This window comes from Paenibacillus agricola (assembly GCF_011440305.1).
GTDB lineage: Bacteria > Bacillota > Bacilli > Paenibacillales > NBRC-103111 > Paenibacillus_S > Paenibacillus_S agricola.
Genome location: NZ_JAAOIW010000004.1, coordinates 576,272 through 633,942 on the forward strand (window position 1 = coordinate 576,272; position 57,671 = coordinate 633,942).

52 protein-coding genes (2 of these 52 running past the window's edge) are annotated in these 57,671 nt (G+C 48.1%); 9 read left to right on the forward strand and 43 right to left on the reverse strand.

Features of this window, described 5'->3' with window-relative positions; genetic code table 11:
• The 3 genes from G9U52_RS14130 to G9U52_RS14140 all read right to left on the reverse strand — a co-directional run.
• Positions 1-649: the 5' portion of a ComEC/Rec2 family competence protein gene (locus G9U52_RS14130; protein WP_311764863.1), read on the reverse strand. 2,174 nt of this gene lie to the left of the window's left edge; 649 of the gene's 2,823 nt are visible here — the first part of the coding sequence; the start codon lies at positions 647-649; the stop codon falls past the left edge of the window.
• A 114-nt stretch (positions 650-763) separates the two neighbouring features.
• Entirely contained in the window at positions 764-1,285 is a 522-nt protein-coding gene (locus G9U52_RS14135) for a deoxycytidylate deaminase (protein WP_166150481.1), read from the reverse strand.
• A 110-nt stretch (positions 1,286-1,395) separates the two neighbouring features.
• A complete protein-coding gene (locus G9U52_RS14140; RefSeq protein ID WP_207952951.1) occupies positions 1,396-2,070 on the reverse strand; it encodes a ComEA family DNA-binding protein in 675 nt (224 codons plus the stop codon).
• Between the two features lie 163 nt (positions 2,071-2,233).
• Here G9U52_RS14140 and comER point away from each other — a divergent pair, with 163 nt between their 5' ends.
• Positions 2,234-3,067: a late competence protein ComER gene (comER, locus tag G9U52_RS14145; RefSeq protein ID WP_166150485.1), complete on the forward strand. Its 834-nt coding sequence runs from the start codon at positions 2,234-2,236 to the stop codon at positions 3,065-3,067.
• 77 nt (positions 3,068-3,144) lie between these two features.
• Here the strand turns inward: comER and leuS are convergent, their stop codons facing one another.
• The 19 genes from leuS to spoVAC form a co-directional block, all read right to left on the reverse strand.
• Positions 3,145-5,595 (reverse strand): leucine--tRNA ligase, encoded by a 2,451-nt coding sequence (leuS, locus tag G9U52_RS14150; RefSeq protein WP_166150487.1) that lies wholly within the window; start codon positions 5,593-5,595, stop codon positions 3,145-3,147.
• Positions 5,596-5,688: 93 nt separating this feature from the next.
• Positions 5,689-5,811 carry a hypothetical protein gene (locus tag G9U52_RS40885; protein ID WP_279538624.1) on the reverse strand — a complete coding sequence of 41 codons (123 nt, stop codon included), beginning with the start codon at positions 5,809-5,811 and terminating at the stop codon, positions 5,689-5,691.
• 178 nt (positions 5,812-5,989) lie between these two features.
• Positions 5,990-6,682, reverse strand: a complete 693-nt coding sequence (locus G9U52_RS14155; protein ID WP_166150490.1) for a TraX family protein — start codon at positions 6,680-6,682, stop codon at positions 5,990-5,992.
• A gap of 356 nt (positions 6,683-7,038) precedes the next feature.
• On the reverse strand, positions 7,039-7,881 hold the full coding sequence (locus G9U52_RS14160; protein ID WP_166150492.1) for a class I SAM-dependent DNA methyltransferase: 843 nt from the start codon (positions 7,879-7,881) through the stop codon (positions 7,039-7,041).
• Positions 7,871-8,800 carry a CvfB family protein gene (locus tag G9U52_RS14165; protein WP_166150494.1) on the reverse strand — a complete coding sequence of 310 codons (930 nt, stop codon included), beginning with the start codon at positions 8,798-8,800 and terminating at the stop codon, positions 7,871-7,873. The genes G9U52_RS14160 and G9U52_RS14165 overlap by 11 nt, the downstream gene beginning before the upstream one ends.
• Positions 8,797-9,144, reverse strand: coding sequence for a ribosome silencing factor (gene rsfS, locus G9U52_RS14170; protein WP_166150498.1), 348 nt, complete (start codon positions 9,142-9,144; stop codon positions 8,797-8,799). The genes G9U52_RS14165 and rsfS overlap by 4 nt, the downstream gene beginning before the upstream one ends.
• Positions 9,144-9,731 carry a bis(5'-nucleosyl)-tetraphosphatase (symmetrical) YqeK gene (gene yqeK / locus G9U52_RS14175; protein ID WP_166150499.1) on the reverse strand — a complete coding sequence of 196 codons (588 nt, stop codon included), beginning with the start codon at positions 9,729-9,731 and terminating at the stop codon, positions 9,144-9,146. The genes rsfS and yqeK overlap by 1 nt, the downstream gene beginning before the upstream one ends.
• Positions 9,709-10,308, reverse strand: coding sequence for a nicotinate-nucleotide adenylyltransferase (locus G9U52_RS14180; RefSeq protein WP_166150500.1), 600 nt, complete (start codon positions 10,306-10,308; stop codon positions 9,709-9,711). Before G9U52_RS14180 ends, yqeK begins: the two co-directional genes overlap by 23 nt.
• Before the next feature lie 30 nt (positions 10,309-10,338).
• Positions 10,339-10,629 carry a ribosome assembly RNA-binding protein YhbY gene (yhbY, locus tag G9U52_RS14185; RefSeq protein WP_166150501.1) on the reverse strand — a complete coding sequence of 97 codons (291 nt, stop codon included), beginning with the start codon at positions 10,627-10,629 and terminating at the stop codon, positions 10,339-10,341.
• 79 nt (positions 10,630-10,708) lie between these two features.
• Positions 10,709-11,569, reverse strand: a complete 861-nt coding sequence (locus G9U52_RS14190) for a shikimate dehydrogenase (RefSeq protein ID WP_166150502.1) — start codon at positions 11,567-11,569, stop codon at positions 10,709-10,711.
• A 10-nt stretch (positions 11,570-11,579) separates the two neighbouring features.
• Positions 11,580-12,701 carry a ribosome biogenesis GTPase YqeH gene (gene yqeH / locus G9U52_RS14195; RefSeq protein ID WP_166150504.1) on the reverse strand — a complete coding sequence of 374 codons (1,122 nt, stop codon included), beginning with the start codon at positions 12,699-12,701 and terminating at the stop codon, positions 11,580-11,582.
• Positions 12,702-12,708: 7 nt separating this feature from the next.
• Positions 12,709-13,206: a YqeG family HAD IIIA-type phosphatase gene (locus G9U52_RS14200; protein ID WP_166150506.1), complete on the reverse strand. Its 498-nt coding sequence runs from the start codon at positions 13,204-13,206 to the stop codon at positions 12,709-12,711.
• 150 nt (positions 13,207-13,356) lie between these two features.
• A complete protein-coding gene (fur, locus tag G9U52_RS14205; protein WP_207952952.1) occupies positions 13,357-13,833 on the reverse strand; it encodes a ferric iron uptake transcriptional regulator in 477 nt (158 codons plus the stop codon).
• A gap of 162 nt (positions 13,834-13,995) precedes the next feature.
• Complete coding sequence (locus G9U52_RS14210) at positions 13,996-16,242, reverse strand: transglutaminase TgpA family protein (RefSeq protein ID WP_166150507.1); 2,247 nt, start codon at positions 16,240-16,242, stop codon at positions 13,996-13,998.
• Positions 16,239-17,483 carry a DUF58 domain-containing protein gene (locus G9U52_RS14215; protein ID WP_166150509.1) on the reverse strand — a complete coding sequence of 415 codons (1,245 nt, stop codon included), beginning with the start codon at positions 17,481-17,483 and terminating at the stop codon, positions 16,239-16,241. The genes G9U52_RS14210 and G9U52_RS14215 overlap by 4 nt, the downstream gene beginning before the upstream one ends.
• Positions 17,484-17,488: 5 nt before the next feature.
• Positions 17,489-18,448 carry an AAA family ATPase gene (locus G9U52_RS14220; protein WP_166150511.1) on the reverse strand — a complete coding sequence of 320 codons (960 nt, stop codon included), beginning with the start codon at positions 18,446-18,448 and terminating at the stop codon, positions 17,489-17,491.
• 229 nt (positions 18,449-18,677) lie between these two features.
• On the reverse strand, positions 18,678-19,028 hold the full coding sequence (gene spoVAE, locus G9U52_RS14225; protein ID WP_166150513.1) for a stage V sporulation protein AE: 351 nt from the start codon (positions 19,026-19,028) through the stop codon (positions 18,678-18,680).
• 12 nt (positions 19,029-19,040) lie between these two features.
• A complete protein-coding gene (spoVAD, locus tag G9U52_RS14230; RefSeq protein ID WP_166150515.1) occupies positions 19,041-20,054 on the reverse strand; it encodes a stage V sporulation protein AD in 1,014 nt (337 codons plus the stop codon).
• Positions 20,055-20,057: 3 nt separating this feature from the next.
• A complete protein-coding gene (gene spoVAC / locus G9U52_RS14235; protein ID WP_166150517.1) occupies positions 20,058-20,531 on the reverse strand; it encodes a stage V sporulation protein AC in 474 nt (157 codons plus the stop codon).
• Between the two features lie 147 nt (positions 20,532-20,678).
• Between spoVAC and G9U52_RS14240 the strand changes: the two genes are divergently transcribed.
• Complete coding sequence (locus tag G9U52_RS14240; protein WP_166150519.1) at positions 20,679-20,885, forward strand: DUF1657 domain-containing protein; 207 nt, start codon at positions 20,679-20,681, stop codon at positions 20,883-20,885.
• Positions 20,886-20,953: 68 nt separating this feature from the next.
• Here the strand turns inward: G9U52_RS14240 and G9U52_RS14245 are convergent, their stop codons facing one another.
• Genes G9U52_RS14245 through G9U52_RS14260 form a run of 4 tightly spaced genes read right to left on the reverse strand, consistent with a single transcriptional unit; the run spans position 20,954 to position 25,046 of the window.
• The gene (locus G9U52_RS14245; protein WP_166150521.1) at positions 20,954-22,057 is read right to left on the reverse strand and encodes a GerAB/ArcD/ProY family transporter; all 1,104 of its coding nucleotides are present in this window, start codon (positions 22,055-22,057) and stop codon (positions 20,954-20,956) included.
• A gap of 28 nt (positions 22,058-22,085) precedes the next feature.
• Complete coding sequence (locus G9U52_RS14250; protein ID WP_207952953.1) at positions 22,086-22,337, reverse strand: hypothetical protein; 252 nt, start codon at positions 22,335-22,337, stop codon at positions 22,086-22,088.
• Between the two features lie 50 nt (positions 22,338-22,387).
• The gene (locus G9U52_RS14255) at positions 22,388-23,539 is read right to left on the reverse strand and encodes a Ger(x)C family spore germination protein (RefSeq protein WP_166150525.1); all 1,152 of its coding nucleotides are present in this window, start codon (positions 23,537-23,539) and stop codon (positions 22,388-22,390) included.
• Between the two features lie 22 nt (positions 23,540-23,561).
• Entirely contained in the window at positions 23,562-25,046 is a 1,485-nt protein-coding gene (locus tag G9U52_RS14260) for a spore germination protein (RefSeq protein WP_243767324.1), read from the reverse strand.
• Between the two features lie 376 nt (positions 25,047-25,422).
• On the opposite strand from G9U52_RS14260, the gene G9U52_RS14265 reads away from it, so the two are divergent.
• Complete coding sequence (locus tag G9U52_RS14265; RefSeq protein WP_166150527.1) at positions 25,423-26,703, forward strand: glucuronate isomerase; 1,281 nt, start codon at positions 25,423-25,425, stop codon at positions 26,701-26,703.
• Positions 26,704-26,917: 214 nt separating this feature from the next.
• Here the strand turns inward: G9U52_RS14265 and G9U52_RS14270 are convergent, their stop codons facing one another.
• From G9U52_RS14270 to G9U52_RS14295, 6 genes are all read right to left on the reverse strand, one after another.
• Complete coding sequence (locus G9U52_RS14270) at positions 26,918-29,875, reverse strand: RCC1 domain-containing protein (protein ID WP_166150529.1); 2,958 nt, start codon at positions 29,873-29,875, stop codon at positions 26,918-26,920.
• Between the two features lie 60 nt (positions 29,876-29,935).
• Entirely contained in the window at positions 29,936-33,073 is a 3,138-nt protein-coding gene (locus G9U52_RS14275; protein ID WP_166150531.1) for an efflux RND transporter permease subunit, read from the reverse strand.
• On the reverse strand, positions 33,070-35,160 hold the full coding sequence (locus G9U52_RS14280; protein ID WP_166150533.1) for an efflux RND transporter periplasmic adaptor subunit: 2,091 nt from the start codon (positions 35,158-35,160) through the stop codon (positions 33,070-33,072). The genes G9U52_RS14275 and G9U52_RS14280 overlap by 4 nt, the downstream gene beginning before the upstream one ends.
• Positions 35,161-35,577: 417 nt before the next feature.
• The gene (locus G9U52_RS14285) at positions 35,578-36,075 is read right to left on the reverse strand and encodes a L,D-transpeptidase (RefSeq protein ID WP_166150535.1); all 498 of its coding nucleotides are present in this window, start codon (positions 36,073-36,075) and stop codon (positions 35,578-35,580) included.
• Positions 36,076-36,237: 162 nt separating this feature from the next.
• Positions 36,238-36,558, reverse strand: coding sequence for an MATE family efflux transporter (locus tag G9U52_RS39970; RefSeq protein ID WP_207952955.1), 321 nt, complete (start codon positions 36,556-36,558; stop codon positions 36,238-36,240).
• The gene (locus G9U52_RS14295) at positions 36,509-38,902 is read right to left on the reverse strand and encodes a TPM domain-containing protein (RefSeq protein WP_166150537.1); all 2,394 of its coding nucleotides are present in this window, start codon (positions 38,900-38,902) and stop codon (positions 36,509-36,511) included. The genes G9U52_RS39970 and G9U52_RS14295 overlap by 50 nt, the downstream gene beginning before the upstream one ends.
• A gap of 412 nt (positions 38,903-39,314) precedes the next feature.
• Here G9U52_RS14295 and G9U52_RS14300 point away from each other — a divergent pair, with 412 nt between their 5' ends.
• From G9U52_RS14300 to G9U52_RS14325, 6 genes are all read left to right on the forward strand, one after another.
• Positions 39,315-40,124 (forward strand): hypothetical protein, encoded by an 810-nt coding sequence (locus G9U52_RS14300; protein WP_166150539.1) that lies wholly within the window; start codon positions 39,315-39,317, stop codon positions 40,122-40,124.
• 110 nt (positions 40,125-40,234) lie between these two features.
• The gene (locus G9U52_RS14305; RefSeq protein WP_166150541.1) at positions 40,235-40,933 is read left to right on the forward strand and encodes a response regulator transcription factor; all 699 of its coding nucleotides are present in this window, start codon (positions 40,235-40,237) and stop codon (positions 40,931-40,933) included.
• Positions 40,930-42,834 (forward strand): HAMP domain-containing protein, encoded by a 1,905-nt coding sequence (locus G9U52_RS14310; protein ID WP_166150543.1) that lies wholly within the window; start codon positions 40,930-40,932, stop codon positions 42,832-42,834. The genes G9U52_RS14305 and G9U52_RS14310 overlap by 4 nt, the downstream gene beginning before the upstream one ends.
• 47 nt (positions 42,835-42,881) lie before the next feature.
• Positions 42,882-43,322 carry a MarR family winged helix-turn-helix transcriptional regulator gene (locus G9U52_RS14315; protein ID WP_243767325.1) on the forward strand — a complete coding sequence of 147 codons (441 nt, stop codon included), beginning with the start codon at positions 42,882-42,884 and terminating at the stop codon, positions 43,320-43,322.
• Between the two features lie 191 nt (positions 43,323-43,513).
• Complete coding sequence (locus tag G9U52_RS14320) at positions 43,514-44,554, forward strand: LLM class flavin-dependent oxidoreductase (RefSeq protein ID WP_166150545.1); 1,041 nt, start codon at positions 43,514-43,516, stop codon at positions 44,552-44,554.
• On the forward strand, positions 44,551-45,600 hold the full coding sequence (locus tag G9U52_RS14325) for an LLM class flavin-dependent oxidoreductase (RefSeq protein WP_207952956.1): 1,050 nt from the start codon (positions 44,551-44,553) through the stop codon (positions 45,598-45,600). The genes G9U52_RS14320 and G9U52_RS14325 overlap by 4 nt, the downstream gene beginning before the upstream one ends.
• 65 nt (positions 45,601-45,665) lie before the next feature.
• On the opposite strand, the gene G9U52_RS39250 is transcribed toward G9U52_RS14325, so the two are convergent.
• The 11 genes from G9U52_RS39250 to G9U52_RS14375 all read right to left on the reverse strand — a co-directional run.
• Positions 45,666-45,926, reverse strand: a complete 261-nt coding sequence (locus G9U52_RS39250) for a hypothetical protein (protein ID WP_207952957.1) — start codon at positions 45,924-45,926, stop codon at positions 45,666-45,668.
• 237 nt (positions 45,927-46,163) lie between these two features.
• On the reverse strand, positions 46,164-47,759 hold the full coding sequence (ggt, locus tag G9U52_RS14330; RefSeq protein WP_166150547.1) for a gamma-glutamyltransferase: 1,596 nt from the start codon (positions 47,757-47,759) through the stop codon (positions 46,164-46,166).
• Entirely contained in the window at positions 47,752-48,993 is a 1,242-nt protein-coding gene (locus G9U52_RS14335) for a (S)-ureidoglycine--glyoxylate transaminase (RefSeq protein ID WP_166150549.1), read from the reverse strand. The genes ggt and G9U52_RS14335 overlap by 8 nt, the downstream gene beginning before the upstream one ends.
• On the reverse strand, positions 48,990-50,360 hold the full coding sequence (locus G9U52_RS14340) for a M20 family metallo-hydrolase (protein ID WP_166150551.1): 1,371 nt from the start codon (positions 50,358-50,360) through the stop codon (positions 48,990-48,992). Before G9U52_RS14340 ends, G9U52_RS14335 begins: the two co-directional genes overlap by 4 nt.
• Before the next feature lie 18 nt (positions 50,361-50,378).
• On the reverse strand, positions 50,379-51,776 hold the full coding sequence (locus G9U52_RS14345; protein ID WP_166150553.1) for an allantoinase: 1,398 nt from the start codon (positions 51,774-51,776) through the stop codon (positions 50,379-50,381).
• Positions 51,777-51,912: 136 nt separating this feature from the next.
• Positions 51,913-52,272, reverse strand: coding sequence for a hydroxyisourate hydrolase (gene uraH / locus G9U52_RS14350; RefSeq protein ID WP_166150555.1), 360 nt, complete (start codon positions 52,270-52,272; stop codon positions 51,913-51,915).
• A gap of 14 nt (positions 52,273-52,286) precedes the next feature.
• Positions 52,287-53,780 (reverse strand): factor-independent urate hydroxylase, encoded by a 1,494-nt coding sequence (gene pucL, locus G9U52_RS14355; protein ID WP_166150556.1) that lies wholly within the window; start codon positions 53,778-53,780, stop codon positions 52,287-52,289.
• Positions 53,777-54,328 carry a (2Fe-2S)-binding protein gene (locus tag G9U52_RS14360; RefSeq protein ID WP_166150557.1) on the reverse strand — a complete coding sequence of 184 codons (552 nt, stop codon included), beginning with the start codon at positions 54,326-54,328 and terminating at the stop codon, positions 53,777-53,779. The genes pucL and G9U52_RS14360 overlap by 4 nt, the downstream gene beginning before the upstream one ends.
• A complete protein-coding gene (gene pucD, locus G9U52_RS14365) occupies positions 54,306-56,624 on the reverse strand; it encodes a xanthine dehydrogenase subunit D (RefSeq protein WP_166150558.1) in 2,319 nt (772 codons plus the stop codon). Before pucD ends, G9U52_RS14360 begins: the two co-directional genes overlap by 23 nt.
• A 16-nt stretch (positions 56,625-56,640) precedes the next feature.
• Positions 56,641-57,543: an FAD binding domain-containing protein gene (locus G9U52_RS14370; RefSeq protein ID WP_166150559.1), complete on the reverse strand. Its 903-nt coding sequence runs from the start codon at positions 57,541-57,543 to the stop codon at positions 56,641-56,643.
• Between the two features lie 16 nt (positions 57,544-57,559).
• A protein-coding gene (locus G9U52_RS14375) for an ABC transporter permease (RefSeq protein WP_311764864.1) crosses the window boundary here: on the reverse strand, positions 57,560-57,671 show its 3' end. Its footprint extends 809 nt past the window's final position; the window shows 112 of its 921 coding nt (coding positions 810-921); the start codon falls outside the window, past its right edge — the gene reads right to left on this strand; its stop codon occupies positions 57,560-57,562.

The window sequence follows — 57,671 nt, forward strand, 5'->3', positions numbered from 1 at the left end:
CAGCAACAATCCAATGGATATGCTGGAGCCGCAAATAAGCACGATAATCGAAGCCTTCGTAATTACGCGCTATCTGTGGAGCTTTGGCTGTGCCGTTTAGTACGACCCTATCCGCCCGTTGCCACCCATACACCGTTTGCTGCTCCTCACGTGTCAATAGCTTTACTGTGACGGCGACGGGCTCGTTAATGGACGGGCTCGGGGCAGCCTCCTTTATAGCAACCGTGTCACCTTCTGCACTTCCTGTTTCTATTGCGTTACTTGTGTTCCCCGCTTCTCCTGCAACTGCTTGCTCCACCAAACGTTCAACCGTCAAAGTAAAGGAGGCTTTATCCCCATCAACCTCAACCCTTGAAGTAATAATACCTTCAAGTTTAACAGCTGCTTCATCTGCACCTTTTGCAATGCTTGGAAGCAGCAGCTTGCTCGTATTGCCTCTATCATAGCTTTCATAATAACCCGCTGAAATTCCCACCAATAACAAGGCGCATACTCCAATTCGCCAAGGGGCTCGTGCACTCCACCAAATGATTGCGGTTATCCCCAAACCTACACTCACATAAAGAGACAACCAGTTTAACTCCAATACATGTGCTGCTGCATATCCACATAACCATAGCCATATACAACTCACAAGAGGTCGATTCACCAAGCAGCCTCCTTTTATTAACTTTTTTAACTTATTTAAAATAAAGAACAACGCAAAAAACGCAAAAAAACCTCCTGCGCCTTACGCGCATAAGAGGTTCTTCCTCATAGTCATTTAAACTAACGGATCCTTGATGGGCTCACTCGTTCCTGGAGGTGGTGTGTAAGTCTCAAGCCTGCGAAAAATAATCCCTTTTTGCTCCATTAGTGCTGTTACCTTAGTACTATCCTTATTATAAGGGCGGTGGTATACGATTTCGGTAACGCCGCTATTCGCCAGCATATTGGAGCAAGTCCAGCAGGGCTGGTCTGTTACATAAACAGCAGAATTTTCCCGATCCTTCGGGTCTGTGAACAACAGTAAATTTTGTTCGGCATGAATCGTACGGATGCAACGCTGCTTCTTGATAACTTGCTCGGCTCCCTCCAAATTCTGGAGTTCGTATTCCTCAACTAGCATACAGCCTGCTTCCGAACAGTCGGGAACACCCATCGGCGCTCCGTTATAAGCGGCACCTAGCAGCTTCTTGCCTTGTACCAACACGGCACCTACATGTCTGCGGGTGCAGCGTGAACGAGTTGAAGCCATATAAGCCATATCCAAAAAATAAGTATCCCAATCTTTGCGGGTTGTCATTGTGTTTGCTCTCCATCAATTAAAAAGAATAGTTGTGTGGCGTTGTTTTGGTTTTGTTTTGGTTTTGTTTTATTTTCTCATATTTTGCTGCAAAACAAAAGACCTTCACTTTATGGTTCTATTATTAAATAAGGTCTCATTTTTTCCAGCAGCTTTTCGCCTATTCCTTTTACATCTAAAAGCTGCTCCATATGTTGAAAACTTCCAATTTGCTTGCGATGAGCCAAGATGGCCTTCGCCTTGCTTTCACCAATTCCGGGTATAGTGACTAGTTGTACTTCGGTAGCTTTATTAAGCGGAATCAGGTTATTCGCCTTTTCGTTACTTGGAGCAATCGGCTGGGCTGGCTGGGTTGGCTTGGAGGGTGTGGTTGAAGCGCCAGACGTGGCCGGCATTGCCTCTGCCTGTTTGCCGGCACTTGAATGGTCTGCTCCTGCAGCCAGAACCTCTGCAGCAGGTTCGTTGCCAATGGCTGGCTCGTCCGTACCTCCCATCACAGTGCCCGCTACCTGGGGCTCATTTTTATCAGCAGCAGGCTTCTTATTTACCTCAGCACTCTTCTTAGCCGCCTCGGGGCCCTTTGTATGAACCTCAGCCGAACCTTGCTTCTGCCGCTTCTCCTCAGTCTGCTTTTGCAGCAATTGCTGCATTTCCTCGTTGGCTGTATACCATCCCGATGCCTCGGGTAGAGCCCGTTCCCAAGCCTTATAACCCACCCAGCCTCCGATAATCGCCAGCGTAACCCCTACAATAGCCAGCATCCATATTATTCGTTTTCCACCCATGAAGTACAAACGTAAACTCCCTCCATTCTAAATGGTCTGATTGGCTCGTAATATTTTATTGGTTTGTAATAATCCACTCATTCCCTCTAAAAAAGGCTCATATTTCCTAATTATCGCGCATAGGCATTAAAGATAGAGTTCTATGATTCAGGAGGGGATGGCTATGAAAGTTGGATTCATTGGTACGGGAAGCATGGGCCGGATCATGATCGAAGCATTTATTCAATCCGGCGCTTTGCATCCGGGGCAAATCACAATTACCAACCGTACCATTGCCAAAGCGGAGCAATTAGCAATGATTTATCCGGGCCTTCAACTATCGCATTCCAATGTGGATGTTACTTTACAAAGCGATATTTTGTTTATATGTGTCAAACCATTGGAATATAAAACAGTGCTGGTCCAGATCAAGGAACACATCAAGCAGCTCCAAATTCTTGTCTCTATTACAAGCCCTGTGCTGATCCGGCATCTGGAGGAGCTACTCCCTTGTAAAATTGCCAAAGTCATCCCAAGCATTACTAACTATGTGTCCAGTGGTGCTGCGCTTTGTATATACAGTGAGCGTATGACAAACGCAGATATTGAGGTTTTGGAACGGCTTCTCTCCCACATCAGCTCACCGATTCGTGTTGCTGAGACGCATACACGTATTTCCTCTGATTTATCAAGCTGCGGACCGGCCTTCCTATCTTTATTTCTGCAAAAATTTATTGATGCCGCAGTCGAGGAAACTGGCATGTCCAAGGTGGATGCCACTCTCCTGGCAAGTGAAATGCTCTTAGGAACGGGTAAGCTGCTAACAACAGGTGGCTTCACTCCCTTAACGCTACAGCAGCAGGTTGCTGTGCCTGGTGGTATTACCGCGGAGGGGCTCCGTATAATGGAAAAAGAGCTGCGCGGGATGTTTAACAACCTGATCCGCACAACTCATAATAAATATGATGAAGATGTGGCAAAGGTGGAAGCAGCGTTTTTCGGCACAAAGGTCGAATAACGTGATGCTTTCACGCTTTACCGATATGAACCGCTTTGTTTTACGAGCGGTTATTTGGTTTGGTTTGGATGGGTTCCTTAACCCACGACAATATTAACTAATTTCCCTTTAACCGCGATCACTTTGCGCACAGTTTTACCTGCCATTGCCTCTTGTACCTTCTCTGAAGCCATAGCCAGCTCCTGTAGGGCGGCTTCATCGGCATCCTTGGATACAAGGGCACGCTCAATGATTTTCCCATTGACCTGCACAACGATTTCAATCTCGTTGTCCACTGTCCATGCATCGTCATACTCCGGCCATTCGGAATAGGTAACCGATTCGGTATGCCCCAGCTTCTCCCACAGCTCCTCAGCAATATGAGGAGCAATCGGAGACAACATTTGCACGAAATGCTCCATCGCCGCTTTAGGCAAACGATCGGTCTTGTAAGCCTCATTCGTAAAAATCATCAATTGGCTAATCGCTGTGTTGAAACGCAACGCTTCATAATCCTCTGTGATTTTCTTAACCGAACGGTGCCAGGTACGCTTAAATGCCTCGCTGCCTGAAGCTTCATCCGTCGAAATTTTGGCATGAAGCTGGCCATTTTCCCCTACAAACATCCGCCAGATCCGATTTAGGAATCTGTAGTTGCCCTCCACACCATTAATATTCCAAGGCTTCGTGGCTTCGAGAGGTCCCATAAACATTTCATACATGCGCAAGGTATCAGCACCAAACTCACCTACGATTTCATCCGGGTTAATGACGTTACCGCGCGATTTGCTCATTTTCTCATTATTCTCCCCAAGAATCATCCCTTGGTTGACCAGCTTATGGAAAGGTTCCTTCGTAGCAACGATGCCTAGATCATAAAGCACCTTATGCCAAAAACGCGCATACAACAGGTGAAGCACAGCATGCTCAGCTCCGCCAATATAAAGATCGACAGGCAGCCACTTCTTCTGTAGCTCTGGCGAGCAAAGCTCCTTGTCATTCTTAGGATCAATAAAACGCAAGTAATACCAGCAGCTACCTGCCCATTGCGGCATGGTGTTCGTCTCACGGCGTGCTTTCATCCCTGTTTCTGGGTCTGTGGTTTCCACCCATTCAGTAACAACAGCCAGCGGAGATTCTCCAGTGCCAGAAGGTGCAATCTGCTCGATATCCGGCAGCAGCAACGGCAAATCGGCGATAGGAACGGTTTTCATCGTACCATCTTCCAAATGGATAATTGGAATAGGCTCTCCCCAGTAACGTTGGCGGCTAAACAGCCAATCCCGTAGCCGATAGGTGATTTTGCCATGTCCTTTGCCACTCGCTTCCAGCCATTCAATCATCGCAGCGATTGCCGCTACATTCGTCATTCCATCCAGCAGCTCGGAGTTTACATGGACTCCGTCTCCCGAGTAAGCTTCTTTGGTAATATCTCCGCCTGATATCACCTCTACAATTGGCAGATCAAATTGCTTGGCGAATTCCCAGTCACGTTGGTCATGCCCCGGCACAGCCATAATCGCACCTGTTCCATAACCGGCAAGCACATAGTCGGAAATCCAGATTGGTACCTTCGCACCATTAACCGGATTGATGGCATAAGAGCCTGTGAACACGCCGGATTTATCCTTGGCCAGATCGGTACGCTCAAGATCGCTTTTATGGGAGGCTTTTTCTTGATATGCACTAATAGCAGCGGATTGCTCAGCCGTTGTAATACTTTTCACTAGGTCATGCTCAGGAGCCATTACACAATAGGTCGCACCAAACAGCGTGTCGGGACGAGTAGTGAACACCTTCAAGCCTTCCCCTTCATGCCCTTCAATCGCAAATACAACCTCGGCGCCCTTCGATTTGCCAATCCAGTTGCGCTGCATATCCTTGATCGACTCCGACCAATCCAGTTCCTCCAGATCATCCAGCAGACGTTCGGCATATTGGGTAATCCGCAGCACCCATTGGCGCATAGGCTTACGGACAACCGGATGGTTGCCACGCTCGCTGAGTCCGTTAATAACCTCTTCATTGGCAAGCACGGTACCTAAAGCCGGGCACCAGTTCACAGCGACCTCATCGACATAAGCAAGCCCTTTATTGTACAGCTGGATAAAAATCCACTGCGTCCATTTGTAATAATCCGGATCGGTCGTACTGATTTCGCGATCCCAATCGTAAGAAAAGCCCAGCGACTTGATCTGGCGGCGGAAATTGTTAATATTCGTGATCGTAATATCACGGGGATGCTGGCCGGTGTCCAAGGCATGCTGCTCAGCGGGAAGCCCAAAAGCATCCCAGCCCATCGGATGCAGCACATCATAGCCACGCATTCTTTTGTATCTCGAAACAATATCTGTCGCTGTGTAGCCCTCAGGATGCCCTACGTGAAGTCCGGCACCGGACGGATAAGGAAACATATCCAATGCATAAAACTTCGGCTTGCTATCATCATTCAGCACTTTAAACGATTTGTTGTGTTCCCAATACGCCTGCCATTTCGGCTCGACGACCAGCGGGTTATAGCCCAGCTGCTCTTTAACTTCCTCTGTCATTCAGGTTTGCCTCCTTCATTTTGTCCAAACAAAAAAGCCCTTCATCGCTAGCGCAACGGCTAGGGACGAGAGCATGCTTCCCGTGGTACCACCCTAGTTAACAGCAGGCATGCTTTGCCCGTGTTCACTCTTCCCCTTAACGCGGGGGGTATCGATCCGGTTAGACTTGTTGGAGTCACTACGCAGCATCAAGCCCACGTTTGATCCCTCAAGCATTCACCATCTGGCTCCAAGACGAGTTCACTAACCTCCATTACCAGCTCTCACCCTAATACTGGCTCTCTGCAAATGGATACCTAGCTACTACTTCCTATCACAGCCGTTTATGCATATAAGGCGATTATATGTAAAATACGGTAACCGTGTCAAGTCGGGTTCACTTTTACATCCTAATTTAGAAGTAGAACCATTTGATCAAGGCTAACAGCATTAAATGAGCCGGATAAAACGACAGCCACAGCCACCGCGGCATCGAGAACTTAACCAGGTTCACTTTGGAGCCCCAAACGAGCCAGAAGCTTGAAAGCATGCTGATATATTGATAGATAACGCCGCCCGTCCAGTAGTAGTAAAGGTTTAGGAAAAAATGCAAAATTAAAGCTAGAGCTGAAGACGTATATCTGTAAATAATGATCAGCATTAATGCATACGTTCCATAATCCGTGGGAATAGCTTCGAATAACAAAAAGGCAGCCGTCGCAATTACGATTTGCACAATAATGATTTTAACACGATCCATGGCCAGCAAGGTTAAAATACATATAAAAAATGTGCCGATAACATTAAGCTGTGCATAATCAAAAGCCCAGTAATAAGGAGCTTGTGAGATGAGAGCCAGCAGCCCTAAGCGAAAAAAATATTTCGGCATGTTTCGTGTATAGAGATAACCCTGCACGATCCCAAACGCATAAAGCGGAAAGGACAACCGTCCAATTAAGCGCAATTCAATAATATCCGGGTACAAAGCCGCTCCGATATGATCAATAAGCATCGTGAGCATTGCAACAATTTGCAGTAGCTCTCGTTGCATCCCAAGTGGGTTTGATTTGGCGGCAGTTGGCTGCACAATGCCCTCTTCATTGCCCATGCATTAACCTTCTTTCTTTATAGAATCCGAATCCTTTTCTATAATAACATGCAGAGACTCTTAACGCACATGCACCTCTACCTCACTTCGGTCACGACAAGCAGCATAAAAAAACGCTGAGTAAGGCGCCAGTGTTGGAAGCCTTTCTCAGCGTTTGGTGATTATAGACCGACATCTTGGGAAATGCTAGTAGCCAAGGCTGCCATGTTTAGGCTGCCATCCTGCTTCCATCATCGTTATGCTGAGGTGATCCCTATGTCTGGTATCTTGAATGGTATCCTATTATCTCTGCCCTTGTGGGGCATTTTGTTATGCTTTTGGAGATTGCTTATGAAGCTCTTGTAGAACCAACAACGCTACTTCCTCGCCACGAAAAACGCACGCTGTGTCGTTACTGTGATAGGCTGCCAGGTGAAATCGCCGTAACAGTCGACTGCGCTAAAACCTGCCTTATTCAAGGCAGTGTGTAGCCAGTCCAGGTCGTAAGCTCGCTGCACGTGGTATTCCTCTACCCGCCGAAACTGTTCGTTCCCCTCTTGTGCTGAAGATCCAGCGTTTGGAGCTCTATTGCCTTCCGTGTCCTCAGAACCTTCAGAGCTTTCAGAACTTGCAGGCACTTTCGCAAAAATCGTCAGTGCATGCTCTATCTCACAGCGCTCCTCATCCAATTCGCTCGTCCATATGTAGGCAATATCCTCTTCATTCAGGAAAAACGGCTGCTCATTTGCATACATTTCGAATTGATGCTCGGTGTGTACATCAAAGACGAAGAGACCGCCCGGCTTAAGGGCAGCAAATGCTTGTACAAAAGCTTCTTGTACATCCGTCTCCTCTAGCAAGTAGTTTATGCAATCGCATAGCGAGATAACAGCATCAACCGGGCGCAGCAGCGCCCAATCCCGCATGTCCTGTTGGAGCCAGGTAAGGCTCCCTTGACCAGGAAAAGGCTGGCTACGCTCGGCCTCTACCGCTTTATGCTGGGCTACCGACAGCATATCCTCGGATAAATCGATACCATAAACCTCAAACCCTTGCTGGGCCAACGGAATCGCTATGCTTCCGGTTCCACAGCCTAGATCGACAAGGGTCTGGGGCTGTTCATGCTTCTCCCAGCATAGGCGTAAAAACTCCAGCCATTGCGGATAAGGCATCTCTTCCATCAGCCGGTCATAGTGATAGGCAAACTGATTATATGCCACTTTCGCCCTCTGGTTTGCCCACGGATACGCCTTCGCCCTCTTCAGCCTGCGGCTTCAGGTGGGTTGTGCTTCCGTCTTGATAGACAAGGCCTTCACGCATCAGCTTGCCAATCGCCCGTTTAAAGGCAGACTTGCTGATTTGGAACCGTTCATTAATCGATTCCGCTGATGATGCATCTGAATAAGGCATCGAACCATTCTGGTCACGAAGGAAAGCTAAAATCATCTCTGAATCCTCATCGCGGCCGATCTCTTTTACAACCTTCATCGAACAGTTCACATTGCCGTCCTCACGGACAAAGCTGATCCGTACATCAAGCTGCTCGCCAAGGCGGAGATTTCTCGTCCGTTCTGTCGAATGGATCATACCGATAACGCCAAAGCCGACTACGCCACCATCACACACTACAAATGTGCCCATTTGCAGCGGCTTATACACCGTTGCGCGAACCCATGTATTTTTCCAGCTTGTTGGAGCATCAAAGCACTTAGGCTTTAATTCAGGCTCGCCTGCAACCCTTGCCAATAAACGGCCTTGGCGATCATGGGCCAGCACGACGTATACCTTATCGCCCACCTGGGGACGAAGCTCGCGAAGGTCCGGTTGCTCCCTGAAGGGCAACAACAGATTACGTCCTAAGCCCATTTCAAGAAAGCTGCCGAATCGCGGATGAATATCCACAACCTCCAGCAAGGCGATTTCACCTAATTCTATTAATGGTTTTTTCATTGTGCTTGCAAGCCGGTCCTGCGTATCGTAAAACATGAATACCTTTACCATATCACCCGGTTTAATCGACCCAACCACTTCGCTATAATGGAGCAGCACCTCTTCATTGCCGTCCGTGACAAAGTAGCCATGGGGGGCAACCTCTTTGGCTACTTTTAATTCATACGTGATGCCTGCTTCAAAGTTCATACTCGCTCAACCACTTTGGCATCAGACCAGAGACGTTCGATATTGTAATACTCCCTGTCCTCCCGGTGAAATACATGGACGATGACATCTCCTAAATCAACCAGCACCCAACGAGCCGTATCCATACCTTCCAATCCACGAACCCTAGCCCCATTTTGTTCGGCTACTTTCTTTATTTCAGTAGCAATAGCTTGGACCTGTGGTTCGGAATTCCCGTGGCAGATGACAAAATAGTCAGCAATCAACGATACTCCCTGCAGGTCTAAAGTGACCAGGTTCATTGCTTTTTTATCTTCCGCTGCGTCAACAATGACAGACATTAATTTATCCGGCGATATACTCATTACAATTCCTCCTTATTATGGGCTTGCTTCAAATCATCAATTAGGCTGTTTCTAGCCTCAATCGTCAGTGGATAAACCTTTTTACCTTTTTCAAGCAAAAACAGGATCGTCCCATCAAAAGCCACAAGCAGCGCTTTGTCTACACTGTGCTCGGCAAGCTCGCGAATACGCTCTACACCCGGAAAATCCCGCCCAGGCTCGATATAATCGGCCAGGCATACGATTTTTTCCAGTAGCGTCATCTGTTTGCGCCCGGTCGTATGGTAACGGATCGTATCCAATACCGCTTCATCGTTGACCTCATAGTCGCGTTTGGCAATAAAAGCGCCCGCATGGGCATGCCATATTTCTTTATCATACTCCAATAGATCAGCAGGTAACCCATTCTCGCGAATGACATCGCCTTGCTCCTTGACCGGCCAGTACTTGCACACATCATGTAAGACCGCAGCCAAATGGGCTTGGTCAGCATCACAGCCATAGACTCTTGCCAGCATCACAGCCGTTTCCATCACACCTAGGGTGTGCTCCCAGCGTTTAGCAGGCATTTGCTCTTTGACCGCATCAATCAGCTGCTTGCGGTTCATAGATTCCGTTCACCACCATATACTCATTTACGCGATCCGGCACCAGATAACGAACCGACTTGCCCTCGGCTAACCTTTTGCGTATTAAGCTGGAGGAGAGCTCGATCAAGGGCATTTGCACAGGAAGGACCGCCTTGCGGATCGCTTCCGGCAGTAGCTCCATATCCCAAATATAGCCGGGCCGCTGTAGGCCAATAAACGAAATTTTTTGTACCAATTCATCAATCTTGAACCATTTGGGTAAATATTGGACCATATCCGCTCCAATAATATATGCAAAATGATATGTTGGATATTGCAGTAACAGTTCATTGACGGTGTCGATGCTGTAGGAGACACCACCCTTTTTTAACTCCATATCAAAAGGGCGAAAATGTGAATGCTCCTCAACGGCGCGGCATACCATGGCCCAGCGCTGCTCAGGCGTTGCTTTGGGTGCTTCCACCTTATGAGGGGGTACATGGGTTGGCATAAACCAGACCTCATCCAGATTCGCTTGCTCGCATGCATGCTGTGCTGCCACTAAATGGCCGATATGCACAGGATCAAAAGTGCCGCCCATGATTCCAACCTTCATGCTCTCACCTCTTCTCGTTAGCGAGTCAACTTAAGGCAATACAATCGTTTTATGTTCGCGGGATTCCTTATACAGGATAATGATTTTGCCAATCACCTGGACAAGCTCGGCCTGGGCTTCTTCAGCCAATTGTGCGCCAACCTCATTGCGGTCCGCCCCGCTGTTATTCAGTACCGTGATCTTGATCAGCTCACGCACTTCTAGTGCTTCATTAATGTGAGTAATTAAATGTCCATTCACGCCACCCTTGCCTACTTGGAAAATAGGCTTAAGATGGTGGGCCATGGAACGTAAATATCGGGTTTGTTTACCTGTTAGCATAGTTATGGATAGCCTCTATTCTTAAATATTAGTAAATACGTTTGTTCAAAAGTATCGGGTTCATTCGTTTGTTCATCTACTATTCGTTAAACGAGTCCAGTACAGCTTGGCGCATAGCGGCGACTGGAGCTGGCTTGCCTGTCCAGTATTCAAAGGCATAAGCGCCTTGATAAATGAACATCCCCAGGCCGCTATGGATCTTGGCGCCGCGGGCTTCGGACTCGCGGAGAAACCTCGTAATCAGCGGATTATAGACGAGGTCACTGACAACTGTAGGGCTATTGATCAGCGCTGTATCCATCGGGACCGCATCCACATTCGGATACATGCCCACCGAGGTGTTATTGACGATCAACCCCACCTGGCCTGCGACTTCGCCAAGCTCATCCATGCCGATACCGCTTGTTCCCGTAAAAGAAGACATCGACTTGACCAGCTCATCTGCCTTCTCACGGGTACGGTTGGCCACATAAATATGTGCCGCACCCTCCTTGGCCAGAGCATAACCCACGCCACGAGCCGCACCACCCGCACCTACCATCAGCACCTTCATGCCTTTAAGGTTGATCCCGGTTTCTTCCTTCAACGACCGTACATAGCCGATCCCATCGGTATTGCGGCCTATTAACCGCCCATTATCATTAATAATCGTGTTGACCGCACCAATGATACGCGCGCCCTCATCGATTTCGTCCATGTAATCCATAACCTCTACCTTATGGGGAATCGTCACATTCACACCTCTGAATTGTAGAGCACGGACACCATGAATAGCATCCTTCAATTGGCCGGGTTGAATATGGAAAGCTGCATAGGCTGCATTGATCCCTGCTTCTGCAAACGCACGGTTAAGCATAACGGGTGATTTGGAATGGCGAATCGGATCTCCAAAAACGCCATATAAAATGGTATTGCTATCCAGGAAGTGCTTTTCTATCATCTTTTTGCTCCTAAATCATAGATTCGCGAACGGCTACCTTCACACCCTTGGGCACATGAATAGCCAGATCGGCACCGCTATCACTGTTTACCTTGACCCAGCCTAAGCCAGAGATCGAAACATCGTACATTTTGCCCTTCGGAATACGCACGGGATATTTGGTCAGCTTCGGCATTAGCTCTAAAGCTTCGAGCGTTGGAGGTGTCAGCATAACGCCCTTATGCTCGGCATAAAGATGATCCGCATTTTCCAGCTTCGTTCGGTGCGCAGGCAATGCATTGGACACATAAAACGTGAAGGACTGCCGCTCGCCCTGGATAAAATCAAATCTGGCAAACGACCCAAAAAACAAGGTTTGCTGGGCATTAAGCTGGAAAACACGAGGCTTAACCCCTTTATCCGGCATCAGCGTTACTAAATCCTGCTTGCTGACAAGCTCCGTCAGCCGATGAGGATACACAATGCCGGGTGTATCGATAATAAAGGTGCCATCATCCATCGGAATTTTTACCAGATCGAGCGTCGTACCTGGATATTGCGATGTGGTCAATTCCGCTTCAATGTCGCTATAGTCGCGAATCAAGCGGTTAATCAATGTGGATTTCCCTACATTGGTCGCTCCCACGACATAAATATCGCGTCCGCCACGATGCTCGTCAAGCGCCGCAAGTACACGGTCAAATCCCATATTTTGCTTAGCGGAGCACAGCACAACCTCGACTACTTTTAAACCAAACTCCTTCGCCTCTTTGCGCACCCAATTCACAATCCTATTGTAATTGGTTACCTTCGGCAGCAGATCGATCTTATTGACGACCAGCACAATCGGGTTATCGCCAACAAAACGTGGCAAGCCACTAATAAGGCTGCCCTCGAAATCGAAAATGTCAACAATGTTGACAACTAATGACTTGGTATAGCCTATATGGCTAAGCAACTTGATGAAATCATTATGGTCTAATGTGATACCGGAGGACTCGTTATAATTCTTCATGCGAAAACAGCGCTGGCAGATGATCGGTGAACGATCCAATGCTTGCGCTGGCACATAGCCTAGCTTCTCAGCATGCTCCGTCTGCAACTTAACACCACAGCCGGTACAAGCCTTTGTTTCAGAAATCGTTTCTGTCATGGTTTACCTACCTTTTCATCCAAGTTGTTGCTACTTTCTCAATAGAGCGATTCACAATCTTTGTAAAAATGCCTTCATCCTGTCTTGCGATCGGAAGCACCAGAACCGTATATAACCCCATCCGGTTGCCGCCCAGCACATCCGTCATCATTTGGTCGCCAATGACCATCGTCTGGTTCGGCAGCAGCTTCATCATGCCTAAAGCTTTATGAAATGCGGCGCTTGTCGGCTTTTTAGCGCGATAAATAAAAGGCAATAGCAGTGGCTCCGCGAATTTGGTTACCCGCAGCTTGTTATTATTAGACACAATTACAACCTGAAAGCCCATCTGCGCGACGACCTTCAACCACTCAATCAGCTCCGGCGTTGCTAATGGTGCCTTGGCTCCTACCAAGGTATTATCGAGGTCTGTAATGATGCCACGGATGCCCTTGCTCCATAAATCATTCAGATCAATATCATAGATCGTATTTACCTGTAATTGTGGAAGTAGCCTTTTCAACAAACAAATCACCCCAAAACGAGCATATGAACATACGTCAAACTATACCATAGCCTGTTAGTTGTAGCAAAATATTAATCCATAAACAAGGGAAAGCCTCCAAATCGGCCTCAAATAGACACGGCTTTGGAAGCTTATCCAGCTTTGGAGCCGTTACGCCAGCAGCTTATCTTCTTTTTTGCAATCTTTTCCATTGCAATTATTATAAACGCCCATAAAGTCGAGGCGATGGTCGCTTACTTTAAAGCCATATTCCTTCTGTACGCGAAGCTCGATCTCTTTAAGCCAATCATCCTTAATTTCTTTCACTTCTAAACAGATCTGGCAAATCATGTGATGGTGCATATGCTCATGCTCATCACTTCTTAGATCATAGCGTGATACACCGTCGCCAAAATTCATTTTTTCAACAATATGCAGGTCACACAAAAGCTCTAAAGTACGATATACCGTAGCAAGACCGATGTTTTCATTTTTCTCTTTCACAAGCATATATACTTTCTCCGCACTCAGGTGGTCTTCCTCATTTTCAAGCAAAATTCTTATCGTTGCTTCACGCTGATGCGTCATTTTATATTGGCTTCTGATCAGCTGCTGATTAATTTTCTCAAGCTCCTGTTGTATGTTCATGACGTCTCTACCTCCTTAGTTCGTCTACCTCCATATCTAAACTGAAGCTAGCTAACTTTCGAATCTTTTATCATTATAGCACACTCCCCCTGTTATCTTAAAACCATTTCAGTAACAAGAAAAGCCTGGCAGCTAGCTGCCAGGCTTTTCTTGACAAAACGGTTAAAATTGTGATCGAAGCTTTTCAACAATTTGTGTCGTACTCTGAAAATCGGTTTCGGTAATCTCGGCATTGCTGTATTTGGCCTTTTCGAAAATGGTTAATACCTGCTCCAAATCTGCTTTCATCCATTTGCTTTGCTTGATCCATCTGCTGGTTGCTTCACGTAAAGTTTCATGCTCATCTCGTGTATACCCATTACGTCGACAAATGCGCAACATACGTTCGCATTCCACTATCACCTTCTGCTTCAACAAAGAGGCTCTACGCCGCTCAACACGCTCACGGATCAAATCCATCACCTGCAGCTTCCAAAACAGAAAAACGATTAAAGCTGCAACCGATATTACGATCCCAGTAATCCCAGCTATATGGCCAGGACTCGTGAAGCTAGCTGTTTCCTCAACCGTAACCGGAGCATCCGGCAAGGTCGCAGGATCGATGACCGTTTCGACCGTTTGTGCTGCCTGCGGCAGTAAAAAACCTGAAGTTGGTTCGAAGGGTACCCAACCATAACCTGCGAAATACACTTCTACCCATGAATGGGCATCGGCATTACGCACGGTGTACACACCTGCAGCATCAGGATCTAAAAGCCCTTGCTCTTCCGACATCCCCAAATATTCTTCTGGCATTGCAGTAGCTCCCGATGCATAACCTTTCACCCAACGAGTAGGCAGTCCGGAGGATCGGGCCAATACGGCCATAGCCGAGGAGAAATAATCACAATAGCCTTCCTTGATTTCGAACAAAAACCGGTCTACAAAATCTCGGCTCCGTCCTTTAGTCAGATCCGGCTTGTTCGTATATGGATACGTTTGACGTAAATATTGCTCGATTTTTTTCGCTTTATCATAAGGATTGGATGTATCCTTCGTAATTTCTGCGGCTAATAACCGCACACGATTCGGCATATTTTCGGGAACTTGCAAGTATTCAGTGAGCTCTGCGCGGTTAGGCAGGTCATTAGGTGCTAAGCGCAATTCCTCTTCATTAATAATGGGCATTTGAGAAACTACCGTATAGGATTTGGGAAAGGCTTGCCGCTGTGACTCATTGAAACGAAGCTCAGATTGGGTCGGAGCCCAAAGCAAGGTTTCCAGGCCTGTTTTCACACCACTCATATCGACGACCTTTTGAATATTGAGCGCTCCGAATAACACCGGATAGGTTTCCTCGGACAAAATCGTGACGTTTTGCGTGATCTCAACTGTTTTTAATTTGCTTCCTGCTGCCTTGGGGTCGGTTGCAAGAATTGCATCGGCACGAACATTCGTCACTTGGGCACGTCGGTCACTATCCCCTAGCTCCCAGCCTTTACCGTTATAGAGCGCTCTTGTTTCCCCACGCCAATAACTCCGATGTGTCGTGTCAACAGTCATCACTGGTGTGAAGTCGAATTCGAAGCCACTGCCTAAAGCGGTATCGTTACGGCTATAGCCCGAGGAGGCATCTCCTGTAGTTATAGCTGTAGCGACTTCAACACCTTTGCCCGTAGTGAAATTGACAGGCTGACCCTGGTAATTGCGCCAGGCTGTATAAGGATCGGTCAATACCGGGCTTACCTCTGGCATAATCGAGCCAATCGATAACGTTAAACAGACCAATGAAATAACAGGAACCGCGATCGATGTGGGATAATCTGCAAGATAGCTCCATGCGGTCGGATCTTTACGGCGAAGCTGCTGGAAATGGCATAATATTAAGAGAAACAGCCCGCAGCCAAGAACCATCGCTACCTGCGGCCATAAATAAACGTTAGAGAACGAATCACGGATACACATTCCAAGCACACTAACAATCATAAGCAAATAAACGCGCCATTTCACTTCTACCCACCAAATCAATGCGAGATAAATGACCCACGCACTTAACGCAAACCATAGATAAGGGGTAAGCTGGTATAAATTCAGAAATAATTGCGATGAAAAATAGCTCGATAAGGTTACATTTTCTATGACCCCAGTGCTCTGCAGTACGCGGGAGCTAAGCGTGATGACAGCCATTAACTGCAAGAGCCCTCTTATGATCCAATGAAGCTTGGGAACATGCTCCAAAAGAAACGTAACCAGTAAAGTTAATTGGACGATCCGCACCGTTTCAGGAAGCCATAACCCATTTTCCTTGGTGATCCAAATTACAAATTGCAGTAAAAACAAACCAACCAATAATACGCTAAGGCGATGTGTCCAATCACTCAACAACAATCGCCGCCACAATGCTTTCTTTTCCACAACGATACCGCTCATCCGCTTCTCCCTCCTAGTACCACCGGAAGTTCTTGCAAGTTATGAATCGCATACCCCATTACGCCGATGGAATGCAGCCTCTTCAACCAAGCTTCCTTATCGTTAGCAATCGGATTAATCCATAAATGGCAAGGGTTTAGCTGTAACTGCTTCAGCCAATTAAAAATTTGCACAACCGGTTCGCCATATTGCGGTGTAATGATCGTAATAAAGCTGCCAGGCACAAGATTCTGCACTTTCTCTCTAAGCACCTGGCGCAAGCTATAGGTTCCGTCCGCTTCTACGTGAATAAAATGCTGCTGTACAGCTTTTTGCTGGTTTTGTCCGGGCTTAGGCTCAAAATACATATCATCAGCACCTGTTGAGACCAAGCCTAGGGCAAGGCTTCGCCCAGCTCCATATTGAAATAAGGAGGCTACAACGGAAACCGACAATTCAAAATCATCCGGGTTCTCGTAAGCTTTACGATTGCGGTCTAAGATCAAATAAGTTTTGGGCAAGGACTCCCGTTCAAATTCCTTCGATTTCCATGTGCCGGTTTTTGCTGTCGCGTTCCAATGGATACGTGAGAGGCGATCTCCGTATATGTACTCGCGCACACCATTAATTTGCGTGGTTTCCCGCACAGCGCGAGTCGTGGTCGAATGATGATTAGTCCCCTTCATCATTTGATGGTATTGCTGCCATTCACGGATTTGTATGGTTTGTGGTAGAACAACAATACTACTTGGCAGTCTCAATGTGCCTCGGTGCTCGAATAGTCCAAAAATATCCTCGGTCACACATTCAGTCGCACCAAATGTATAAGATCCTCTGCGTAAGGCAGGAGTTCGATATTCCCATTCTCCCCTGCGTCTCCAGTCAGGAACAATGGTCGATTCAAAGGCGAGCTCACTGCCATTTTTATGAGTTAAACGATCCTTAACGAAAATATACGGGATCGGCCAAAATCCTGGAATTTGTAATTGAATAGCTACAGAAAGCGAGCTTCCCGCTTCCAGCATGCCACTAGCCTCAGCATTCTGCAGAGCTCGCGCTCCTTGTGTTCGTTTGATGCCGCTCCATTGTCCAAGCAATAAGTAAACACTCAAAACCAATATAATCACAAAGAGCATCAGCGCAAGCTTGCCGCCTTGGAACAATAAAAAACCAAGGCTACCCAGCAAGCTAAGCAGTACTGCCCAAAATTGTCTGCTCATATTTGGAATTTCCGTAAGCTTCTGAACGATGGCTTCTCTCATCCGGCTCACTTCTCCATTCGTACGGGTACTCTCACCTGTTGAAACACCGACTGCAATACGGATTGCACCGTAGCACCATCCATTCGGGCTTCAGCATTCAGAATGAGGCGATGCCCCAGCACATATGGAGCGAGGAACTTAATGTCATCCGGGATTACATAATCCCGTTCATGAAGCAATGCATAGGCTTTAGACGCCTGAACCAATGCCAAAGTAGCCCGCGGGCTTGCACCAAGAAATAATGAGGCGTGCTCGCGTGTTTGCCTCGTGATAGACACGAGGTAGCTTGCAACCGCATCATCGAGATGAACGCGTTTGGTGCGTTGCTGGATCGCTAAAATTTGTGAGATATCCGCTACTGGCTCTAAATTATCCAACGGATGGACAACGCTTTGCGAGATAATCATTTTGGTTTCTGTGGCTTCATCGGGATACCCCAAGCTAAACTTCATCATAAACCGGTCCAGCTGTGCTTCTGGGAGCATATAAGTGCCTTCAAAATCAATCGGGTTTTGTGTAGCCAGCATCATAAACGGCTGTGGGAGCTCGTGCGTTTCTCCGTCAACGGTAATATGTCTTTCTTCCATGGCCTCTAATAAAGCAGATTGGGTTTTGGTGGTTGCCCGGTTGATTTCATCCGCTAATAAAATGTGGGTCATAATGGGGCCTGGACGAAAAATGAATACTTCATCCTTGGGGTGGTATATGGAAACGCCTGTAATATCGGTGGGAAGTAAATCAGGATTACATTGGATACGGCGAAACTGCCCGTGGATGGATTTGGCTAAAGATTTAATAAGAACGGTTTTACCAGTACCAGGTACGTCTTCCAATAATACGTGGCCACCTGCTAACATGGCAGTTAAAAGCAACTTAATTTCATCTGTTTTGCCAAGGATGCAAGACTCCAAATTCGCTTGAATGCGCTTTAGCATCCCGATATCTTCACTAACGATAGCCTCCATATTCCTGCTCCTCCTTGGATTGTATGAGATAGTTGGGCTAAGTAATTCTGACTCTATTTTACAGGAATAAAAAAAAGTAGTATACGTGCAAATGCGCTAAATTTGTTTGTAAAATTACACATTTTAAGCCATTGCAAAGCAAAAAAACCCAAGGGGCAAGCCCCTTGAGCAATCAGTCCCTATAAAGTATACGCTCTAAACCGACAAACGGTTGCATTTATTTTTTTAATTAACCACGGGGCCGACAAACCAGTGCGGCTAGGAAGGAAAAAATAATCGCCGAGGAAATACCTGCGCTTGTGACATTAAAAATGCCCGTTATAATACCAATGGGGCCATCCTCCCTCAACTCCTGCAACGCCCCGTGGACAAGCGCATTACCAAAGCTGGTAATCGGCACGGTAGCACCCGCTCCGGCAAAGCGGATGATCGGATCATACCAGCCAATCCCATCCAACACCGCACCGCTCACCACCAAGGTGCTCATTGTATGTGCAGGTGTCAGCTTACCCACATCCATCAGAATTTGCCCGATTACGCAGATGCCGCCGCCAACAATAAAAGCCCAAACAAATTTCATGGCAGTTTCCATCTAATTCACCCCGCTTTCAATAGCTACTGCATGTGCAATACAGGGGATACTTTCCCCTTGCTGAAAGGACAGCGGCGATAACAAAGCGCCTGTTGCGATAACCAATACCTTGCTATATTCGCCTTTGATGATTTTTTTGAGAATATGCCCATAGGTGACTGTAGCCGAGCAGCCACAGCCACTGCCCCCTGACATAACGGGCTGCTTCTCACGATCATAAATCATCAAGCCGCAATCCCGATAAATCGTCTGCTCGATCGGTACCTTATGCTTGGCCAGCAACTCATTCGCAATGTCATAGCCAACCTCTGCCAGATCTCCTGTTACGATCAGGTCATAATAGCCGGGCTCACGGTCGAAGTCCCTAAAATGTGCTTGCATCGTGTCCACTGCTGCCGGAGCCATCGCTGCCCCCATATTAAACGGATCCTTAATGCCCATATCGATCACACGCCCAATGGTCGCACCTGTGACGACTGGTCCCTTGCCGCTATTCGATACAACGGCTGCTCCTGCACCCGTTACGGTATATTGTGCAGTCGGCGGCTTCTGGGAGCCATATTCCGTCGGATAACGGAATTGCTTCTCCGACGTGCAGTTATGGCTGGATGTGCCAGCCATTGCGTAGTGGGCATAGCCGGCATCGATCATCATAGAAGCGATTGCCAGCCCCTCCATCGAGGTCGAGCATGCCCCAAAAATGCCAATATAAGGTATGGCCAGCGTGCGCGCGGCAAAGGTGCTCGTAATAATTTGGTTCATCAGATCGCCGCCAATAAAAAACTGCACCTGCTCCTTCGTCAAACCAGCATTTTCTATAGCCAGCTTGCAGGCTTCATTCAAAAGCACTAATTCCGCTTGCTCCCAGCTATCCTGCCCCAAGATCTTATCGCCATGAATAATATCAAAATCATCAGCGAGCGGTCCAGAGCCCTCCTCAGGACCTACAACCGTAGAAGTCCCTATAATGACGGGACGATTGTCAAATTTCCAGCTTTGGTGCCCCTGAAGCATGCTTCATCCTCCTATCCCTAAAATCCAATGGACCAATCCCACTACAAAAGCGGCAGTAATCCCGAATACTATTACAGATCCTGCTAATTTAAACATATTACCGCCAACACCTAATACCATCCCTTCGCTCTTATGCTCAAGCGCCGCTGAACACATCGAATTGGCAAATCCCGTAACCGGAACGGCCGAACCTGCACCAGCCCACTGTGCTATCTTGTCATATACACCAAAGCAAGTAAGAATGACTGATAATAAGACAAGCACAGCTACGGTCGGATTACCTGCCTTCTCCGCTGTAAAACCGAACCCATGAACGAACATTTCCGTTAATGCTTGCCCGATTATACAAACAAAGCCCCCTACTAGAAATGCCCGTATACAATTTTTTAAGACTGGACGTGCAGGCTCGTTTCTTTTGGCAAGATCCTGATACTCCTTCTGCGTCGAGGTCATCTTTTGTTTCGTTTTTGAGGACATGTACAATTCTCGCCTCCCACTTAAGTAAATCTTTTGTTAACAACTATTATTTACATATGCCCCTATACTTATCATTCCAAATAATCTCAGAATATAAAAACGATTTGTGCAAATAATGAAGCAAGGAAACACGGGAGGTGAAAAACCATGACAGTTGCATCCGATGTTAAAACCACACTAGCTTCCTTAAAAAGTGCACAAGCCAACTTTGAAACATTTGCTCTCAGCACACAAAATCAAGATGCCAAGCAAATGTTTGAGCAAGCCGCTCAAACCACCCAACAAGTTGTTGATCAAATTAGCGGTCGTGTACAGCAATTGGAAAACGAGGAGCCACAATACAAGGGCTTCTAATAAATCCAGCAAAGCAAAGGTAGCCAAAAAGCCTTGTCATAGCCTCTAAAGGTATGCAAGGCTTTTTATTATGGAATCGGATGAATCCATCGTTTGATTTTCGCTACAATTACAAGAATAAGGATAGGCGAGGTTAGTATCAAGGTGACCCACAAGGGGTGAATCACAGAAACAAAGTATACCCAGCGGGTATCTCCTTTAAAATTAATCGCCATTAAATAGCAAACTAACGTTAAGGGATAAACAAAGAAACAAGGCTCTCGAGGCTTAAAAAGCTCCGTAAAGGCTTTATTAAGAATAAACAAGGCGATCGTTACCTTCATATAGGAGCCGGCTATTAAAGACATTCCGATTACAGACTCAATCCGCTGAATAATTTCCTGCACCTCAACCACTCGCGCCACTTCAAACAGTGAATATTTCCGCTCACCAGCCATCGGTCCAAATATCATAATCGTGCTTAAAATCGAAAAAATCAAGGTTACCCCATTTAATAGCAAAGCGATCAAAAGCGGCTTCTTCAGCTTCGATTGCTCATCACTGCGAACATAGCTAAATAAAAACAAAAATATGCCCATTTCACCATACGGAAAACCAAAGCTAGAATACGCTCCATGCAGCACTGGCGCTAGTCCATTCGGCATAACCGGTAAAAGCATAATGGGCTCATAATCCGGGACAGCTAGCAGCCAGACCGATATCGTGAACAGCATGACGATCACTACGAGTAAAGTGAACATACGCGCTATGACTTCAATACCGCAGCGGACTGTTATTGCGGCTAACCCAAATATAAATCCACAAAAAATATAAAGCGGTGTTTCTCTCATTAAAGAGCTTTTCAGAAACAGGCCTATATCGAGTGAAATGCCTGTACATAAATGAAAGGCAAATGGGATAATTAACCATACTAATCCTATTGCCCCAGGACGGCCTACGATTTGGCTGCTCATTTCTATAAAGCCTTGCTCGGGATATAAACGGTTTAAGTAAAGCATCCCTAGTAATATTAGAAATCCCCCGCATAAAGCCAACAGCAGTGATAACCATGCATCATTTTTAGCTAAGGCAATGATCGGTCCGGGAACATTAACAATGGCGGAGCCGGTTAAATAGCTAAATAGCAGGATAGCTAACTGATTCGAGCTGATTTTATCCTTATTATGCGCCACTGATGTACACCTCTTTTTGCGGATAGGCTTAGGAAACGGCTGTTAGTAGCCACGCGGCCACCTTCTTAGCGGGTACGGCAAACACTGCCTCGGCTGCCTCATAAATAAAAGGCAGCTTTAGCTGAAGCATGTAACTAATGGCTGAATATAAAGTGATGGCTATAAGCAAGAGATAAACCCCCTGCTCCCTCCAGTTAAACGGACCAGACAGCCTTTTATAATCGCGGAGCAGTATGAGCGCATATACGAGAAACATCAGCAAAATTCGTTCTGCCATCATTTGCCTCCTTGCCAGCAGTAGCTGCGGCCACAATTATTAGTCTCTGCCACTTAATGCATGGATTCCCCGATCATCGTTCCCGATGTTACCACTGTAGCCTGAATCTCATAGGTGAAAGGGATTTGTGCAAACCTCTCCTCCCAATCGTCCTTCCAGCTTTTCCAAAGCTGCGGATTTTGACGGTACAAGATGCTGCTTAAATGGATCGAATCCATTTTGTTTTTTTGTAGCCAAGCAACCGTTCGACTTATTTGTTGCTCCAACTCCTTCTCAACACGGGCATCAAAAATATGCTCCTCCTCCACCATCGTTACCTTGGAGCAGCTCAGCTCTCCAATTGCTCCTTCTACAGCAACCTTCACATGCGCGGATATTTGTTCATCCTTTACAACCAATCTGATGATCGTACGAGTCGAAATAATCTCAAAGGACTCCTGCCTTTGAACCGGCTGGTTCTCACAGGGAAGCTCAATAATGCCTGTTTTATATTGATTTTTCAGCAGCAGCAGCCCCTCGGTATTTTTGGAATTTAACACCCCTTCCATTTTCCCTTTATGGATCAGCGCTACTCCGGCAACTGGTGTCGTTTCCTTTTCTGGCCTATAGGGGCTTTTATAAACATAAGCTATGGTAGCGTCTCCAGACTCGCTTTTAAGCTGCTTTCCCAAGGTCAGAAGTGTCGTATCCTCCGTTTTCCCAGAAAAGAAGGTGCCTGATTTCTTCACCCTGAGCATTTGCTGGCTCAATGTTTTCTCAACCAGTGGCTTCATACTCAAGTATTCGCTGGCATGCCCCTCTGTAATGACGATCGAGGAGGTGAGCCGCGGCTCATGATCCCTGTAAAAGTAATCTAGCAACGTGTTCAAATTCGCAGACCTCGCCAACTGCTCACCTATGACCACTACTCGCATATGGCTCCATTGGGCACTTCTGCCAAGGTGCAAGGGAATGTCGCGAATGGCTTCAAACAAGCTATCATCACTAGTATGGATATTGACATACGATAAGCCTTCTTCTCCGCCTTTTACAGAGCCGGATTGGGTAGGCTTGTAAATTTGGACAGTAAGGTCAATCATGCCAGGCTTGGATTGGTCAAGAGCAACCCCCATCACAAAACCTCGTTCCGTCAGCTCAGCCTTGCTCCAGCACCCACTTAAGCAGCACATGCAGAGCAATAGGAAAATTACTGCATAGCGATTCATTCCTCTCACTCACTTCCCATTATCATTTCAGCAGCTGCTTATGTGTATGGCGATTCCTCGGTGAGCGCAACAGCGTTTTCAGTGGCGCGCGAACGAATACATCCTTGAACTGGCTAAATCTCCAAGGTGCCAATGGCGCCAAATAAGGCTGCCCCAACGAGCGAAGGCAAGTCAGATGAAGCAAAATGCAAAGTAAGCCAAGCATCAAGCCAAAGCCTCCTAGCATGGAGGATAAGAACATGAGCGGAAACCGCAAAATACGTAACGCCGTTGAAATGGTATATTGGGGCAGCCCAAATGAGGCAATTCCTGTGGCAGCAACGATCACAACCATAATCGGTGAGGCGATACCGGCATTAATGGAGGCCTCGCCAATAACTAATGCCCCTACTATCGATACAGCCGAGCCAATCGGACGTGGTAATCTTATCCCCGCTTCACGTAAGAGCTCGAAAAAGAACTCCATAATTAAGGCTTCAAAAAGCGTCGGAAAAGGAATGCCCTCCCTAGCATCAACAATGGCCAGCAGCAGGACAGTTGGAATTAGCTCTGGATGGAAATTGGAAAGAGCGATATAGGTGCTGGGTAAAATAAGTGACATAAAAAATGCGGCAAGACGCAAAAACCGTACCATCGTGGAAATCACTGTTCGTTGGTAGTAATCCTCGCTAGACTGGAGGAATTCGGCAAATAGTCCAGGGCAAATTAATATGGAGCCTGTTCCTTGTACGAGCAATATGATTTTACCATCGAGCATCGCAGCGACTGCCGTATCTGGCCGTTCGGTGTAACGGAATTGAGGAAATGGCGAATAAGGCGAATCCTCTAACATTTCCTCCACATAAGAGGTTTCAAGCACCTCATAGTCGGGAATGACCGCGAGCCTGTTTTCAAAATTAGCCAAGGTCTCCGGGTTAACCGTGCCTTCTAAATATCCATAAATAACCTCAGTTTGGGTTTCGCCTCCCGCTCTAATAGATTTAAGCTTGAATTTCGGTGTGGTTAGGCGACAACGCAGCAGGCCGATATTTTTGTTCAAGCTCTCTACCGTGCTTTCGCGGGGTCCTTGGACGACAGCTTCATTGGTAGGCTCGGAAACCGGCCGTTTTTCCACTGTTCCTGTCTTATAGCTTAATACATGCTCCCAGGAGTCGAAAAAAATAACCAAATTTCCATCCTTAATATGCTCTAGCGCTGTTTGGAAATCCATCAATAACATCGCATTTTGTGCGGATACCCCATAGTTGCTGAAAAATTGGATAACCTGCTCTACTGTCACAGCAGTTGCCGGTCCTACCTCATATGTAACTAAATCCTGCAACGACTGTTTCAAAAAGTTGATTTTCAATTCTGGAGCCAACGATTTGTAGTGAATCGAAAAAGCAGAATAACAAAGCTCAGGGCCATAGCTGCACTCCATGATCTCAATGTCGTTGCAATCGCTGAAAATTTGTTTCATTTGCAATAAGTTGTTCGCCAATATAGGAGAAATCATAGCCTTGTCCATGCGCTTATCCTCCCTTTTTTACAAGTTAGTATGTAGTTTTACCAGAAAACTATACCTGAGGCCATGCTTAAAAGCCCTGTAGCGGCATCCACAAGGCTTTCGTATTGATATAGTGAAACACTGCGATGCATCCTCTCATACCGTTTTATATAGTCATCCATAATAGGATCAGCAGCAATAGAAACAAAACCAGGATCAAAATCAAGTTCGTCAGCTTATTCATTCACATAGGCTCCCATCACTATATTTTTTTCCTGTTATAGGTTATGTCATGAAGGTTGGATTGGAATGTGTATATGCCTATAGTCAATTTAATGATATAATACGTTCATTGTTCACGTTAACATAAACTTATATTGCGGGAGGTTCCAATCTTATGGCCATTCAATCTAAAGAAGAACTCATTACTTTTGTAAAGGAAACGGTTACGAATACCCAGGTTACCGACATTCACACGCACTTGTTCGCAGAATCCTTTGGCGACTTGCTGTTATGGGGCGTAGACGATTTATTGACCTACCATTATCTGGTAGCCGAAACGTTCCGCTTCAGTCCTAACCTGTCCTATGAAGCCTTCTGGGCAATGGGTAAGCAGGAGCAGGCCGATTTGATTTGGCAAACCCTGTTTATTGACCACTCCCCATACAGCGAAGCTTGCCGTGGTGTTGTAACCGTTTTAAATCGGCTTGGTTTTGATCTAAGCACTCGCGATCTGGCAACTTACCGCGAATATTACAAAGGCGTTAGCGCGCAGGATTATATCTCACGCATTTTAGAGCTCGCCAAGGTCAAAACCGTTGTCATGACTAACGATCCCTTTGATAGCTTCGAGCGGGAGAAATGGGCGCAGAACCATCCCCAAGATCCGAGGTTTCTGGCGGCTTTACGGATTGATCCTTTGCTTAATGCTTGGGATACAAGCTGGAGCAGGCTGGCGGAGCAAGGCTATAAGGTTACGGCCGATTTGTCCGAGACAACCCTATCCGAAATACGCCGCTTCCTGAAGGATTGGATCGCAAGGATAAATCCTCTATATATGGCAGTTTCGCTGCCGAATGATTTTGCTTATCCGGAGGATTCGGCGCGAGTACGCATTATTGATGAGTGCATCGTCCCAGTCGCCCGGGAAGTCGACATTCCTTTTGCCATGATGATTGGTGTGAAACGCCAGGTGAATCCTTCGTTGCAAAGCGCTGGAGACAGCTTAGGCAAAAGCGATATCGGTACTGTCGAGCGCATTGTCAGCAAGTATCAAGATGTCAAGTTTCTCGTGACAATGCTGTCCCGTGAAAACCAGCATGAGCTTGCCGTCACCGCGCGAAAAAACCGCAACCTGTTGATCTTCGGCTGCTGGTGGTTCCTGAACAATCCGAGCCTGATCGAGGAAATTACGCGGATGCGCTTTGAACTACTGGGCGGCAGCATGATTCCGCAGCATTCCGATTGCCGCATACTCGACCAATTGCTCTACAAATGGGACCATTCCCGTGAAATTATCGCCAAGGTGTTAAGCGAAAAATATGTGGATCTATTCTCAGCAGGCTGGCGCCTGGAAGAGGAAGAAATTCGCCGTGATGTCGACGATTTGCTCGGAGGCACGTTCTGGAAATTCCTCGGCAAGCCGGATCCAATGGTGATAGCCAGCGTAGGTAAATAAAGGTTCTAAACTACAAGGAAATCCTCCCGCTTTTTCCGCTTAAATATAGATATATGCGTGGAGGAATTATCGGGAGGTTTTTCCAATTCATATTCATCCCCCTTACTTTGATGACAAAGTGGGGGATTTTTTTATTTCGAATCCACCTATCAAAAAAGACACTCCCTGAGGAGCGCCCTTCTACTATAATTTTCGTTGTTGCCAAGGCCATGTTTTACTTAACCTCGGCGTTTTTGACCGCCAATTCGTCAACAGGAAGGACGGCTCCATTATGGATGGAAAGTATCCGATCGATGATCGTTACAGCTTGCGCTCGTGTTGTCGTTGCTTGAGGCGCCAGCTCTCCGTTATTCAAGCCTTGCAGGATCCCTTTTTTTACAGCTGACAGCATCGCATCGGGATCATTGCTTATTGAAGCCGCGGTTTGCACATCTTTATTCGTAGCTCGAACGGAAATTCTGGCAAGCTCCAAACGGGTTATGGGTGCATCCCAGTCCACCATCGTTTCCAATGTCCCATAATAGCCCGATCTTACAAGCGCATCCACATAAGGCTGGTACCACAACAGCCCTTCAGTCGCTTGCGCTACTGGAAGATTTACGGCCACAGCCACCAGCTTGGCAAATTCAGCTCGAGTCACTGTAGCCTCCGGCTTGAAGGTACCATCGGGATATCCGTCTGTGTACCCTTTTTCGATTGCCGATGCAATCATAGAAGCTGCCCAGTGGCCACTTGTATCACCAAATCCGCTTGTAAAACCAGCGATACTAGTCGGGATATTACGGTTTTTGTAAGTACCATCCCCTAGCTGGCCAGTCGTATTGCCTCCCCAAGTCCAAACCGTTCCATCCGCCGACATCGCCACCGAATGTGCGCTTCCTGCCGCAACCGTCTCGGCTCCACGGATTCCCTGCGCTTGGACGGGCAGCTTCCGATTCTGCTCCGTATTGTCTCCTAGCTGGCCAAATGCATTGAGCCCCCAAGCCCATACGGTTCCATCTTTTTTTACTGCCAGGGAGTGGTAGCTGCCTCCCGCAATCGCTTTTACATCATACACCCCGCCAAGCTGCAAAGGAGTTAGCCGGTTAGTGGTAGAATCGTCGCCAATTTGGCCGAATCCGTTGTAGCCCCAAGCCCATACGGTTCCATCTGATTTCAATGCAAGCGAATGGTTGCGTCCTGCCGCGATTGCCTTGATATCGCTTATACCTATAAGCTGAACCGCTGTACGCCTTACAGATAATGTACCATCGCCAATTTGCCCGTTGATATTATCTCCCCATGCCCAAACGCTACCATCACTGGCTAAAGCTAAAGCATGGTTGTAGCCTGCTGCGATTGCTTGGATCCTCTTCAGTCCAGGGATTTCTACGGGCTTTGTGCTTGGATTGGAGGTTCCATCCCCTAATGTACCAAATGTATTGTCACCCAAAGCCCACACGGTTCCATCCTTCTTTAAGGCAAGGGTAAACGAATTTCCGGCTGCAATATCCGTTACATTGTCTAAGAGCAGGGCAGCCGAAGGTGCGTTCTTATTGGCAGACCCATTGTCGGCTAGCTGGCCGTTAAGGTTTAAGCCCCAGCTCCATACCGTACCATCCGCCTTTAGCGCCAAAGCGTGTCCGGTACCCGAGGCCAAAGTCGTAATCGTTCCTATTCCTTCAACAGCATTAGGATTATTCATATTGCCAATTTTCCCTAAACCCAGCTGCCCGAAAGTGTTCTCTCCCCAGCTCCAAAGCTTATTGTTTTTCAAAACCATCGTGAAGCTGTCGCCTGAGACAAGCTTCCTTGACTGCGTGTTTCCGACAAAGCTAGGGACGGATGGATCGAGAGCCTGTACACTTAGAAAAAAGCGCGGCACCAATGCCGGTAAAATACGGCTTGTAGCTGCTCCATCGCCCAGCTGGCCTAAGGTGCTGTTGCCCCAAGCCCAGACCGTACCATCTGCCTTCACTGCCATAGAATGGAAAAGTCCAGCGCCGATCGAGGCTACATTCCGTAGGCCTTCGACCTTGACATTCACTTCACTGTTCTTATAATCGCCTGTCCCTAGCTGGCCATAGTTATTAAGCCCCCAGGTGCTGACTAAACCATCCTTATGCAGGGCCATCGCATGGGAGTTCCCAGCGGCAATGCTGACCGCATCATTGATCCCAATTACAGCAGCGGCAAAATTTCTATCTGTTTTATTGCCGTTTCCAAGCTGTCCAGACGCATTATAGCCCCAAGTATATACATAGCCGTCATCCTTCAAGCTGACAGAGAAGTTGCCTCCGGCAGCAATCTTGACGGTATCGTGGGTAAAATTAACAAGGGTTGGACGACTAACCTTATCGTTCGAGCCTATGTCCCCTACCTGGCCATAGCTATTATCTCCCCATGCTGTGACCAATTGGTTATCCAGCAACACCAGTACATGGTTAGAGCCTGAAGAGATGGCCCTGACATTGATCGGATACGATAGCTGTTCAGGCTTCAATTTGTTATCAAAGTTTGAATTCCCCAATTGGCCATACGTATTATCTCCCCATGTGATGACTGTCCCATCTTTCTTCAACACAACCGAATGGTTGCTTCCCGCAGAGATGGCAATAATATCACTTAAATCTTCAATCTGGAAAGGAACCAAACTATCATTCAAGGTTCCGTCTCCTAATTGCCCCGCGTTATTTTGACCCCAAGCCCAGACCGTACCGTCTTTACGTAGCGCAAGGGTGTGGTTCATCCCCGCAGATATGGCCGTAATATCGAATAATTCCTTTACCTGAGTAGGGATATAACGTGAAACACCCGCACCTGTTCCTAGCTTACCGTGAAGGCTATCGCCCCATGTCCAAACGGAGCCATCGCTTTTGAGAGCTACCGTATGGCTTAATCCGCCTGTAATTTGCGCATCTCCCAGCGAAGCGATGGCCGTTCCCGTCTGTGAGGACGTACCTGTACCAGCAGAAGGCAGAGCTTCAGAAGGGTTTCGGGGGTCTCCACTTGTCGCGGCTAAATCAGCAGCATAGGCGGTGGCCGTATAGGCAACGCTAGATAAGGTCAAGCCTTGAACCAAGAGTATGCCTACAAGAGCATATGTGAGCCACCGTTTAAGCGGTTGCTTACGAGGTAAGTTCTCTGCCTCTGCAAAAACGGTAGGCTTATGTTTATAACGGTTTCGAACCATTGTCCAATCTCCTCCATTATGAAATGTGCGGTTATCCCCTGCTAAGCTTAGCTGTTCCCTTTATTTGGCTGGCAGGGCTGGAGGGGCTGGAGGAGCTTGCCGCTTCCATTTGCTCCGAAAGAAATCCATCATGCCGTCCATCAGTGTATAAACGACAGGGACAAGCAACAGTGTAACCATAGTGGAAATGGTTAATCCGAAGGCTACTACGGTCGCCATCGAGGCTTGCGATTCCGCTCCTTCACCAAAGCCAATAACAAGCGGCACCATAGCAAGAACTGTTGTTGCCGTTGTCATCAGGATAGGCCGCAAGCGGATTCTCGCCGCTTCGATTAAGGCATCATAAAGTGTATAACCCCGCTTGCGTAGCTGGTTCGTGTAGTCAACTAACACAATGGCATTATTTACCACGATCCCAATGAGCATGATCATCCCCATAATCGAGTTCATATTGATCGTCCGATTGGTTAAATACAAACCGAGAATCGCGCCAATAAAGGTTGGAGGCAAGGAGAACATAATAATGAAAGGTCCATACAAGGATTCAAACTGCGCAGCCATAACCATGTAAACCAACACAATCGATAAGAGCAGCATTACATATAAGCTATTAAACGTGCTGTTGGCATCGGCTTGCGAGCCTAATGAAATTGCATAACCATCCGGCGGCTGAATCGTATCCAACCGTTGCTGCACAAGAAGCGATACATCCCCAACCGGCGCCCCTGTTACAAAGGCCTGAACTGTTGTCAAGCGCTGCTGGTTAATATGCCTAATTTGAGAAGGCCCCGAGGCAGGAACGACTTTGGCAATAGCACTTAACGGAATTTGTGTTCCTGTCGTTGTCGTTAATACGATTTGATTCAGGTTTTCCAAATTGTTCGTAAATTCTGTCGGATATTTCACGAGCACCGCGATTTGTGTATCTCCTGTTTTGAAATTGGTGGCGACCGCCCCTTGGTACGCTGTACGCAAGGAGGTCATAACCTCTCTAGTGGAGATACCATAATACGTTGCCGCATCACGGTCAATCGTCATTTCATACGCAGGAATCGTACGTTCCAACGTGTTCTGTACATTCCTTAAGGTTGGGATTGCCCGCAGCTCCTCTGCAACCATATCCCCAAGCTTACTAAGTACAGCCATATCCGGTCCATTGAGATTAACTTGAATATCGGCACCACCTCCGCCGCCAATACCTGGCAGACGAACGGAAGAACGAGCGTTAACCGAAATTTGTGCGCCTGGATTACCAGCAGTCAAGGTACGAATCTGCTCAACAACCTGTTCAGTCTTTAATTGCCGCTCGGCAATAGGCTTTAAGGTGATTGATATATTCGCCGAATTGGTGGACGCACTTTGGAAGGCGCCGCCGCCTGCACTGCCGACGTTCGTAAAGATGGAATCAATATCTGGAATGTCTTTAATCAATGTCTCGACCTTAGTCGCTAGTGCATTCGTAATTTCAAATTTCGTCCCTTGTGCCAATGAAATATTAACGAACAGCTGCCCTTCATCTGTCCGGGGAGTCAGCTCCGACCCGACAAATTTGGTCAAATATACACTGCCCCCGAGCATACTAACGGTGACAAGCAAAATGACCCAACGATGTCCTAGTGACCATCGAAGCACGTTTGCATACAAATTGGTAAACCGGTTCATCCCTCTACCAAACCAAACAGCCGGGTTGTAGGAGCGCCCCTTGGGCAATTCTTCCTCATGGCCTTTCTTTAAAAGCTTAGCTGCAAGCATCGGTACTAGCGTAATAGCTGCAATCAGTGCAGCAATATGCGAGAAGCTAACTGTAAGAGCCATTGGAGCAAAAAAGTTTTTGATAACCCCTGTAATAAAAATAGTTGGGGCAAAAACAGCGATTTGCGCTAAAGCCGAAGCTAATACGGCAGTCCCAACCTCTGCGGTTCCTTGTTTGGCTGCTTCTATAGGCGAGAGTCCTTCCGCTTTTTTACGGTAGATGCTCTCTAGTACAACGACAGCAAAGTCAACCAGCGACCCGAGACCAAGCGCTAAACCACCTAGCGTAATCGTATTGATCGTTTGATGCGAGAAATACATCATACTGAATGTACTAATAATCGAAATGGGAATAACGACACCAATAATTAGGGTAGCTCTTATACTGTTCAAAAATAACATTAATATAATGACAGAAAAAATAGCGCCTAAAAGCGTATGCTCAATAACGGTATTAATCGAGCTGCTAATAAATTTGGAAGAATCGTTTAGGATGCCTAGCTTTACTCCATCTGGAAGCTTGGTTTGCAGCTCTTCCATCGCATTACGGATATTTTTGGCAACGGCGACGGTATTACCGTCCGATTGTTTAAGTATAGATAGCCCCACGCTTTGCTCGCCATTACGCCGCGAATCAAAGGTTACGTCTTGATATGTATCAATAATTTGTCCTAGCTCGCCAAGTGCAATCGATTGCCCTCGGCCTAATGTGACACGAACCATTTCAATTTCGCTGACGGATTTGAACTCGCCGGCAATGCTTAAAGGGACAAGCTGCTCGCCTTTATAGACAAACCCAACATCTGTTGATTGGTTGTCGTTGCTTAGTGCTGAGGTGACTTGGTTAAAGGTCAGCCCAAATTGAGTGAGCTTGTTTTGATCCAGCAATAATTGAATTTGTCGGGTGCGTCCGCCGGAAACTCCTACGGAGGCTACCCCGTCAGCTCGTTGGACTGCAGGGCTTACAATGTTATCTGCCAAATCCCGCAAAGTGACGAGATCCACGCTATTGCCATAAAGCGCGATACTCATTATCGGTTGGCTGTTCGGATCCGAGCGTGATACCACAGGAGCATCGGCATCAGTAGGCAGCGACCTTCTGACCCGATCCAGCCGATCCCTCATTGTTAATGTAGCGTCGCTAATATCGGTTCCAAAATTAAACTGCACCGTGACATTACTGCCGCCCGTTCGAGAGGTTGAGGTGACGGACGACACATTGGCAATGGTGGCCATCGAGGCCTCTATTCGCTTCGTTACTTGTGTTTCTACCTGCCCAGGGGAAGCCCCCGCCCAGTTCACTGAAACCGTAGCCGTCGGAATATCCATATTGGGATATAAATCCACCGGAAGGAGCGGCGCTGCGATTGAGCCGACGATGACCATCGCGATCATCAGCATCGTAATCGTAACGGGTCTGTTAACTGAGAAATTGGCTAAATTCACTGACCGCCACCCGCTCTCCCTGTTTGGCCGGGTGCTGTTCCGGCAGGATTAGCAGGAGTTGATGCTGGCGCATTTGACGGCGCCGTGCCGCCAGGCTGTGCACCCTGCTGCTGTGCGCCAGCTCCGCCTTGGCCACCTTGCTGCTGGCGTTGGGCGCCTTGTCCGGCACCTTGCTGCCCGGCACCTTGCGGCTTCTGAGCATCCTGCCCAGGCTTTACAATCTGTACAGCCGCTTTATCCGAAAGCAGCTCCTGTCCTTTAACAACCAGCTCATCACCTTCGACTAAACCGCTGGTAATTTCGAAGAGGGCGCTCGTCAAGCTTCCGACCTTAACCGTAACTTTTTTGGCTTTGCCATCCACTACGACGAATGCCGCCGAGCCACTTGGCTGGCTAAGAACAGCGTCAGCAGGAACCATTACGGCTTTGCGCCCTTCGGTCTTCAAGCTGGATGTGGCAAACATACCAGGCAGCAGCTCTTTATTAGGATCATCCACTTTAATATCGACACTATATGCCTTAGTAACTGGATCAAGTAATGGCTTGATCACCGATACCGTGCCATTGAAGGTTTTATTTAAGGTAGGAATGGTAACCTTCATTTCCATACCGACTTTAATTTTTCCGATATTGGCTTCGGAAATATTAACAGTTGCTTGCGTAGGATCGAGTGCAGCAATCGAAAGTATAGCAGCTTGTGTGCCTGCGTTTTGTCCAACTGGAACACTGATCACCGTGACAACTCCATCAACTGGAGAGGAAAGCACTCCATCCTGAAGCTGCTCACTAAGAATTCTCAGATTGGCTTGTGCTTGCTCGTATTGGGCATTGGATATCGTTATCGCATCTGTGGATAGCGCGGTTTGTAAAGCTTGCTCGGACTGGGCTACCTGGGCTTTGGTTACATTCAAATTCGTATCCTGAGCCGCTAACGTATTGGTATAGGAGAGCTGGTCCTTTTGTAAGCTTTGTTGGTTGGTATCCAATATAACGGATAACGTGTTTTGTGCATTCGCTAAAGCTATCGTATCCCGATTTAAGGTTTCTTGAGCAATTTGGATCGTTTGCGAGCTTTGGGCAGCCGCTAAGTCTCCTTGTGCCTTTAACAAGGAAGCTGTTGCCGAACTGAGCGAATTGGGCGTTGTTTGTTTCGCTTGTTCTAATTGCATCTGTGCAGTTTGAACCTTTTGCAAAGCAGCATCCAGAGCTGTTTGATTCCCTGCCGATGCCTGAACGTTGTTATAACCCACAAGCGCTTGCTGCAATGCAAGCTGCAACGATTCCAGGGAGTTGTTAGAGCTAACCTGTGAGGTCTGTGTCGTATCCTGCTGGGCATTTAATGTATTTTGAGCGTTAGTTAAAGTAGTATTGTAAGTATTTTGCACATTATTTAAGTTCTGTTGGGAAATAGCTACCTGCTGCTTGGCATTGGAAATTGAGTTTTGCTGATCACTAATGGCTTTATTGTAATTAGCCTGGGAAAGAGCAAGCTGCTGTTTGGCTGTAGTAATCGTATTTTGTTGATCTGTAATCGCCTTATCTAAGTTAGCGCGTTGGATGTTTAATTGTTTCTCCGCTGTAATGGCACTATTCGTTTGGTCATTGGCAGTGCGCTGTAGCTGAGCAGCACTGACGGCAAGTGCAGTTTCGGATTGGGCAATTTGCTGCTGTAAGGTACTGGTATCAATTCTGGCCAAAACCTGCCCGGTTTTAACCCGGTCTCCAGCTTTAACCATAAGCTCCGTTACTCTGCCACTCACACGGGAGGATATATTGGTTGTATAAATCGGTGTAATCGATCCGGTAAAAACCTGGCCGCCGCCGACCTCTGCCATCGTCACTAATTGAGTCTCTACTGGAAACTGTCTAGCTGCTGCTGAGCCTGGGCGCTGCTGGCCGCCTGCTCCTGGTGCAGTTGTGGCTGCTGGTGGTGTTCCTCCTGGTGCAGCAGGCTGTGCGGCCTGCGAGCTCTGTAATCCAAATCCACCCCAGCCTATAAAAGAGCTTCCTACAACAGTGATTACCGCAATGATAGCGATGGCGGTAATTACCCATTTTTTCGATACATTCTGGATCCACCTGATCATTTCCATACCTCCATGTATTCCGGATGCTTAGTGCGAATGCTCCAGTATATCATCAAGTTAGCCTAAATTCATGAATAAACAATGATTGAATTGTAAAAAAGATGTGAATGTAATGCACTTTTTAGTACTTTTGGATGATAAATGCACATAAAGAAAAAGGATCCTTTGCAGGATCCTTCTCAGCGATGAATGAAATGTCGGTCATAGTCTAAATCTCTATCCAAAAGCTGGTCCGAAACCTACGCCACTTTATTGCAGTACAAGTACTACGCTAACGTGTCTTTGGCACATCCCTCCGCTTCTATCTGGAGTCTAATACTTTGTTCCTGGGATCTTTCGCTGAATAGTTCAACGGAATCACACCTCTCTTTTCATCGCTAATCCTATTATGCTCCGAGTTGGCGATTCCTATACCTCCTATTTAATAATTACTTTTGTACCTAGTGGAATATGGCGGTACAGCCATTCAATATCCTTATTGTGCATGCGAACACATCCCGAGGATGCGTGCCTGCCAATCGAGTAAGGGCGATTCGTGCCATGGATGCCGTAGCTATATCCACCCGTACCTGGAACACTGATGCCGAGCCACCTGGTTCCCAATGGATTGTCCTTATGCCCGCCCGGGATCTGCTTGCGTACGTACCATGGCTTGACGATTTTGGTTACAATATGAAATTCGCCTTCTGGCGTAAGTCCATTACTGCGACCCGTCGCTACTTGGAAGCGATAAGTGCTTCGACCATTGACAAAAACGGTCAGCAGATTGTTTTTCTTGTTAATTTCGACATACACACCCTCCTCTTGTAAAGCCTCTAAAGGCAAAGGGGCCTTTGCATAAACGAACGGGGAGTTAGGATTCACTAATAGGGATACACTCAGAAAAAAGAAGGCCGCTAACACAAATTTCCTCATAAAATCGCATCCTTTGCTGGCTCATGCAAGCCTATTGTTGCCAGCTGGGATGTTTATTATGTAAGGGAACCTTTGCATTTAGAGCGTTTAGAGCCGGTTAGACGCGAATCGTCTTCCATCTGCCTTTTTAAATCTTGCATGAATCAGCACGGAACGGCTGAATTAATCCGCCGCCGCGGCTACCCAAATGCCGGCAATCCCCCATGAAAGACATATGATACCAGCTATCACATTGCCAAACTTCCTTACCTTCCAGCCATACGTTTCTGCCAAATCAGGCTTGCCCGCACCCAACGCCTGGCCAACAAGTGTTGATGCCGCGATAAAAAACGCCATGCCTAGCATAAAGGTCATACCAAATACATTAAAAGCAATTTGGGTGTAGATAGCCCAATCGTCCCTAAGCAATAAGGCGGAACCTACTTTGATTACATTACCATTTAGATGAGCCCGAGGATCTTCCTCCGCCTGATGAGCCGCCACCCCAGCTTGAGCTCCCTGACGATCGTCCACCTCCACCCCAGCCAGAGCTGCCTGAGGAACGCCCTGATCCACCACCCGAGCCCCCACCAGGTCCACCTCTGTTATTACGTTGGCGCTCTAATTCTTGTGCTTTCTGGTAGGCCAGATCCATCTGCGAAAGAATTTGGCGACCGGTAGAAATTTGCTGAACCGCCTCCGCAAATAATCCCATCGCGATTAAGCGCTCACCCTCGATTTGGATTTTTGTATAATTATTGGAGAAGGGGGTTAGTCCGATAGAGCCGCCATAGCGATTTTGCCTGGTTACAAATTCATCCTGAAATTGTCTTAATTGTTGAAGCGTGTCTTTTTTCTCTTGTACGAGTTGCTCGACACGATGTGTATACTGGTCGATAAGCGCCTCATGCTGCTGTAATTGTTGCTCTACCTCGAATACATCGAGGCCTTGCTTATTTTTAGTTGGCTGGTCGCTCATCCCAGCTTCGATATTCGCCATGAGCTTATGCAATTCCGGCATATCCATTTGTTGCTGCTCCAAGGTTGAGACTGCTTGATAGAAACGGCTTTTATTGGCATCCGCACGTTCGGCTGCGCTCTGGAGCCTATCATCTAGATGCTCCCTATATCCCAGAATTTGCTCACGTGCCTGCTTGATTTGTGAAATCGCAGCTTTGGCCTGTTCACTTCGTTCCTGGGCCAGCTTGTAGGTTTGCACTCGTGGATCAAGAGCGGAGCGAATCTCTACCAGTAAAGCCTCAAGCGTTTGCTTATCATTTATAATAGAGCTGTATCTGGTGCTTTGCTCCTGCTGATGGACATTTGCAAATCGAGCTTGGATTTGGGCAAAAGCAGCTTGGTATTCGCGGTCGAACTCTTGTAATTGGGAAAGAAGCTGTTCAATTTCCCGAACTGTGGCTCTTGACGTGTCCCTGTTACTGACCATTTGATCGACGGCCGCCTTGGCATGCAGCAGTGTTTCTTCTATTGTAGTAGCTGTCTGCCGCGCCTCATCCACAGCACCCGCTTCAATTAACGGATTTAATCGATTGATATCCGCCTCTGCCTGCTTGAGCATACGGAAAGGATCTGCATCCACCAGCATAAGCTGCTCTCGCCCCACCTGCTGCCGAAGCTCCTGCTCCAAGGCTTGAGTACGGGGGAGAAACTGCGGGGCAGCGGCTATTAATGGCTTCAACTGTGATATCGCTTCAGTTAAAGTATCCACTTGCCCTGTGGCGGCTTCGATCGGATGGGATGCTTTAACATAATCAAAATCATCCAATTGATCGGCCTCGGCTAATAATTGTTGGGCTTGCTGCAATTGCTGCTTCATCGCCGTAAGAGGGTATGAGGTTTCCGTTGCTAAAGCCTCAATCGTAGCAGATAGCTGCTGCGTTCTCGCTTTTTCCGCTTCAACGGATTGCCTTACACCGGAGGATTGCTGCTCGATAGCAGCCAAACGGACCTCTATCTCCTTGACTTGCTGCGCATGAGTTTGCGCTTCCTGCTCCAGCGCTTGGAGGCTTTGCTCGGCCGCCGCTTGGGTTGTGAAGCTAACCTGTTGGGCTGCAAGCCGTTCCTGGAGCTGCTGGGATTGTTGCTGAAGCTGCATAGCGGCAGTTTCAACATCCGCCACCTGTTTGAGCGTTTCGCCTTGGAGGTAACCGCCCTCGAGCTCCTTAAATATTTCAGCGTTCACCATCTTGCTGATGGAGAGCTCAGTCTTTGACTGTATGCCTTTTAGTTGCTCCAAATGCTTCCTCGTGCTTGCCACCCGTCTTAGCTTGAATATAATGAAAATGGCAATGACCAATACTACGGCGACAGCCAGAATAACAAGAATCAGGGTAATCGATATCCCTTGTCCGCCTGTAGAAGCTCCGGCTTGAAGTGCATTCACGTAAGCACTGACGGCAATAACACCTTCCGCAATCTTGCCTTGGCTAGCTAAAGGTACAAAGCTGCGATCTACGATACCTTTGGCATTTTGGGCGGCACTGTTAGAGACTGAATTAGCCAGTGCCGGATTTTCATAGACCAAATGCACAAAATTCGGATCAACGGTAACAACCAGCATCAATTTGTTGGCATCCAGCTTCCAATTGGTATACACATCGTTAGCCAGCTTTTCACCAGCAGCTTCATCTAGACCACGCACTGTCAACACAACAACCTCAAGCTCTTTTCCTTTGACCGCCTCTTCAATCTGGCTTTTTTGGCTTGTAGAGAATAAACCAATCGGATCATTCACATAATTAATCTGCCCAGGTACTGCTGCCGCATAAAGCGGTGAACACATGAATAGCAAAAGAAGTGCAACTAACCATATCGGGATTTTTTTCATTCCTGTTCCCCTTTTCCTTATGTGAGTACTATTGTATATCCATTGTATATCGAGCAAACCCATTCATTCGATAATGTTTCTTTTGAGAATAGTCCTCAAGTGTATTTTACCTCAAATTGAACGAAAGCAAACAATTATCTGCAAGCTTAAATATCTGTGCACGCGCTACATCATATTTTTATCGTTCTGATAAGGAAGACCAATGATAAATGGTCTTTGGACAGTAAATATTGTTGAATTTCGCCAAGCTTCCCGGATGGCAGATAACGTCAAATAGGTGATTCACACAATTTCCCATAAAGTTACGTTAATCATCCCGTATTGTTTTGTTAGGATGAAGTTGTGAGAGGGACATCCCACTGACCACTGGGACGCCCGCTCCAACTAATCCGAATATAGGGAGAGAATACACATGAAGAAAAAAACGAACAAAGCTGTCACAGGACTATTGCTGCTTTCACTAACGATGGGTTTGGCAGGTTCGGCCGCAGCGGCGGATGATCAAACGGATAGCGTTCCCAAAGCAGATCAAACGATGACGGTACCCACAACTATGAAGGTAAGTCTAGGCACCTCAACATTGGGCGGAGTTTTTATGGCTCATCCCGCAGGCTTTGGACTGTTGGGCAATCCCGTGCACGAACGAAATTATTTGAAGATGCTGGTCAAAGCGTATGCACCGGACAGTGAGCAAGCTTGGAGCAACGCATTTACAGAACGCAAACAAGCTGCGGAACAATTCAGCAAAACGATCACCATCCGGACTTATCCAGCTTTGCCAAGCGGAGAAGCCACTTCTAGTGAAGCTACCCAGATAATAGCGGCGAAGCCAGTGGATGGTGAATTTGCAGTTAAAGAAATTCAAGCAGGTGATCAAAAGGCTCATGTAACTTTTATTAATAAAGAGCATGCCACTTTAAAAATATCCCAAAATAATCCAGTTGGTTCCCCTTTACAAGATGGTATAATAAATGAAATGTCTGCTATGGCAAAAGAAACTTCGACTTCTCCGCAAGCCAAGCTGCAAGGAGACTTCTCCAAAGCGGTTGATGCGGGTGATGCAGCTTCAATCAAGGAATTGCTGCCTGCGCTGTTAGAGGATTACAAGCAAACTACCGACAATATGAACAAATCCATAGAACAACAAAAACAATTTCAAGCCGAGCATGGCGAAGGAGCAATCAGCACCCCAGCTACACCTGCGGTTGAACCTACTAAATAAGCTATAAAGATTTCGGGGATGGACGTGCATACGTTGCGTCCTTTTTCCGTTCCATCGTTTAATGGCACCATCCAACCTAGCAACGGAAGTCGATAAAGGGGAGAAAACGAGTGTTCCGAATTTTTTTGGTAGAGGATGAAAGTAATTTAAATCAAGTATTGGCTTCCTATTTGCGTAACGAGGGCTGGGAGGTCGAAACTTTCCTGGATGGCAACGAAGCCCGAAAGGCGCTCAAGGAACGCCCTCATCTCTGGATTCTTGATATTATGCTGCCGGGAGTTGACGGCTATCAATTGATTCGTGAAATTAAGGCAGACCATGACAAGCTCCCTGTCATTTTTATTTCCGCACGCGACGCGGATATTGACCGAATCGTTGGCTTGGAGCTGGGCAGTGATGATTATTTGGCTAAGCCCTTCCTCCCCCGGGAGCTCGTAATCCGTACCAGAAAGCTGCTGGAACGTATTTATGGCGAAAAGCTCCAGAGCCTGGCTGCAGACCCTCCAAACAAAAATACGACTGTTTTTTTGTCAACTTACCGGATCGATATACCCGCAAGAATGGCATATGACGACGGCAACGGACAATTTTTGGATTTAACCTCCAAAGAATTTGACCTGCTGCTCTATTTGGCTTCAAATGCCGGACAACTGCTTGAGCGTGAACAGGTACTACAAGCTGTGTGGGGAAATGAATTTTTTGGCTCGGATCGGGTTGTCGACGATTTGGTCAGAAGGCTGCGCAAAAAAATGCCGGAGCTGCGGCTCGAAACCGTATACGGCTATGGCTACAGGATGGTAAAGCTATGAAAAATATACCGCTGGTGCTCAAAATTTGGCTCGTCTTTGCCTCCCTCACCTTATCCTTGTTTATGCTGCTCGCTTTTTCTCTGCCATGGACGCTCAAAGGTTTTTTTACGGAGCAAATTTATGATATTTTATTGGATTCGCAAAAGGCAGTTCCCAAAGATGTCATTCGCATTAATCTAAAGCCCAATAATGCTGCTTTTACCACTCCCTCAATGGTACCTGCACCCTTGACTGCTACTCAGGGAACGAGCTTCGGCCTGGCTACTCCTACAAGCCCAGCTCCGTTTAATGAAGTCACTGCATCTGCTGATTCAGCTACTTTCACAGATTGGACCAAGCTAACCAGTCCAGGTTCTACTAAGGATTCGGGGACGGCAGCTAGTCCAAGCCCTGTAAATGGCTCCGAGACGTCAGCTAATCCAAGCTCATCCGCAGTTTGGGTTATGCCAACCAGTGCGATTCCAATTTTAGAAGCCAGCTCAGCAATGAGGACTAGTCCGAATCTAAACGCGAGTCCACTTACCCCGAATAGCCAGGTTACAGCAGCTCCAGCTACGACGACACCAGCTTCGGCTCCGGCAAATGATCCAGAGCTCAATGCGACTGTCCAGGAGCCACCCATGATGCTACAAACCGGGACTATGGTAACCGAAGGCCAGGTAGCAAAAGTTTCCGCCTCAACTGTATTAAGAATTGCTCCAACCACTAATGGACCTGGCATTCAGCATGTAGTCATGGCACAAAAAAGCATTCCTGCGACAATAGCCAGCACATTGCCACAGCCATTTGTTCAGGCGATTGAACTGGATGCAGGCAATCAGCAAGCAGAAACCCAAAGCTATTCGCTCAGTATTGCGGAGCGCACGATGTTTTATGTGATAAGCAAGGAGCAGTTCGAAGGAAATACAGGGTATATGATTTCGTATGCCTGGGGTAATTACCGCAATGACTTGGTCATGACGATGTTCTGGCGGCTCATGCTGCTTATTGTCGTGTTGATTATGGCCAGCTGGCTGCCTTGCTTATGGCTCGCTCGTTATTTGTCACGCCCGCTAGTGCTGATGGAGCAGCAGGCAGCCCGGATGGCCGAGCGGGATTGGCATGAGCCCTTTGTGCTTAACCGCAAGGATGAGATGGGTCGGCTGGCGCAGGCTTTTGAATCGATGCGCCAACGGCTTGTTCGCCAGGATAAAGCACAGCAATTCTTTTTGCAAAATATATCGCACGAGCTTAAAACGCCCGTAATGGTTATTCATAGCTATGCCCAGTCCATTCTAGATGGGATCTATCCGAAGGGCTCGGTTACAGCAAGCGTAGAAACCATTATGAGTGAAGCGGTCCGGCTGGAAAAACGGGTTAAGGACTTATTATATTTAAATAAATTGAATTATTTGTCCACACGTGAGCGGCAGTCTGGCAAATTCGACCTGGCAGCAATTATAGGCGACTGCACCGAACGGCTCCGATATCGCAGGCAGGAATTAACCTGGCAAATAAGCTTGCCTCCGATACTGCTTGAAGGTGACTCCGAGCAATGGAGTGTCGCGATTGAAAATGTTTTGGACAATCAGATGCGTTATGCCAACAGCGAAATTAAAATCACATTCGAGCAATTGGCGCAATTGGCGACAGATGAATCTGGTGAAAATGACAGCAAGCTTGTTAGTGCCGATGGCTCTAATGCAGCTTCTCCTTCTAAATGGACCGTGCGTATATGGAATGATGGTCCACCGGTTGATGAGGAGGTATTGGCGACGATATTCGAGCAATTTCAAACTGGCGCTGATGGGCAATTTGGGCTAGGTCTCGCAATTTCCCGGCAAATTCTTGCCTATCATCATGCTTCGATCCGTGCCTGCAATGAGCATGCGGGTGTAGCCTTTTATTTGGAAGCAAATTAAGCTGAAATTTGACGTGAATAAAACCAAGTGATAACATTAGGGTGCTAATGAATAACGAGAGGATGATCGTTGTGGTTGATGATGAAATTCGCATAATCCTCGGCAAAATGTGGTCGCAAATGCGTAGGGATTGTTCGCAGTCGCTGCGCGAATTACATATCCATGTCGGTCAGGAGCATGCCTTATGCCAATTATGGCAAGAAGAAGGCATCACTCAGATCCAATTAAGCGAGCGTTTGGGCTGTGAGCCGCCTACTACAAGCAATATGATTAAAAAGCTTGAGGAGTATGGACTTGTCCACCGCCAGCAGGACGAAGCCGATGCGCGGATTACGCGCGTTTATTTGACTGATGAAGGTCGTGCGCTCGAGCAGCCCATTAAACAAATGTGGCAAAAGCAGCAAGAGAAGCTTCTTGATGGCATCCATCTGGAGGAGCGCCTGTTGTTAAGGCGTGTACTGCAGCAGATGCTGAACAATTTGTCATAAAAAAGCGGTTAGTGAACATGTACCGATCGAAGAAGCAGATCCTGCCTGCAAAGCCATTAAGTGGCCAGCTGCCATTTATTTTTGTCAGTTATTCCCACTGGCTATTTTTGTATCAATCGCAGGCTGAACTATGTTAAATTGATTAGCATACTAACTATATTACTTTTATTGAGGTAAAGGAGGAATTACCATTGTCTAACCAACCACGATCCAATAGCCGAAGTGTGAAGCTATCTGTAATGGAGCAAGGATTTCTATATAACAATGTGAATGCTGTAGACACTTTGCGCCAAGTTACCGAGCTTGCCATTCATGCGGAAAAAGCTGGCTATACACGCTTTTGGTTACCTGAGCACCATAACCATCCTTATCGGGCAAGCAGCACGCCCGAGCTGCTCACAGCACATATTGCTGCCCTTACATCGAGGCTTCGTGTGGGTTCATCCGGCACTTTATTGCCAAACCACAGCGCTTTAAAAATAACTGAAAACTATAGCACACTTGAAGCGATGTTTCCCCATAGAATTGACTTAGGCCTCCAGCAAGCATTGGGTACCGATGAACTAACAGCAATTGCGCTGCATCGCGCCCGAAATCCACTAGCTGCGGAAGAATTTAATGAGCATTTGCTGGACTTGCTTGCTTTTCTTTCTGGTTCTTTCGCTGGTGATCGTGCATTCAGCAAAATTGTAGTCACCCCCGCGCTCTCTACCCTGCCTGAGGTTTGGCTGCTGGATGCCGGAGAGGGCGGCGCTCAGCTGGCGACCCAATATGGACTTGGTTTGGCTTTCGCCCACTATGCAGCTCCCCAATTGGCTGTGCCCGTGCTGGCAGCGTATCGCAAATACTTTCAGCCTTCTAGCTTCCATTCCTCACCCAAGAGCATGCTTATCGTTTCAGTGATCTGTGCAGAGACGGATGCAGAAGCCGAAGAATTGGCAAGAGCACAGGATCTCTACGAAATCCAGCTTCGCTCGGATGAGTTAGCGCCCTTCCCATCCCATGAAGAGGCTCAAGCCTATTCGTTTACCGAGGAAGAGGAGGCGGTGCGCCTTACGGTTCGATCGCAGAATCTTGTTGGCAGCGCGAAGCGGATGGCTCAAAGCTTGAAGCAGCTTGCAGAGGAAACAGGTGCAGATGAGATCATGGTCAGCACCCGGATTCCCAACCACGAAGCGCGTTTGCGCTCTTATGAAAGGCTTGCACAAGCCTGGGAAAGCGAGGGATTATGATGACATCAGCTTCAGCATCAACGAATAAAAGCTATCAATTGTCGGTTTTGGATTTAGCGAGTATATGGAATGGGCAATCCACTGCCCAGGCAATGGTTGAAGCATTGTCGCTTGCGAAAAAAGTCGAGCAGCTCGGCTATACCCGGTATTGGTTCGCCGAGCACCACGGCTCGGTTCATCAGGCAAGCAGTGCACCCGAGCTATTAATCGCCTATGTAGCAGCGCAAACTACCCATCTGCGAGTCGGCTCCGGTGGCGTCATGCTGCCCAACCACAGTGCGCTTAAGGTAGTCGAAAGCTTCGCTACGCTCGAAGCGCTTTATCCCGGGCGGGTTGACCTTGGGATTGGGCGGGCGCCCGGAACCGACGGCAACACGGCGTATGCTTTAAGGCGCTCCTGGGATAAGGTACAAACCTATGATTTCCCTGAGCAGCTGGAGGAATTGCTTGCTTTTTTCACAGGCGGTTTTCCGTCAAGCCATGCTTATAGCGGCATTACACCTAATCCGGTTGTTACCACTATACCGGACATTTATATGCTGGGCTCTAGTGATGGCGGCATGAAATTTGCAGCTAACCATGGACTTGGCTTTACTTTTGCCGCCCATATTTCACCGGAATTAGCAGTGACGATGCTCCAGGCTTACAGAAAAAACTTCAAGCCCTCCCGCTTCTTATCCGAGCCACGTAGCATGATCGCGATTCAAGTTGTCTGCGCGGAGACGGATGAAGAAGCGGAATATCTAGCGGCTCCAATGGAAATCCAATGGACGCGATGGGGGACCGGGCAATTCGCCTTGCCTTTCCCTACGCTAGAGGAAGCGGCAAACTACCGCTACTCCCCTCAAGAGGAGCAGATTCGTAGGTCCAATGCGGGACGTTATGTCATCGGCAGTGCGGAGACTGTGGCAACCAAGCTTCGTAAGATAGCTGACTCGGCGTTAGCGGAAGAAATTATGATGATGACGATGCTGCCAGATCCAGTGGCAAGACAAAGGTCTTATCAGCTAGTGGCCGAAGCCTTTCAGCTTTCTGCACGAAGTTGAGCACCAGGTCTTACATGGGCTTCACCTATCCAAATAGCTAAAAGTGCAATAAAGGCTGCTCTTTCTCATCGATTCCACGACAGAAATCCCGTCAGGGACAGCCTCTTTGCCTCTTTGCCTCTCTGCCAAGCAACTCTACCGTCCACCGTTCGTCTACGATCCGCTTCCCCAGTAAAGCGGGTCCCGGAGGGGCGGTAAGCGAGCATACGCATCACACCCACATCCTTCCACCCGCTTCCCCAGTAAAGCGTGTCCCGGAGGGACGGTAAGCGAGCATACGCAGAAACAACTCCATCCAAGCTCCAATCCGTCCTCCACTCTCGCACAAACGGGAGTCCAGAGGGCAGCGCCCTCTGGGGCCCTCCCTATAGGGAGGGTCCCAGAGGGTAATCAAATTATCATCTAACCTTAAGCCTCCATTAAGCTTATTTTCATAAACAAGCTGTAAGATATTCTTATCCCCCAAATTGACATAGATAGAAAAAGGCATCTACAACTCAAAAAGTTGTAAATGCCTTTTTCATTTTTGAAGCTCGGTACTTCAGCATACTTTCATCCGTCTTTTACCAACCAATAGCCAGACCATCGCCACGCGGATCGGCTGCACCGCTAAAGCTGCCGTCCTTCTGGATGCTGATGCCTTGTGCTTGGCCTACGACCGGATCCCAGCCTTGCAATGGCTCCACCAAATAGCCTCTGCGCTCCAGCTCACTGATCGTCTGGTCGAGTCCGCGATTTTCTATCTTATACGTATCGCTATCCTCTCCCCAGGTTCGCCCGTATACCCAACGCGGAAGCGCAATAGCTTCCTGGATCGTGCAGCCATAATCCAGCACACCAGTCAATAAGGAAATTGTAGTCTGAGGCTGCCCTTCTCCGCCTTGTGTACCTAGCAGCAGCACAGGCTTTCCGTCACGCAGCACCATACCGGGCATTAATGTATGAAATGTTCTTTTATGAGGTGTAAGTACATTAACGGCTTCATCATCTAGAGAAAAGAAGGAGCCGCGATTTTGCATGATGACTCCACTATCTCCTGCTACATAGGCACTTCCGAAATCGAAGTATAAGCTTTGAATAAACGATACCGCATTTCCTGCATCATCAATGACCGCCGCGTAGGCCGTATCCTGCCCCATGGCTTGGGATTGAAAAACATCACCTACTGGGGAGGCAAGCTGGATTTCATCGTAAAGCGATTTTGCATGTTCCTTGGACAGTAGCCGTTCTAATGGAATATTGGCAAAAACCGGGTCGGTTAAGTAAGCATCCCTGTCGCGAAATGCTTTTTTGGTAACCTCTGAAATCAATTGATAAAAATCAGCCGAATCACGAGGGATACTCGACAGATTAGCCAATTCTAGCATATTCATCATTTGCAGCGCCGAAAAGCCTTGGGAATTCGGTGGCATCTGGGCTAGTGTACTGCCGTTATAGGTGGTGGTGAGCGGTGTCACCCAATTGCAATGATGGTCACGAAAGTCCTGCTCATCCAGCATGCCGCCAGCTTGTTTCATTGCAGCAACCATGTTTTGCATCAAGGCTCCCTGATAAAAAGCTTCCTTTCCTTCTATGCTGATCGTTATTAAGGTTGTTGCCAGCTCAGGCTGCACCAGCCGCTCACCTTGCTTTAACGGAACGCCATTAGGCATAAAGGTTCGAGACAGGGAGGGGTCAGCCAGCAAAAGGGCTTGGTCCTTTAGTATCCAACGCTCCAGATCACGAGATACCGGTACGCCATGTTCGGCATATTCGATCGCAGGCTCCAGCAATTGCTTCCATGGGAGTCGGCCATAGGTTGATGATACCTCCCACCAGGCATCAACCATACCGGGTACGGTCACTACACTTCCAATGCCTCGTTGTGGAATGGAGCTAAGGCCTTGGCCCCGATAAAATTCGGGCGTCAATTGACTGCCAGCTCTACCGGTGCCATTTAAGCCTTTTAATTCGCCTTGCTGGGCATCATAAATAAGGAAAAAGCTATCCCCGCCAAGGCCGGTCATATGCGGATAAGCTACGCCAAGCGTCGCACTTATGGCAACCGCAGCATCGAATGCATTTCCGCCTTGCTGGAGGATCATGTTACCAACTCCACTAGCCAAATAATGTGGAGTTGCTACCATCCCCCGATAAGCAATAGGCATCACGTTATTCATTGTCATTCCTCCTGTTGTAGGTGTCCATCGCCGCTTGGACGGCTTTCCCTACAGCCGCCTTAAAGCCTTGTCGCAGCATGCAGGCCTCCAAGGCTCCGAGCGTAAGCAGGACATTTCGTTTGCTGCCGCTAAAGCCCATCGTGCCGATTCGCCATATTTTCCCCTTTAAAGGACCAAAGGAGCTGGCGATTTCAATGCCGAAATCCAGTAGCAGCATGCTGCGCACTGCTTCCCCATCGACGCCATCCGGAATATGGATGCAGGTTACCATCGGGAGCTTGCAGGCCGGATCGCCGAATAGGGTAAGCCCCATAGCTTCGAGCCCTGCAACGAGCGCTTCTCCATGAAGCTGATGGCGGGCAAACCGCTGATCGAGCCCCTCTTGAAGCACCAGCCTGACACCCTCGCGAAGTGCGTAAAGCATCGAGGTCGCTTCCGTATGGTGGTTCAGTCGAAGCGGGCTCCAATAATCCTGAAGCTGGCTTAAATCGAAATAATTGCTGCGAATGATAACACCTTCTGGAATGGCTTCGTTAGATGCGTCTCGCAGGCCTCGTTCGACCCTTTTTCTCCGCTTCAGCTTAGCCTCTGCCCTGGAATTATATGTAATCGGCGCCATACCGGATGGAACGGATAAGCATTTCTGCGTACCTCCGATTACAGCATCGATCATCCATTCATCCGTCAATACTTGGGTACCGCCAATTGTCGCTACGGCATCAACTACGAACAAAGCCTCGACTTCCCGGCAGGCTGCCCCAATCCCGGCAAGCGGCTGCATCCGCCCGGTCGAGGTTTCACCATGTACAATCGCTACCAGCTTGGGACTCGTTTCACGAATTTTGGCTATGATGTCATCGGTTTCGAATACAGAACCCCATTCTTGCTCCATGGTCAGCACCTCGGCGCCGCAACGCTCGGATATTTCGGCGAGCAAATTACCGAACCGCCCATAAATTGGGATCAGCACGCGGTCGCCAGGCTCAATAAGACTGGTCAGCACCGCTTCAATGCCTGAACGCGAGCTGCCGTCAATCGGAAAAGCCCATTGATTATTGGTTTGGAACAGCAGGCGCAGCATCTCCATCATTTCGTTCATTATATCTGTAAATTCGGGATCAAATTGCCCCAGAATGGGAAGTGACATAGCACGAAGTACACGTGGGTCGACCTCTACAGGCCCCGGTGTCATAATGGTCCTTATGGACGGAGCCAGGTCCCGATAATGCTTCATAATGTATCCTCCTTGTAAGCCAATGCATATAAAATATCGATCAAAACAATAATTCCTGTAGCCAGCTCTTCTGGCTTCGTATATTCATCAGGCGAATGGCTAATCCCTGCCCGGCTAGGCACAAATACCATAGTGCTTGGGCAAATAGGAGCCAATACTTGCGCATCGTGCCCAGCACCACTATACATATCACGGCTACTAAAGCCTCTGGAGCCGCATACTTGCCGTGCTAAATCCGTAAGCTCCTGATTCATCATCGCTGGCGGAGCTTTCATCCATGGATTAACCGTTAAGCTAAGCCCAGCCTGCTCAGCAATGAGCTGGAGCTTAACCAAAAGCGATTCGCAAAATTCATCAAGCACCACGATCTGCGGATGCCGAACATCCAGTGTGAATACCGCACTTCCTGCAACAACATTCGAAGCACCGGGACTGGCCTCAAGGCGCCCTACCGTAGCCACCATCGGTTCGCCATAGGCAATTGCTGCTTCGCGGATGGCGAGCACCATTTCACTGGCTCCAACCAAGGCGTCCTTGCGGTAAGACATCGGCGTAGTGCCTGCGTGATTCGCCTCACCCTTTACCTCAAGCGTATACCGATGCTGGCCGACAATGCCTTGGACAATGCCGATTTGCCGGTCCTCCCGCTCCAGCACGCTGCCCTGTTCAATATGCAGCTCGATGAAAGCCTTCCAGTCTGAAGCCGCATAGGCTTGCGGGCGATCGTCGCCAGCCTTTATCGGCTGAATGCCATTACCCGCCGCGGGCGCTAACGCCCCGCCTTGCCCGCCTTCTCCTGAACGGTAATCGTTCCCCTGTCCAAATCCAGCAGCCTCCATCGCTGCCTGCAGCGTAATTCCTTCAGCATCATAGATCAGCGGCGGCTCTACCGTTGAATACCTGCCTGTCATTGTACCCGACCCCCAGAAGGTTAGCGGAAACCGGCTGCCTTCTTCCTCGGCAAAGGAAACGATATCAATCGAACGCTGCGGCGATCCGTATTTTTCTTTTAAATAGGCTAAAGCCAATACCCCTGCAACGATTCCATATGCACCGTCAAACCGCCCTCCATGAGCAACGGTATCAAGATGTGAACCTGTCACAATTACACCCTCCTGCATGCCTTGCAGACGACCAAATAAATTACCGGCATCGTCCAGGTACGGTGTAAGCCCCACGGATACCATTCGTTCTGCAAGCGCCTGCTGGGCTTGCTGCCATTCAGGCGTATAGAGCAGCCTAGTCACTCCACCTTCCGGGGCAGCACCATATTGCGCCAGCCAATTCAGCATATCGTCGGCTTCTCTTGCAAATCTAAGTATAAGTGCATCTGTGTTTGAGACGATTTCATTGTATGGCTTGCTCATGATAATACCCCCTGCCTTTTAGGAATGCCCCTGCAGCCAAATACCAGCTGGCTTTTCTCCAGCTAGAATTGGCATGATAGATTTATTCAATGCTTTGGACTCTTTCCATTGGTAAACTAGCCGTCCACGGACCCAGGTAGCCAGCACTCTGCAGGAAAGCTGCCGACCCACATAGGGACTATAAGCATGGCGTTGCTTCAGATGCCCTTGCTCGAGTGTATAGGGTCTCGCCAAATCGACCAGCACCAGATCTGCATCGCTGCCAAGCGCGATTTCTCCCTTGCGCGGATGAAGTCCAAAACGTTTGGCTGGACCATGCGAAAGCATCTGGCTAATCAAGGGCAACGCAATTTTTCGCTTCAAATGTCCTTCATCAACCATTAGCTCAAGCGAGCTTTGCGCTCCGGCAATCCCGCCCCAAGCTTCAAAGAAATTGTCGCTTTGTTTTAGCTCAAACGGGCTTGGAGAATGGTCAGAGGCAATCATATCGATATGCCCTGCCGCCACTACATCCCACAGCTTTGCTTGCTCGACCGGACTTCTAAGCGGTGGTGCGCATTTAGCAATGGTCCCATGCTTATCCGCTTGCATATCGTCCACCGTTAACGCCAAATAATGAGGGCAGGTCTCGACGGTAACATCCATTCCTTTGACCTTGGCCTCTTGAATTAGCCAAACCGCCTCAGCGCTGCTAATATGGACAAAATGCAAAGCGCAGCCTGTCTGCTCCGCCATTGCCAACGCTTGCCGAACCGCCGAGCATTCGGCAGCAATCGGCCTGGATGCAGCATAGTCATAAGCGCTTAGCTGCCCGTGGCTAATGGCCTGCTCGGCCATGACTACAACCATATTCTCATCCTCCGCATGCAGCGCGAGGATTCCTCCCAGCTTAGCGATTTGCTGCATCCCTTCCAGCAGGGTTGCTGAATCCGCACGCTCGAATCTCCCTACGCCATCTCCGCCAGGCTCGGACATAAAAGCTTTAAATCCGATAACCCCTGCCGCGGATAACGGCTCCAAATGTTCCAGGTTGCCCGGAACCAGTCCGCCCCAAAGGGCAAAGTCCACAACGGATTGCTCCGCGGCTAACAGCTTTTCATGCAAAGCCGCAACAGTAACGGTCGGAGGCAGCCCATTTAAGGGCATATCGATAAATGTCGTGCAGCCTCCTGCCGCTAGTGCGGCTGACCCGCTTGCAAAACCCTCCCAGTGGCCCATACCCGGCTCATTGAAATGCACATGGGCATCCACCATACCCGGAAGCACATGCAATCCCGAACCATCGACCAGCTCGGAGGCCTGCTCTGTCAAATCCGGAGCAAGCCGAACGATTTTCCCATCCAATATCCCTATATCTAACCGTGCTACCTCGTGCTTTAATACAACAAGTGCACCGGTAATTTTCAAATCAAGCATAGCCTTTCTCCTTCCAGCCGGTAATTAACTAATCGCTCTATCAGGCAGCTACAAGGTGGTAGCTATTTTTTCAGCATTTTGCTATTTCTAGCTAACATGGTCTTCTAGCTAACACAATCTTAGCTAACATTCCCCGCTAGCTCCCTCTATAGGTGCTATAGCCTCCAGGTGCAACCAGTAACGGCACATGGTAATGATCCTGCGAATTGGCAATGCTGAAGCGGATTGGCACCTCCTCCAAAAACATCGGGCCGCTCCACTCATCGCTTCGGCTTCGGTAATAATCGCCAACATGAAACAGCAGCTCATAAAATCCATTCAGCATACCATTGCCAGTAAGCAGGGGTGCATCAAGTCTTCCATCGGTATTCGTTATCGATTCGGCCAGCTTGACGCTGCCTTCCTCTGTTGTGATCCGAAATAGCTCTATACGCACCCCTTGGGCAGGAAGGCCGCAAGACAGGTCGAGTACATGGGTAGTCAGTCGTCCATTCATGGCGCTTGCCCTCCTTATTCCAATGTGCGAATTTTTTTGGCTTCGACCAAATCCTCTTGGGTCATTGAAAATCCTTGAAAGCCATAAGGGGGTCTTGGCTCCGTGTACACCTGGCCCTTGGAGCCGGCGATGGCATCAACAACGGTTTCCCAAGTGCGATTATTTGATTCAAACCAGATAATTCCCAGCTGGGGAAAACGCTCTAAGATCCTTAATCCTATTTTATAAATCAAGCTTTGAATAGATTCACTGCTTTCCTGATGAAAAACGGTATGGGTAATATCGCTAATTTGCTCAGGTGCTACATATCGATTGTTTTCTCCGGTTTCAGCATCCAACGCATTGGCATAGGACCAACCGATATCCAAATAAATAAATAAAGGGCGATTGAAGCTTTCCGGCAATGTCGTGTATTCATCACGAATAAAATTGGCAAAGGAGCTGCCGCTCACTTTAATAAGCTGAAGATTGGAAATAACCGCCGATTGCTTGACGAGCTCAATGCCCTCGCCATCTACCGAACGTTCCACCTTAACTGTAAACACTCCGCTTTCGTTGTGTGAACGACGGAATACAAGTCCACTCTCTTCAAGAGTACCATCAGCCGAAGGAACCTTCATAGGATCAAAAGGCAGCCTCTCAGCTGTAAGGTCGATCCCGTTCATATGGGCATAAGTATCCAGAAACTTCGTTGCAATAAAAAGCAGGAAGCCTTCTACAGTGCACCCTTCAAAGCTGGCAGCCTGCTGCAGAATAAAGTTTTTCATCGAATCTGTAGCTACAATCATCGAATTATCAGCCGCGGTGAAGGAAGGCAAAAACGCATCCCCACTAACTGCAATCTTGATATTCAGGGCGAATATAACATTATCTGTGCCTGTATAAGTCGATTCGGCAATAGGCTCAACCTTTAGTGGCGACACATAGGTGCGATAAACGAGCACATCCCCTTTACCATAATACAGGGTCCTTTTATTGGACGGTTTATTCATGCCTTCGTCCTCACCACTGCCAATAATATCCTCAATTCGAAACTGGCTAATTTTTGCTATTTCAAGTAAGGCCTGCCTGATTTCTGCTTCATAATCATTGTGGAGCCTCTGCTTCATTGCTTCCAAAATGCGATCCTTCGAGCTTCCTTTCACAGCCATTATAAAAGGGAAGCCGAATTTCCTCGTGTACTCCGTATTGCATACAGTAAATTCAGTAAATTCCTCGGGAGATAGATCACTTAGGCCAGCGCCCTTTTGCTCCTGGACAGAGGCTTCACTCATTTGCAGGCGACCTGCAAGGTCAGGATGTGCACGGATTAGAGCAAGCTGCTCCTCCCGATGTGCCAAATAAACGGCTTCAAGCATAGTGCGATGTAAATAAAAGCGGTCCTTAAATGGGCCGTAAGGATAAGCCCTTTCAGCTACCCAAGGGGAATGCTCAAAAATCGAGCCCAATAATTCCAAAAAATCAGGTCGTGCCATTTTATTGATTTGTCCGATTGTATATAGCTTCATCTTGGATGCTCACACCTTTCGCGCCCAGCACAGCAGCCAGTCGAGTTCATACCTTTAACAGCGGCATTCGCTGCACGCAGGATGCCTCCATAACCCGTACAACGGCATAGATTACCGGAAAGCCCTTCTTCTAGCTGTTCAGCTGTCGGATTCGGATTATGTTCCAACAGCCCCGCCATCGAAATAACCATACCAGGAGTGCAGTACCCGCATTGAAAGCCGCCTTCATCCAAAAAAGCTTGCTGCACGGGATGAAGCTGGTTGCCATCAGAAAGCCCTTCAATGGTAGTAAGGCTACGTCCTTCAACTTGGTAGGCCATCAGCAAACAGGAATTCATCGGTTCCCCATCAACCAGAATCATACAAGCTCCACAGCGCCCAATCTCACACGATAGCTTGGTGCCCGTCATATCCAAATCCTCACGTAGTATATCAACAACTCTCCGAGTCGTGGGTACATCAAGCTCTAAAAGCTGGCCATTTAAAGTGCAGCGAAGTGGCGCACCTTGCGTTTCGTTTATCAGATCAGTTGGAGGCTGTTGTTTCATGATCCCACTCCCTCCCCCAAGCATAAGGTTGATCCGACAGCAATTCCTCTGGACGGATTGGTAATTGTGATACCCATTTGCCTACTGCATGATAGACAGCAGCTGTAATAGCTGGCGCTACTGCTACTGTCCCAATTTCACCTACACCACGCGGGCCAAAAGCATCGCCCTCAGGTAAAGCTTCAATCGCATCGAGCTCAAACTTCCAAGGCGTATCCTTAATTGTTGGAATTAAATACGTATCCAGATTATTCGTCTTATACAGCCCTTCGTTCATTACTGCATCCTCCGTCAGAGTAAATCCGAGCGCCATATTACTGGCTCCTTCGATTTGCCCGACAAAGCCCATCGGATTCACTACCGGCCCTGCGGCCACTGCATGGTATTGATCAACCACTTTCACCTGGCCTGTTAGCAGGTTAACCTCAACCTCAACAGCCAATGCCGTATAGGTGTGCAAGAAGTGGGCTCCGATAATGGGATCCGGTGTTGTTGGGAATTGAAACTCCGTTTCACATTCAATGAGAGCCTCAGCTTGCCTCGCCACATCCAAATAGCTAATGAGCAATTCCCCAGCTTTATTGTAAATCCCTCCCTGTCCAGTTGACAAGAAATCGGCAGATAAATCCGTTAACAAGGAAGCTTGGTGCAAAATCTGTTGTGTAAATTGCGGCCCCAGCCTTGATAGCGATTGCCACATCATGCTTGTTGCCCTTGATGCGGTAGTCGAGCCGCTATGTGGAACCCGAGCGGTATCTCCAATGACTAGCTCCAAGTCTTCCTTACTGCAGCCAAATCGCTCGATCATCATAATTTGCAAGGAAGCCAGCAGCCCTTGACCAAACTCCTCATAGCCAAAAGCGACTTCAAGCTTGCCCTCCGCATTCAGCTTTAAGCGGCCTCCGGCAGGGTCCGGCAGCCCAAAACCAAGACCTGAGCCATGCATAGCAATGGCGGCGCCAATCCCTCGGCGTATCCAGGGAGCACCAGGACCGCCTGCATCTGCGCTGATGCCTGACAGCCGTTTATCGCTGCGCTTGGCCATCAGCTTCGAGCCCGCTACCGATTCCCACACCTGCCTTGCTCCCTCTGTCGGCACGATACGCTGGTCGTAAGGTCCCGGCGAATCCGTGTCCCGAAGATTACGGCGTCTAAGCTCCCATGGCTCCAGCCCTGCCAGCTCGGCCAGGCGGTCTAACTGCCCTTCCAAGGCAAATATGACTTGATTGCCGCCGAATCCGCGGAATTCACCGGACACTCCGTTATTCGTATAAACAGAGACACCCGCCAGTGATACATGGGGGATCAAATAGGGACCTTGAGCATGTTCGGTCGAGAAATTAAGCACGGGGGCACCCAATGTTGCGTAGGCGCCTGTATCTGCAACGATACTCACCTCATGGGCTATAAGCAGCCCGGATGCATCCATGCCTGTTTTCATCGTAACCTTCATCGGATGCCGCTTCAAGCCGGAGCGAACCGACTCAAACCGAGAGTTGTGGATTTTGACGGGACGCCCGCTTTTCAGTGCAAGCAATGCGCCAAAGGATTGGATATTCAGCTCATCCTTCCCACCGAAGGAGCCGCCAATGGGACTCGATACAACACGGATATCGGCTTCTGGAATGGCCAAAATTCGCGCAAGCTGCATCTGGTCCTTAAAGCCATGCTGGGTAGCCGCATATACAGTTAGGCGTCCATCTTCCTCAGGTATAAACAGACCCCCTTCCGTTTCCATATAAGCGTGCATTTGTCGAGGTGTCAGATACGTATTCTCCGTCACAAAAACGCATTCCGCAAACGCATTCCCGCTGTTACCGCGTGCATATTCGGTACGGTGGAGCACATTGCCCTCTGGATGCAATTGGGGAGCATCCTCCCTTAGCCCTGCTTCAGGGCTATCGACCACCGGAAGAGGTTCATAGGTGACCTCAATTAAAGATAGTGCATAATCAGCCAGCTCTTCAGTTTCTGCGGCAACAGCAGCCACTGCATCGCCAATATATCGAACGCGATCCTCGCACAATACCGGCTGGTCGGGGAATGCAATCCCGAAGCGGTTCATTCCCGGAACATCCTGATGGGTAATGACCGCGTGGACACCGGCAAGCGCCAAGGCTCGTTTAGTATCAATCCTTATAATGATGGCATGCGCATAAGTGCTTCTTAATATTTTACCAACCAGCATGCCGGGAAGCTGCATGTCAGTTAAATAGGTCAGCTGGCCGGTAACCTTATCCGGGCCATCTGGACGAACGTGCCAGCGCCCTCCTGCCGTATCTTTATCTAGCAGCATGATGATCCCGCCTCTCTTATGATGATTTATTAATAATTTGGCTCCAGAGCATCGCAACAATCAAATTAGCTGCTGTACGTTTTCGATAAGTGTTGGAAGAAAAGGCATCTGTGCCCCCATCAAATTGATTCATCACCGCTTGATGAATTGGCTCGGCTACATTTGTACTCCAGCACGCGCCTTCCAGCAACGCTTCAGCATCGGATAGGCGGACTGTTATGGCAGCCGCGCTGCCTGCGGCTAAGCGAACTTCGTGGATCACTCCTGACATGTCTAACCCAAATGCCCCGGCTACAGTTACAACAGAAGGGCAAAAGCCTTCTCTACGCCCTACTTTTTCATAAAAGGTATGGACCTTATGTGGTGACGCCTGTGAAGCTTTGGGGCGGCTCCAGCGTATTTCCAGCAAAATTCGCTCTTCCTTGACCGCGCCTTTTGCGCTTCTTTGCAGGGTCCATTCTTCCACGGATTGGACTTCGCTCGATTGGCCATTAAACCATATCAATTGTGCACCGCTTGCGACCAGCGCAGGTATCGAATCCCCTACTGTTGAAAGTATATTTCCTCCAAGCGTTGCTTGCCTGCGGATCGAAGGTGCGGCAATATTGCGGCAGGCATCCTTCAGCAATTGTGGCGTTTCCTCCTTAAGCTGGCAATCTGCCAGCGTTATACCCGCGCCTATGCTAATTTCCATATTATTACTATAGCATCGATGGAGCTCAGGAATCGCTTCGAGACTAATCAAATGAGCGGGCATGCTTGCTGTGCCCGACTCCCATTGTGTCCTTAGAAGCGACCCTCCGGATACAAAAACGGCTTGACCCTTCAATGCTTGCTTCAGCTTCCATGCTTCCGTTAGCGAACGAGGCTGCCATACGCGCTTGTAACTTTCAGGAACTGGACTGCTTCCCATAGCCATATGTTGTCCTCCTCAGTTAATGGCGTTGCTCCCGTAAATAAGGAGTTCCTAATGCTTCTGGCTGGCCAGAAGGCTTGTTGCGTGTTTTCCAGCCTACATACATCAATACTATAATGGTGATCATATAA

Bases quoted from the DNA above. Each gene is read 5' to 3' on its own strand.
- G9U52_RS14135 (WP_166150481.1), bottom strand. From the start codon at position 1,285: ATGACAACCCGCAAAGATTGGGATACTTATTTTTTGGATATGGCTTAT.
- G9U52_RS14140 (WP_207952951.1), bottom strand. From the start codon at position 2,070: ATGGGTGGAAAACGAATAATATGGATGCTGGCTATTGTAGGGGTTACG.
- comER (WP_166150485.1), top strand. From the start codon at position 2,234: ATGAAAGTTGGATTCATTGGTACGGGAAGCATGGGCCGGATCATGATC.
- leuS (WP_166150487.1), bottom strand. From the start codon at position 5,595: ATGACAGAGGAAGTTAAAGAGCAGCTGGGCTATAACCCGCTGGTCGTC.
- G9U52_RS40885 (WP_279538624.1), bottom strand. From the start codon at position 5,811: ATGCTTGAGGGATCAAACGTGGGCTTGATGCTGCGTAGTGACTCCAAC.
- G9U52_RS14155 (WP_166150490.1), bottom strand. From the start codon at position 6,682: ATGGGCAATGAAGAGGGCATTGTGCAGCCAACTGCCGCCAAATCAAAC.
- G9U52_RS14165 (WP_166150494.1), bottom strand. From the start codon at position 8,800: ATGAACTTTGAAGCAGGCATCACGTATGAATTAAAAGTAGCCAAAGAG.
- rsfS (WP_166150498.1), bottom strand. From the start codon at position 9,144: ATGAGTATATCGCCGGATAAATTAATGTCTGTCATTGTTGACGCAGCG.
- yqeK (WP_166150499.1), bottom strand. From the start codon at position 9,731: ATGAACCGCAAGCAGCTGATTGATGCGGTCAAAGAGCAAATGCCTGCT.
- G9U52_RS14180 (WP_166150500.1), bottom strand. From the start codon at position 10,308: ATGAAGGTTGGAATCATGGGCGGCACTTTTGATCCTGTGCATATCGGC.
- yhbY (WP_166150501.1), bottom strand. From the start codon at position 10,629: ATGCTAACAGGTAAACAAACCCGATATTTACGTTCCATGGCCCACCAT.
- G9U52_RS14190 (WP_166150502.1), bottom strand. From the start codon at position 11,569: ATGATAGAAAAGCACTTCCTGGATAGCAATACCATTTTATATGGCGTT.
- yqeH (WP_166150504.1), bottom strand. From the start codon at position 12,701: ATGACAGAAACGATTTCTGAAACAAAGGCTTGTACCGGCTGTGGTGTT.
- fur (WP_207952952.1), bottom strand. From the start codon at position 13,833: ATGAACATACAACAGGAGCTTGAGAAAATTAATCAGCAGCTGATCAGA.
- G9U52_RS14210 (WP_166150507.1), bottom strand. From the start codon at position 16,242: ATGAGCGGTATCGTTGTGGAAAAGAAAGCATTGTGGCGGCGATTGTTG.
- G9U52_RS14215 (WP_166150509.1), bottom strand. From the start codon at position 17,483: ATGAGAGAAGCCATCGTTCAGAAGCTTACGGAAATTCCAAATATGAGC.
- G9U52_RS14220 (WP_166150511.1), bottom strand. From the start codon at position 18,448: ATGGAGGCTATCGTTAGTGAAGATATCGGGATGCTAAAGCGCATTCAA.
- spoVAE (WP_166150513.1), bottom strand. From the start codon at position 19,028: ATGAAATTTGTTTGGGCTTTTATTGTTGGCGGCGGCATCTGCGTAATC.
- spoVAD (WP_166150515.1), bottom strand. From the start codon at position 20,054: ATGCTTCAGGGGCACCAAAGCTGGAAATTTGACAATCGTCCCGTCATT.
- spoVAC (WP_166150517.1), bottom strand. From the start codon at position 20,531: ATGTCCTCAAAAACGAAACAAAAGATGACCTCGACGCAGAAGGAGTAT.
- G9U52_RS14240 (WP_166150519.1), top strand. From the start codon at position 20,679: ATGACAGTTGCATCCGATGTTAAAACCACACTAGCTTCCTTAAAAAGT.
- G9U52_RS14250 (WP_207952953.1), bottom strand. From the start codon at position 22,337: ATGATGGCAGAACGAATTTTGCTGATGTTTCTCGTATATGCGCTCATA.
- G9U52_RS14255 (WP_166150525.1), bottom strand. From the start codon at position 23,539: ATGAATCGCTATGCAGTAATTTTCCTATTGCTCTGCATGTGCTGCTTA.
- G9U52_RS14260 (WP_243767324.1), bottom strand. From the start codon at position 25,046: ATGGACAAGGCTATGATTTCTCCTATATTGGCGAACAACTTATTGCAA.
- G9U52_RS14265 (WP_166150527.1), top strand. From the start codon at position 25,423: ATGGCCATTCAATCTAAAGAAGAACTCATTACTTTTGTAAAGGAAACG.
- G9U52_RS14270 (WP_166150529.1), bottom strand. From the start codon at position 29,875: ATGGTTCGAAACCGTTATAAACATAAGCCTACCGTTTTTGCAGAGGCA.
- G9U52_RS14280 (WP_166150533.1), bottom strand. From the start codon at position 35,160: ATGATCAGGTGGATCCAGAATGTATCGAAAAAATGGGTAATTACCGCC.
- G9U52_RS14285 (WP_166150535.1), bottom strand. From the start codon at position 36,075: ATGAGGAAATTTGTGTTAGCGGCCTTCTTTTTTCTGAGTGTATCCCTA.
- G9U52_RS14295 (WP_166150537.1), bottom strand. From the start codon at position 38,902: ATGAAAAAAATCCCGATATGGTTAGTTGCACTTCTTTTGCTATTCATG.
- G9U52_RS14300 (WP_166150539.1), top strand. From the start codon at position 39,315: ATGAAGAAAAAAACGAACAAAGCTGTCACAGGACTATTGCTGCTTTCA.
- G9U52_RS14310 (WP_166150543.1), top strand. From the start codon at position 40,930: ATGAAAAATATACCGCTGGTGCTCAAAATTTGGCTCGTCTTTGCCTCC.
- G9U52_RS14315 (WP_243767325.1), top strand. From the start codon at position 42,882: ATGAATAACGAGAGGATGATCGTTGTGGTTGATGATGAAATTCGCATA.
- G9U52_RS14325 (WP_207952956.1), top strand. From the start codon at position 44,551: ATGATGACATCAGCTTCAGCATCAACGAATAAAAGCTATCAATTGTCG.
- ggt (WP_166150547.1), bottom strand. From the start codon at position 47,759: ATGAATAACGTGATGCCTATTGCTTATCGGGGGATGGTAGCAACTCCA.
- G9U52_RS14335 (WP_166150549.1), bottom strand. From the start codon at position 48,993: ATGAAGCATTATCGGGACCTGGCTCCGTCCATAAGGACCATTATGACA.
- G9U52_RS14340 (WP_166150551.1), bottom strand. From the start codon at position 50,360: ATGAGCAAGCCATACAATGAAATCGTCTCAAACACAGATGCACTTATA.
- G9U52_RS14345 (WP_166150553.1), bottom strand. From the start codon at position 51,776: ATGCTTGATTTGAAAATTACCGGTGCACTTGTTGTATTAAAGCACGAG.
- uraH (WP_166150555.1), bottom strand. From the start codon at position 52,272: ATGAATGGACGACTGACTACCCATGTACTCGACCTGTCTTGCGGCCTT.
- pucL (WP_166150556.1), bottom strand. From the start codon at position 53,780: ATGAAGCTATATACAATCGGACAAATCAATAAAATGGCACGACCTGAT.
- G9U52_RS14360 (WP_166150557.1), bottom strand. From the start codon at position 54,328: ATGAAACAACAGCCTCCAACTGATCTGATAAACGAAACGCAAGGTGCG.
- pucD (WP_166150558.1), bottom strand. From the start codon at position 56,624: ATGCTGCTAGATAAAGATACGGCAGGAGGGCGCTGGCACGTTCGTCCA.
- G9U52_RS14370 (WP_166150559.1), bottom strand. From the start codon at position 57,543: ATGGCTATGGGAAGCAGTCCAGTTCCTGAAAGTTACAAGCGCGTATGG.